We start from the raw sequence: 50191 nt of genomic DNA, 5'->3' as shown, positions 1-50191 counted from the left end.
TGAAATAGACTGCGCCGCTGGCTGGAAAAGGGTGGCCGGATGTTACCGGAATAGGTGGCCGAATGTTTCCGGAATCAGTGGCCGGATGTTACCGGAATGGGTGGCCGAATGCTTCCGGAATACCCAAAGGGCTTCAAATCATGTCTGGAACAACTACTCTCTATCGCGAATATCAACCAAACTGACAACAGTGGAAAAACACCGCTACATTATGCAATTTTAAACAAGGATGAGAAATTTCTGGAAGAATTATGTAGGAAAGTTCAGCATTTCTCGCCCCCAAATATCACTCATGCCCTGCGATTAGCCATCGATGAAAATTATGACAGCGAAAGTACAGAGAAACTGGTCAATAGGATACGCCTGGAAGATCCGGACGAAACTGACGGTAAAACACTCCTGCACTACGCTGCAGAAAAAGGCAACAAAAATTACCTGGAAAAATTTCTGGAGAAAGCGAAAAGGGAAGGGTACTTGGCAAAATCCATCAATCTTAAAGATCATAAAAAGAGGACACCCCTGCACTATGCAGCCGAGAAAAAGCACAGTAATTGTCTTCAGTTACTACTGAAGAAAGAACTCAAAGAATTAACATGCATCGATGCTAAAGATGAAAATGGTGACACCCCACTGCTCCTGGCTGATACTGATGCATGCGTAAGAGAGCTGATAAAGGCTAAAGCTGATGTGCATGAGAGAAATAACAACGGTATAACGCTACTGCATCGTATAGCCATGTCAGAGAAGAGAATTAATTGGCTGAAAGAAAATTACAAATGTTTTAATTTTAAAAAGGGAAATGATATTAATGAACCTGACATAGACGATAATAATCCGCTGCACTATGCAACTTATAACGGTAATATAATGTTTCTGAAAATGATCTGCGAAAAAGAAGGTAAATCTATAAATAAATATTTCCATGCTAGTAATAAACAAGGGGTTTCACCACTGTTTTTAACTATTCATAATGATAACAAAAACGAAGGCCTGATAAAACTGATCAAAACCAAAAATATAATACAACATATAGACCAGCGTTCGAGGTTATTTCTGTATGCTGCAGCTTATGGCAAAAATTATTGCCTGGAAAGGTTTTTTGAAAAAAGGCTTGACGACATAATAGATATCAATCACAAAGTTCAGAATAGTGGTATGGCTGCTTTGCACTATGTCGTTAAAGATAAATGTTGGAACCACAGTAGTTCTCTGGAGGTTCAAGGATATAAAGATTGTCTTAAGTGGATACTCTGCTTCGATGACGTAGACGTCAATCTCCCAGATAACCAACGCAAGACACCATTACATTTGGCTGCCGAGGCAGACAATATTTATTGCCTGGAAAGGTTGCTAGACCAAAAAAAACACCCAGTTAATATCAATGCTAGGGATCAACAAGGCAGGACACCATTACATTTGGCTGCCGAGGCAGACAATATTCGGTGCCTGATAGAGTTGCTAGACCAAACAAGACACCCCCCAGTTAATATCAATGCTATGGATAAGGAAGACAAAAAACCCCTGGATTTGGCTAAAGAACACTCTCTTTGCCAAGAAGCTCTGCAGGAGGACTGGAGGAATCTCAACGCCTGCGAACGCAAAGATAAACGTAAGTATTATCTCGACAAATATTTTGAAGGACAAGACTATCAGACCAACTACAAAAATGAAAATGCTCACAGTCAAAGTAATCCAGTTGACTTAAAAGATGGTTTTATTCGCTATCAAGAAAAAGTATTTATAGATGATCAAGTAGTTGAGTGCCTAGATGAAATTAAAGAAAAGTATCAAGAATTGAAAGAATTGGATTTTATCCCTTGCCCTGAAGTTAGCTCCTTTGTTGTTTTAGCAAAGGATTATGTTGATAAAATTATTAAAGGCAGCTATGAAGATGCAATTTTCGGCTATTCCGGAATTAGAGAAAACCGCAATACCAAAAATCCTAAAGACCTGAAACAAATCTACGTTCCCGTACACTTTATACCTGACTTTGAACTTAATAATTTATCACTGGATCGCTATCCTTTCCATATTGAAGGCACCAAAGGTAAAATTATTGAATTCTTGGGCAAATATGATAAATGCCATTTTACGGTAAAAAGTATTGACAAAAAGGAGCAATCAAAAGCCAGAGTCAGTGTGAATATAAAGTTATGTCTGGATGATTGTGATCTGCCAAAAATGGTGAGAAATGTTTTTGTGGCTCCAATTAAGGACACTTTTGGTCAAATACCATTAGACTTTATTGGGGGAATTATTGAACATCCGGATTTACAAGGCTTGCTTAAGAAAATTTCTGATGCTGTTAACACTGGTAAGGAAAAACTTCAGGAAAAACTTAAGGAGGAAGTTGTTAAAAACGCAGGAAAAATGCAGGAAAATCTTGGTAGCGAAGCAGCAAAACAACCTGAAGAAATAAAATCCAAGAAATTCGACAGCACCATCAATAAAATTCGCAACGAATTAAAAAGGCTCAACGAAAACGAAACTGATATTGGCACAGCATTGTTAAAAAATAATTTTGAGGTTTGCAGTGGCCCCATCAATTTACTGCATAACATCAAGAACGGTCAGAAAATTCAAATTGAATTTGACCGGTTTGAGTCATCAAACAGCCCCGCCCGTTTACAGATCAACTCAACCGGTAGCCAGGTAAAGTTCAAAGATTTATCTGAAGCATTGAAGGTGCTTTTTAAATAAAATAGATTAGCCAGAATATTTCATAAACACCAGAGTTCCAAAGTAAACGACAGCTCTTCACCGTTGAAATCTGCCCGAATGGTTTTTTCATTTGAAGGGTAAAACTAAGCTTCGTGAAGTTTTCAGGCTCAAATTTGAGCACCACCTCAGTGAGCGAAAGATAGCCCAAAGCTGCAATATCTCCTGCTCAACCGTTAAAGTGCTCAACACAGCTGCTGCTAAAGGCCACAAAAAGGCCATCCAGACATTGCTGTGACGTAAAAGTCCCGGGTCGTGTTTTTTTCTTTAAGGGTAGAAAACGTCACATTGTCGTTGATACCTTAGCCGGGTTCTTTCATTTTGCAACACCGGGAAATTAGCCTCATCAACCGTCCAAAAAGCGAAGCATTCCTCACTGCCTCCACCGCCTCATCCGCTGGCGGTTCCGAATCTAGCCGCTTCGATCAGTTCAATAATCACATTATCGGGAATCACTACGCCATTGTCGCTTTATATGGATCCGGTGCCTGCAGGGCTTTTTCTCGTTCGATAGGGTCTTGTGCCTGCCCGGGAGGAAGTTTGGCCGTTGCTAAGCATGCCGAATTTTTTCCAGAAAGATCGGCCAGAAAACCGGTGTCATATATGGTCCGCCCAGCTTTCATTTCACTCTATTTTTGATCCGTAAAGGGAAAGCGCCCCCAAGACTTCCGGCGGGGACTGCTGGTGGTTGGCAGGAGAATGATTAAGCTGTTGTTGCAGGAACCGAACCACATCCTGATGGCCATTTTGTCTGGCGATGGAAAGTACGTCCGCATTGTGGAACGGGTTTGAGTAGTTAATGTTGGCGCCCTGTTGATACAGGTAGATGACGGTATCCAGACGACCAGACTGTGATGCAGTCCAGAGTGCGCTGCCAAGGCTCTGGCATTCCACATTGACGTCAGCCCCCAGCTCAACAAGATACTTCACCACATCAATATCGCCCCGTTGGGCCGCTAACCAGAGAGGGTAGGAGATGTCAGGTCTGTGGGCAGCACTGAAATGGGTCTCGAATGCGCCGAGCAGGTACTTTATTGCGTCCAGTTGGCCTTGAAGGGACGCTTGAATGAGTGCCATGGAAAAGTATGACGGCTTGATGCGCTGCAGTATTGCCTTCTCTTCAAACAGGTATTCCAATACGGGACAATGACCTCCGCTTGCGGCGGCATTGAGCAAACGGTCTGCTTCAAAGGTTGCGGATTTATGCACCAGACACTTGACCAGCCCAAGGTGTCCCTTCGCTGCGGCCTCAATGATAGGCGTAGTGCGCCCACTACTGTTGGCATTAACATCTGCACCTTTTTCCAGCAGGTATTTCACGATCTCACCGAAACCCCTCCCCGTTGCTATGTAGATAGGGGCCTCATAGCCTGAAGCAGCGGCATTGACATTGACGCCTCTGTCAAGCAGGTATGCCACGGTATCCATACTGCCAGCGCTAACCGCCCAATAGAGTGGCGAACCCCACCCGGTATCGTGAAGTCTTGCGCCCTTGCTGTCCAGGAATTTGGCCAGTTCAAAGTGCCCCCGGTCGCAGGCCTGGCATATTGGGGTTTGTTGGCCTCGGCAGTTGGCGTGAATGTCTGCGCCCCTGTTCAGTAGCCACGCCACCGCTTCGATGGAGCCGCTGCGGGCTGCAGAAGAGATCGGGGAATAATAACCCCTCTCATCAATGTTGATGGTTGCCCTGCTGGCAATGTAATCCATCATCACCACCTTGCCACCCTCAGCAGCGTGGCGGAATAGGGCGGTGCCGAGGCCGGGAGCATCAATTCTCAGCGTCTGACGCTCAAGCAAGTACTCCACCAGTTGGCAATTGCCAGAACAGGCAGCAGCCTCGATGGGGTGTTTCCGGGGGGGGCGTCTACTACCGGTGATGGCGTCGATGTCCGGGCCGCCGGCGTTGATGTCCGCCCCCTGGTCAAGCAGATATTTGACCGTTTGCAGGTTGCCGCTGCGACAGGCAGCCCAGATCAGGGTTTTGCCGCCGGTTTCGCCATGGCTATTGTTTGCGCCTCGCTCAAGCAGTAACTTGACCAGCTCAAAATGACCGCAGATTGCCGCGGCATAAACCGGGGTAAGCTGCCCGGTACTCTGGTTATCAATGTCCTCGCCCCGATTGAGCAGATACTCTACGATTCTGGAAAACCCCATTTTGGCGGCATGGTGAATCGGGGCACCCCTGCCCGGGCAACCGATTTGCAAACGGGCACCGTTCTTTTCCAGAAACGCCACCAGATCCTGATGGCCACCTTTAATGGCCAAGTACAGTGGCGAATTGACGCCTGTGGTGCTGCCAGCCTGTATGTCGGCATGATGTTCCAACAGAACCTTGACTATCTCCCGATGCGCGCCAGCGGTCGCTACTGACAGAGGTGCATGGAGAGGATTACTGGCCTCAAGGTGTGCCCCCGAAGACAGCAGAAGCTTTACCACTTCAAGATTGCCAGCCAATGCAGCCAGCCAGAGTGGGGTGTACCGCGATCCTTTCTCAACAGCCATGGGCAGGTGGGCGGCAATAGAGGGTTCTACCCCGCTAATGTTGACAGGTTGTTGATCCAATGTCGCAATCTGGCTGGAGAGGTTGCAATTAACATCAGCACCTTGTTGAAGCAATGCTGAAAGGGCGTGAATTTCTCCATTCAGGATTCCAGAGACCAATTGCCATTGCCAGTTTTCCGGCAGGGGCTGTGGGTTATGATGCCCTGGTGGTGCAATGGTTCTTTCTATCAGGGCAGTGGCGGGGACAGGGCTGTTGTGGTCAGGGGGAGTCTCTTTTGGCAAGGCAGGAAGAACAGGGGCTGACGACTTATCGGTGGCATCATGGCCAGAAGGCTTTTGGTCGGTGATTACACCGGAGAATGCGCCCTGGCTATCAGGACTGGAAACTGCACCATACATTTTTTGATCCCAACTCAGTTATTGAAAACTGTATTGACATTTATCCCTCCTTTTTTATCCCCCCGGATGATTTTTTATATCTTGAATTCAGGCTGCGAAATTCGGGCTATCGATTGGTTTACCAAGTCTTGGACGACGTTGTTGTAGTATTTGTGGTCAGTGTTGGTAAACGAGAACGAAGCGAAGTCTATAATGCCGCTCAAAAACAACTACGGTAAAGCAGCATAAGAATTATTCTCCGGAATTTAAGCGTAAAGCCATTGCTATTGTGGTTGAGCAGGCCAAGTGCAGGACAAAAGACATTGATCAAAGCACCTGTTTTATCCGGGCAAATTTCGCTAACGTGGCGATCAGTGCATTGTTAAAATCATGCCCCACATGCATACGTTGCAGGGCAAAATGGTGGGCGACAACGGATGAGCCATCCAGGCAATCATCAATATATTCAACCAATGCATCAACTGAGGGGTTAGTTGCCGCCAGTAGTGCCATCCTTTCCAGGGTGCCGAGGCGCTTTCGCACCCCTTTGTTCAGCAGGCTCCGGACGGTGACGGCAGAAACGTCCTGATGCTGTTGGTCATTGATAAATCGTAAATCGGCCAGGGCTGTTTTATGGTCATCCAGATAGTCCATCGCCTCCTGATAATGCCCGTGGCAAATCAGTGAATAGGCCTCTTGCAAAAGCTGCTGTTCCGTTTCGTTCATCCTGAGTTTATAAGAAAGAGCCTCAATTTTCAGCGCCTCAAGGGGATACCCCATATCCTGTGGAATCGGGGTTTCACCATCAGGCAGAGTAGACAAATAGGGGTGGCCCGTTTGCAAAAGAAAGGATGTGGTATTGGCTCCCTCGGTCAATACAGGCAGATCGGAAGCCGTGATCAGATGATGAAACACCGGTTTTGGCAGGTCTGGCAGCAAACAGATGGCAACGGCTTTATGTTTGCTGAACTGTCCCAGCTGTGCCTCAACCTCTTCCGACTCAGAATCAATAATCACCAGTGTTTTGGCCATGCCCAGGTTATCAGGCAGTTTGTTGGGTGTCTGGGATTTACCCATCAAAATCAGCGTGGCTTTGCCCTGTTTCTCTTGGGTGACTTTTTGCAAGGCATCGATCCATCGACCTAACAGCTGTTCTCTTCTGGGTATAACGTCCTGATGCTGCAACCCATAGATGACACTCAAATGGATATGCCCTTGTCGGCACAAAGTACAGATTCTGCCCAGGGTTTTCGCCTGTAAGGGACTGTTTATGGGTGAGGCATTCAAGGCTTCTCTGATCCACTGTCGTTCATCCCGGTCGGAGCTAAAAGTTCTGATGGCACCAGGCTCCGGAAGCAGGCTGTTGGGTGGCAGGTGCAGGGGGATTTTTCGCAGGTTCAAACCATCAAAATCGGTGTACAACACCCGACCATCCGGTGATGTAATGTCAAATCGGTAGGGTTTTACCACCATGTAATGATCGCAATGGACTGTGTGTTGCTGGTGTTTTTCGGGCAGGTCCAGAAATGAAAACACCACAGCAGGTTCTGGTACTCCATCATCGCACTGCACGATAGATAGTGTACTTTGCCCCATACGGAAACATTGCGGTAGGCGTTTGTCAGGATCAAAGCCGGGCAATAACAGCGCCAGCTTATTGAGTTCCACCCGCTTTAATCGTTCTGTTTTCAGCCCTTCAGCAGATTCCGGGTCGGCATCATTGTCTGATTGACCTGTTGCTTCGGACTGCCGGGTAGCGGTGGGTTGATGCCATGGGGGCGATAATCGCAGTTGAATTTTTGGAGCGCCCAATGCAACCAGCTGGTTAACCAGTTGTACACTGACATTTTCATCACCCAGAGCGATAAAACTCTGCTCTTGCTCCCTCTTCATGCAGAAAAAGGTGCCATACACCCCCACCTCTCCAAGCCACTGAAGCACCTGTTTTGCCCTCTGGCGTAATGCCCGGCTACCGGATGAAACCGTCGACGATAAATCCATGGCCTGAATGAATGCACTGCCCGAAGGATTGTCTTTTCGGGAAAATAGGAATTGTCCCTGAGTAACTTCCTCTTTTTGCCACGGAGACACGGAGTCACAGAGGCAAAGATTTTTTCTTTTCTCCGTGTCTCCGTAACTCTGTGGCAAGGTTTTTTCTTTGCTGGCCAACTCTTTACTGGCCAACACCGGAAATATGGAAGTTACTTCAGGACAGTTCCGTAGAGGGGCAAACAGCTCCCCGGGAGGTGAGAACCGGAATGTCCCGGAACCCGTTTTTGAAATGGCTGTTTCTTTATTCGGGCCATAAGCAATAACAGGCCTGAAGGCTGGCAAAACCGATGTTCTTAACTGTTGGATTCTTTTTTCACATTGGGCGTCGGTGCTGTGTAAATTGAGAAAGAACAGTAGGTGATTCAGTCTCTCACGGACACAGGGCTTCTCTATGGCAACTTTGAGAAATGCCAGCTGTGCCCGCTCTGAAGCCTGGGAAAATTCCAGGCAATGCACCGGCGTTTTAAGACTGTTATCCATGGTTACCAACGTTTCAGGTACACAGTTCATCATCTTGATGCTGCTGCTGATGTACCCCCGTAAAACAGCGATATGAAGCGGTAACAATCCTTCTTTATTTTGTTCGAGCAAAGACTGCGCACCGGCACCGGAGGCAATGATCACATCAAGACTTCCGGATGTTTTAGCGCGTGCTGCATGGTGTAATGCCGTGTCGCCATTATGATCTTTTGTACACAATGCATGTTTACCTTGCTCAGTGTTGAGCGCTTTACGGAGCAACAGCGTATAATCCGACGCTCCCATCCGATGAACCAATGTCTTGCCTTCTTCGTCTGCCAACAAAAGACAGGCCGGATACTGCTCAATAAGCGACGGATGCCGGGCAACCAGACGCAGTAACTGTTCCGGATTTTTTTCCTCAATGGCCCGCTCAAGAGCAGCCGTAATGGGATGCTCAACACAGGGTGATTTCCGGACAGTTCGCTCAAGATTGGCGGTTGTGATGAGAGGGCGCTCTGTTACTGTGCAATGGCTGGTACCAACACTAATACGAGGATTTACTGCTACCACGGTATCGGGATTAGCGACATGAGACGGAACAGGAGAATCCGGTTTCCCATGATTCGCAGAGGCAGATGATCTATCTGAATAAACTGGCTGGCATGGTGGAATCATATATCGATTATCCAGGGCATTGTGAGTATTTTATTACTGTTGTTCCTGGTTTGCTTCGTCAGAGAGCAGACCACCCTGAAAGTTCTTGTTCCGATAAAATTTTCAACTAAATGGTTCGAGAAGCTCTTTAAGTTTTTTAAAAACTTCATCCTAATGTGTTTATTACAATGTTAATAGTCGGTTTCTCGATAGCAGCACCGTGATTAGCCCTCAATACACTGTTTAACCACTACCCTTAGAGGCTTTTACAAGCCCCGTCCTTCAGGGCGGGGTTCCCTGACGTTTGATATCGACTGCCGTTGCGTTAGACGCTCTTCATTTTTCCACCATCGACTACCGTATTGGTTCCGGTGATGTAACTGGCAGCGTCGGAAAGCAGGAATGCGGCAGCATTGGCAAACTCTTCAGGCTTGCCGTAGCGCCCCATGGGAATAGCTGACTCAGCAGCTTTTCGAACTTTGCCCGGGCTGGTATCAGACCGTTGCGCGAGAAACATATTCAGGGCTTTGATTCGATCCGTATTGATTGAGCCCGGAATCAGGTTGTTGATGCGGATATTGTATTGCGCCAGGTCGGTTGCCAGCGTTTTTACCAGACTGTTGACGCCTGAACGCATGACATTGCTCATCACCAGAATATCGATGGGTTCCTTTACGGCGGAGGAGGTCAGGGTAAGAATGCTGCCGCCGTTTACTTTAAGCGCAGGCAGCGTTGCCCTGATCAGTCGTATGGCGCTCATCAGCGTTAATTCAAAAGCAGCCTGCCAGGCTTGATCATCAAACTCTTCAAAGAAACCCGGTGCGGGGCCTCCGGCATTGATGACCAGTCCATCAATGTGGCCAAAGTCATTCTGGGTATCGGCCACCCACTGGGTGATTGAATCCGCATCACGGGCATCAAATACATAGCCCCGGATTTCTGCTGCCGTTTCTTCGCTGATCATTGCGGCTGCTGTGGCGATACTTTCCCGGCTGCGACTGGCAATGGAGACTTTTGCGCCTTCTTCAGCCAGCTTCTTTGCAATGGCATAGCCGAGCCCTGAACTGGCACCCGCCACCATGAAAACTTTGTTTTGAATACCAAGATCCATACGATGAAACTCCTGTAGTTATTTTCGACGCACTTATGGCTTGTGAGGCCGGGCAAGGTACTCTGTAGACTGCATCTCCTGCAGACGACTGCGCGTTCTCTTGAACTCAAACGACAGCGTACCACTGGCATAGAGTGCTTCAAGATGTACTTCACTGGATAAAATAAGTTTTACGCCACGGTCATAGAACTCGTCAATCAGATTGATAAAGCGTCGGGCCTGATCATTCCGGTTGGCATCAAACTGAGGGACATCCTGAAGAATGACTGAATGGTACAGGCAAGCAAGCTCGATATAGTCATTCTGGCTGCGGGGGCCATCGCACAGATCAGTAAAGGTAAACCAGGCCACATCTCTGCCTGACTTTACGGTGTTAATAGGGCGTCCTGATATTTCGATGCTCTGGCCCGACTCAATATGTTCCGGGTCAGCCGCCAGCTCTGAAAATATCCGCTCCAGCTTTTCATGGTTGGCCTTATTGAGGGGCCAATAGTAGGTTTCAGCTTTTTCCAGAAGACGCAGGCGATAGTCAATATTGCCATCAACATTCACCACCAGGGTGTGCTTTTTTAACAGGTCGATGGCTGGAAGGAAGCGGGCCCTTTGCAGCCCATCCTTGTAGAGAAGGTCGGGATCTACATTCGATGTGGCGACCAGGGTGACGCCCCGCTGAAAAAGCTGATCCATCAAACCGGCCAGGATCATGGCGTCTGTGATGTCGGAAACAAAGAACTCATCAAAACAGATGACTCTTGCTTCTTTGGAAAGACGTTCAGCGACGCTTGATAGCGGGTTTTTCTGCCCCTCCAGTGTCTTGAGCTCGGCATGTACCCGGCGCATAAAGTGGTGGAAGTGCATGCGCAGCTTATCCTGAAAGGGCAGGCAGTGATAAAAGGTGTCCATCAGCCAGGTTTTACCCCGGCCAACGCCCCCCCAGAAATAGAGGCCACGTAATGGCTCCCGGGGCTTGCCGAGGGCACCTTTGATCTTCTTGAGGAGTGATCCCCCGGGTGGTTGGATCAGCTGTTCATAGAGGTTTTGCAAGTGTTTTACCGCCTCAGCCTGGGCGGGGTCCCTGCTAAAACCTTTTTGGGTGATATCCCTTTGATAACAAGCTTGCGGGGTCATAATCAGATACTGGATAAAGGAGCGCTGCTTATTGTTTTCATATTTGCCAAGGGGCCAGAAGGCTGTCAATGTAACTGGACTACGATCAGGTGGCAAGGCTTGCTTGCTGAACCCTTTCAGGCTCATCGGCGGATACAGTACCGATTTTTACGCTGGGTTCGGTCATTATAGGTTTTGATGTTCTTTTATCACTCTTTGACGAAAGCAGCTATAAAAAGTCTGTGGATTCTGCTCGAATCTGGCTTTTGCCGTTATGGGCTAGCCCGGATATTTCATAAACTGCCCCGAATCTCGCGCGGGACTTTGTCGCTCTAAGGGATTTTGTGAAGGAGCGCCGTACCGGGGAGTACGGTCGACTGAGCAAAACTCCCTCAGAGCGGCAAAGGACAAGCGAGAGCGGGGGCACGTTTATGAAATATCCGGGCTAGGCCAACTTCAATGGAATCTATACAATCTATTTATAGGCAGGCGCTAAAGCACATGGCGTTGTGATTTAAAGACAAGGGCGCGGGCCCCACTAAGTGAGGCGATACTGTGGAAAACATGAATGTACTTTGGTTTATCGGTAGTCTGGCGTTTCTGGCGGGGATTCTGTGTGGTGCGCTCGTTTACCATTTACTGTCCGGTGCAAAATCCCGTAACGGCAGGCTGGAGAGCCAGCTGGATGAACTTCAGCAGGAATTCAAAGAGTACCAGGAGCGTGTGGGAGATCACTTCACCACATCCGCTCACCTGATCAATAAACTGACTGATACCTACCGGGATGTCCATGAACATCTGGCCAATGGTGCAGAAGCGCTCTGTAAGGATGAAGAAGTCCGCAACCGGCTTGGCGACTCCCTGTTAAGCAGTAATGCACTGTTGTCCGGGAAGATTCATAAGCGTCGTAATGAACGCACGCCACCCCTGGAGCAGCCCAAGGACTACGCGCCTAAATCCAGCCCTGATGAACAGGGAGCGTTGGCTGAAGAGTACGGTTACGGTGAGTCTGCGAAAGAAGGAACGACCACCGATAAATAAACGGTGACTTACAGGCTTCCTGGCGAAGAAGCCTGTAAAGACTCTCTATTTAAGCTTCCAGCGCATCCAGATACTTCTCGGCATCCAATGCTGCCATGCAGCCAGTACCTGCAGAGGTAATCGCCTGACGATAGACATGATCCATAACATCCCCGGCGGCAAATACCCCCTCTTTTGACGTCAGTGTGGCATTGCCTGTAAGACCGCTATTCACACGGATATAGCCATCTTTCATGTCCAGCTGACCGGCAAAAATACCGGTATTCGGGGTATGGCCGATGGCGATAAAGCAGCCCATTGCGGATATTTCTTCAGATTCACCACTTAGCACGTTTTTAACCCGGACGCCGGTGACCCCCATATCGTCGCCCAGAACTTCCTCCAGAACAGAGTCAAGAACCAGTTTGATATTTCCGTTCTGCACGCGATCCATCAATTTGTCCTGAAGGATTTTTTCTGAGCGAAATTGCTGGCGACGATGAATCACAGTAACGGTTCTGGCAATGTTAGAGAGATAGAGCGCTTCTTCAACCGCCGTGTTGCCGCCACCAACCACGACCACATCTTTATTTTTGTAAAAGAATCCATCACAGGTTGCGCAGGCAGACACCCCTTTACCCTTGAAGGCTTCTTCGCTGTCCAGGCCCAGATAGCGTGCGCTGGCTCCGGTGGCGATAATCAGGGCGTCGCAGGTATACGTGTGGCTGCCTTTCAGGGTGTAGGGCTTTTGGCTGAAATCCACTTCTTCGATATGGTCAAAAATAATTTCAGTACCAAAGCGTTTGGCGTGGGCTTCCATCTCCATCATCAGGCCGGGGCCCTGAAGCCCTTCCTGTCCACCGGGCCAGTTATCGACATCCGTTGTGGTGGTCAGCTGGCCTCCCTGTTGCATGCCGGTAATCATCACCGGATTGAGATTGGCTCTTGCGGCATAGACTGCGGCGGTATAACCCGCAGGCCCGGAACCAAGAATTAACAGGCGGGAGTGTCTGATTATGCTCATTATGTACTCCATTAAGGAAGGGGTAATGATTAAATGGCCTTATAATAGCTATAGCCTTTGAGCCATGGCAATTGGCAAAACTTATTGGTTTTATTGTCTGTCCCTATTAAGAGAAGAAAACAAGAGAAATAGCTGTTGCTGGTGTAATATTCCGTTTTTTGGCAAGCATTAACAATAAAGTGATGATACATAACACCCCTGCATCAGGCCCCGGTTACTTTATCCGGGGGCTGAAAATGATTTTACTGCCACAATTGCGATGGTTTGTTTTGATTCCGCTGGTCATTAATATTCTGGTGTTTGCCGGGATTATTTATTGGGCATCGGGACACTTCTCTGTGTGGATGGAGCAACTCACTGGCTGGATGCCTGATTGGCTGGCATTTCTGGAGTATCTGCTATGGCCACTGTTCTTTCTGGCCCTGGCGGCCGTGATGTTTTTTACCTTTACCATTATCGGGAATTTTATTGCGGCCCCGTTTAATGCATTGTTGGCGGAAAAAGTGCAGCAAATGGAAGGTGCCGAGCTGCCTGATCTTAAATTGTCTGACTGGCTGACAATTGTACCGAGAAGTATTGGCAGGGAGTTGCGTAAACTTTTGTATTTTCTGCCCCGGGCAATTGTGCTGCTGATACTGTCCTTTGTTCCGGTGCTGGGGTTTGTGTTGTGGTTTTTATTTAATGGCTGGATGATGGCTATCCAGTACTGTGACTATGCAGCGGATAACCGGGGTGTCTCGTTTTCCGACATGTTATCACGATTGAAACCGAAGCTATCAACGTCGTGGCCTTTTGGTGCGGTGGTTAACCTGGCCATGTTGATACCGTTGATCAATTTGCTGATTATTCCTGCTGCAGTCGTTGGTGCAACGCTGTTGTGGGAACGGGAAATAGAGCAGCCTGTGGCCGCAGGGTGATGGGATCTTTCATATAGGCAAGGAGTGGGTTTAATGAGTTGTCTTTTCTGTAAAATTGCTGAGGGCGATATTCCCGCAGATAAAGTATTTGAAGATGATGAGGTGGTGGCCTTCAGGGATATTAACCCGGCGGCTCCAACCCATATTCTGGTCATTCCGAAAAAGCATATTGCGACCATGAATGACGCCGTAGCAGAAGACCAGCCACTGCTTGGCAAGATGATGTTGGTGGCAAAAGACATCGCAGCCAGCGAAGGGGTAAGTGAGGATGGTTTTCGCCTGGCCGTGAATACCAACAGCCATGGTGGGCAGTCGGTCTACCATATACACATGCATTTGCTGGCGGGACGTCAAATGCAGTGGCCGCCGGGCTGATTGTGAGTCTTTGCGAAAGGCCTTAAAAAGAATGAAACCACAAAGGCACAAAGACACAAAGTTTTTTCTGGGCTTGCCTGATTTTCAGGCTCAGCTAACAAAAAAGGCTTCCTTTGTGCCTTCGTGTCTTTGTGGTTTAAATCATCTATTCGGTTTCAATAATCTCGTAACTGTGGGTGATTTCAACACCACCTTTGCCCAGCATATGGGCAACCGAGCAGTATTTTTCGGCGGATAAGTTTACGGCACGTTCCACCTGGGATGCTTTGATCTTGCTGCCTTTCACCACAAAAGACAGGTGTATTCTGGTAAATACGGCGGGAATGGCATCAGCACGTTCGGATTCAATGTTCACATGGCAGCTGGTCACTTTCTGACGCGCTTTTTCCAGGATATTGACCACGTCCACCGAAGAACACCCACCTAAACCCATCAGCACCATCTCCATGGGGCTCGGTGCGCTCTTCTGGTGTTTATCGGCATCCATAACGATGGAGTTGCCACTGTCGGTCAGTCCCAGAAAACGCTGGTTATCAACCCACTTGACTTGAGCCTTCATTTGAAATTCCTGTTTTCGTTTGACTGTTTCTATTTGGGGGCAATTCTAAAGCCTTTGTGTCAAAACAGCCATTCAATCAGAATTCTGTATTCTTCGTAACAGCACCCATTCATCGAATAGTGCCAAGACAGTCAAGAAAAGTTTGCGGTATGATGTGATCAAAACAAGGCAGTTGTGGTGAGAAGATGTTGGCAAAGAATTTACCTGTCAGACCAGCCTCCGGAGTAAAACACTTTTTGTCTGTTTTTTTGGACATGTGCTCCCGGAAAAACTATCCGGCCAGAAGTACCATACTCTGTGCTGGTGATACTTCAGAGACACTATATTACATCATCAAGGGTGCTGTATCCGTGGTTATTGAAGACGATGGTGGTCGTGAGATGATCGTCGCCTATCTGAATCAGGGTGACTTTTTTGGAGAAATGGGTCTTTTCGACGAGGGCCAGCAGGAACGCAGTGCCTGGGTTAAGGCCAAGACCGCCTGTGAGGTAGCGGAAATCAGTTACCGGCAGTTCAGGGATCTGGTGCAGAAAGAACCCGAGATTCTGATGATGCTATCTGGTCAGATGGCTGCCCGATTGAAGGATACCACCCGGAAGATGGGGGATCTGGCATTTCTCGATGTGACCGGCCGGGTGGCCAGAACGTTGCTGGATTTATGCCGTCAACCCGATGCCATGACGCACCCTGATGGGATGCAGATCAAAATAACCCGTCAGGAAATTGGTCGTATTGTCGGTTGCTCCCGTGAAATGGTTGGACGGGTTCTGAAAAGCCTTGAAGCCCAGGGGCTTGTTTCGGTAAAGGGAAAAACCATGGTTGTGTTTGGCACCCGTTAGCAAAGCCGTAATAATCAGCCCTTGTTGAGTGTCATTGGAACCTATACTGAGGCTTATATGTTTTCTCAGGGGTTTCATAACATGGCTAATAAAAGTATCAGGTTTCTGGCTCTGCCGATCGCGCTATCTGCTTTGCTGTCCGGGTGTTCAAATAATACGGATCAGGTTGAAGGCAAGGTAGAGGAAAAGCTGGAAGTTGCGATGTTTCAGGTGACTCCGGCAGGTAATGGGCCAACAATAGGCAACGTGTTTATACATCATGCTGACGATGACGATGTCACCAAAGGGATTAGACTGCAGCCGGCACTGCATGATCTGCCACCCGGGAAGCATGGTTTTCATGTTCATGAAAATCCCTCCTGTGAGCCAGGAGAAAAAGGTGGCCAGAGCGTTGCTGCCCTGGCCGCAGGTGATCACTATGACCCAAACAGCACCGGTCACCACGAGGGGCCTGAAGGTCACGGGCATTCTGGGGATTTACCGGTATTAATGGTTGATGAATATGGGAACGCGGTCAGCCCTGTTATAGCACCTCGACTTTCACTCTCTGAACTGAAGGGGCGTTCACTGGTGATTCATGCCGGTTCCGATAACTATTCTGACAACCCACCCCTGGGTGGCGGTGGTGCCAGAATAGCCTGTGGGATTATTCAATAACTGACGTTATAAAGGCTGGCTGACCCTCTCAGGGCGGCCTTTAATTTTAAAGGGTATCTGTATTTGATGATTGATAGGATGACTTATTTGATAACAGAACTTTCTGCGTAACTGTTGATTTTTAATTTCTCGGTATTTTAGTAGTCGCAGATATTGTCAGCCCAGCGCCCCCCCCTGAAAACCGACAAGACTTTTACACCTGAGTCGAACTCTCTCTAATGACCAGAGATACAGGAACGGTAACGGAAACTTTTTGCTGAAGCTCAGTCTTCCTGTTGGTGGCGTCAGCATTGTTTCCACTAAGCATTTGTAATGTGTTTTCGACAATGACTTCTCCCAGCCTGGTAAAGTCTTGCTGCACTGTTGTCAGTGCTGGCTGATACACAGCGCTGTCCGGAGTGTCGTCAAAGCCGGTCACGGCAACGTCTTGCGGAACAGAAAGACCATGATCGTGCAGAGCTTTCAATACCCCCAGGGCCATTTGGTCATTTGCACATAAGATAGTATCAATGGTGGTATTGCACTTTAACACTTCGGTAACTTGTTGATACGCTTCATGGGCTGACCAGTTCGCCACCACTTCACCAACTGGCTCCAGTTCTCGCTCCTGAAGGGCCTTTATCCAGTTTTGTCGCCGTAGACCAGCTGCCGGTGAGTTGCCGGGGCCGTTGACAAAAAAGAAACGCGTTCTTCGGTTACTGATTAGATGTTCAACAATGAGCCGGGCTCCTGATCCATGGTCAGACATAACCGTAACAATATCCGGTGCCGGATAAGTGTCTGCAAAGACAATAGGCATATCTGGAAAAGAATTGGTCAGGCTAACCGCCTGTTCCCGGGCAATAGGCATATTAATAACGACTGCATCTACCTGTTGGCTTCGCAGTTCCTGAATGGCTTTCATTACGTCACCAGAAGATATGTCATCAACAACAGCAAGAGCCACACTGTAACCATGCTCCTGGGCTGCCCGACGGATACCTCCTGCGACCATCGCGGCCCCGAAAAAAGTCAGGTCCAACGTTACCAGGCCAATCAATCTGGACTGTCTGCGGCCAAGCAGTTGGGCATTTTTGCTGGGAATATAACCCAGCTGCTCGATAGCGGCCCTTACCCGTTGACGGGTACTCTCTGTTACATTGCTGGCATTGTTGGTTACCCGTGACACGGTCTGGGTGGATACCCCAGCAAGTTGTGCCACATCCTTGAAAGTCACTTTTACCATTGGCTTCATTCTGCACGTACACAAAACAGCAGCTCATCAGTTATAAAATTGTATGCAACAGGGAGCAGCTGTTTACCGTTATAGGTTCCGACAGCACTCTAACATTAAAGAGGCCGTAACCGATATTGTTCTGACGGGATTAATGTTTGCGAAAACATTATTTATTGATAAGTATCAATACTTCTCAAATCAGCGTCGTATATTGTTCATTCATGCAAATGTTTTCGCAAACATAAAGAGGTCAGTGTGACGAAAATCGTTCATTTAACGGGGCGAACTACCAGTCTGGTGATTAAAACGGCTCAGATGCCTGAAATTATTCACTGGGGACGAAAATTGTCGTCTATAACTGAAGATTTGATATCAGCAACACAGCGTCCGGTATCTCAGGCACGCCTGGATACTGATATTCCGTTGACGTTGTGCCCGGAGAGCGGTCGGGGGTTGTTCAGCGCACCGGGCATTGAAGGCCATCGCCAGGGTAAGCACTGGGCACCGGTCTTCATATTAAGTGAAGAGAGTGTCACACCACATACGGTTTCTTTTTCAGCAGTGGACTCAATCGCCCAATTGCGGCTGGATATGGAACTGGCAATAGAGGCAGAGAGTGATATCTTGCAAAGCCGGATGACCATTACCAATACCGGTGACTCTGACTATATCCTGAATAAGCTGGCTAATACCCTGCCGCTACCCACTTATGCTACCGAACTGATGCATTTTTACGGTAGCTGGATTCGTGAATTTCACACAGAACGCAAAGACCTGATTCATGGTTCTTTTATTCAGGAGAACCGTCGTGGGCGAACATCCCACGAAAATTTCCCGGGTGCCATGGTTGGTAGCAAGGGTTTCAGTGAGCAGTCCGGTGACGTATGGGGTTTCCATCTTGGCTGGAGTGGTAACCACCAACTACGTGTTGATGCAAAAAGTGACGGTCGTCGTTTTATCCAGGCCGGAGAGTTATTGCTGCCCGGAGAGATCATTCTTGAGCCTGGCGCAAGCTACACTACACCATGGTTGTATGGGACATACAGCAGTGAGGGATTGAATGGCATTTCCTCACGCTTCCACCAGTATGTTCGCTCTCATATTATCAGTTTCCCCGGGGCAAAGCCCCGGCCGGTCCATTTGAATACATGGGAAGGTATCTATTTTGATCATAATCCCGCATACATTATGAAGATGGCGGAAGGTGCTGCAAAAATCGGGGTCGAGCGCTTTATCGTGGATGATGGCTGGTTTATTGGCCGTAACCATGAGCGGGCAGCACTGGGTGACTGGTACCTGGATGAAGTTAAATACCCTGACGGTTTGGAACCGGTCATTGCCCGGGTTAATGAATTGGGTATGGAGTTTGGTCTCTGGGTTGAGCCGGAGATGATTAATGAGGATTCCATTCTTTACCAACAACATCCGGATTGGCTGCTGAAACTGGACGGTTACGAACAACCTTCCGGACGCTGGCAGTACGTTCTTGACCTGCAAAACCGTAACTGCTTCAACTATTTGTATGAGCGCCTTGATGGCTTGTTGAGCCGTTACAATATCAGCTATCTGAAATGGGATATGAACCGGGAGCTGGTTCAGCCCGGTCATCAAGGGCGTCCGGCTGTACATGGTCAGACACAAGCCTTCTACCGGTTGATTGACAGTCTGCGGGCTCAACATCCAATGGTGGAAATAGAGTCGTGCTCGTCCGGTGGCGGTCGTATTGATTATGAAGTGCTGCGTCGCACACACCGCTTTTGGGCCTCTGACTGTAACGATGCGCTGGAGCGCCAAACCATCCAGAGAGGTATGGGGTACTTCTTTCCACCTGAAGTCATGGGTGCCCATATTGGACCAGAAGAGAGTCACAGCACCAAGCGGCGCCACCACATCAATATGCGTGGGTTGACAGCACTTTTTGGACACATGGGTGTCGAGCTTGATCCGGTGCGGGAATCCAAAGAACAGATGCAGGGAATGGCGGATTATATCGCTCTGCACAAACGCTTTCGGCACCTTATACATTCCGGTACGGGTTTCCGACTTGACTGCACCGACACTAATCGCCATGTGTATGGTGTTGCTGGTGATAACGAACAACTGCTGGCCATCTGTCAGCTGGCCATGGGTAGCCACACGCTACCGGAACCCGTGCGTTTCACAGGGCTTGAACCTTGCCGGAAATATCGAATTAATGCCGTGGATGTTGCCAATGGCAGTTTCCAGCTGATGAAGCAGAAGCCTGGTTGGATAGACTCAGGATTGGTACTTTCTGGTGAAGAACTGATGCATATCGGGCTTTCCATGCCACTGCTAGACCCTGAATCCATGATGCTGGTTCACCTGGAATCTTGCTAAACAATCCCTTAAAGCGATGGGCCTTTAAATGATCGAAAGGCCCTCTCTGATAATCGGATTTGATATTCAATAGTTAAAAGCGTGTAAAAAAATTAAATGTCTCAAGCAGACCTATAATGGTGATGGGTAACCCTATGTTAAATAAAACTGCAGAAGAACATACAGGTCGCGTCAGTCTAAAGACCCGGCTTTCCTATGGTATTGGGGGGTTTGGAAAAGACTTTGGTTTGATTGCCATTAATACTTTCCTGTTCTTTTATTACACCGACATTATTGGTGTGTCTGCTGCTTTTGTCGGCACTGTTTTCCTGTTTGCCCGTATCTGGGACACCATTAACGACCCCATTATGGGGTACATCGTCAGCAAAACAAAAACACGCTGGGGTAAATACAAACCCTGGATCCTGGTTGGCAATCTACTTAACGCCATCTTTATTGTTGCACTGTTTTCTGCCCATCTTTTTACCGGTACGGAACAGCTGGTATTTATAGCGGTCACCTATGTGGGTTGGGGTATGACCTACACCCTTCTTGATGCACCGTTCTGGTCAATGATTCCAACCATTACCCTTGATAAGGGAGAACGCGAAAAACTGATGCCTTACCCACGGCTGTTTGCGTCCCTGGGCGGGTATCTGGCCAGTGGCCTCGGTGTAGCCGCCGTCAACTTTCTGGGTAATGGCGATGAAGCCAGGGGGTATCTGCTGTTTGCCGTGGCCTGCGCACTTCTGGCCATTATCAGCGCGCTGGTCACCTGTGCATGGACTGAACAGAATATTGAAGTCAGTGAAGATCCGGACCAGTCGTTCAATATCAGAGACGCCCTGACCCTAGTCTTCGGGAATGATCAGTTTATCACGCTGATGCTGATTGCATTCCTGTTCTGTTTTTCTGCCAATATGACAGCAGGGTTGAATCTTTACTTCTATACCTATGTCTTAAACGACAACAGCTTATTTTCTGCTGCCATGCTCTGGGCGGGTATTTTTGGCACCGGCTCTCTAATTGTATTTCCCAGGCTGGTTGATGCTTTTGGACGCCGAACCATCTTCTCTTTCTCACTGCTTATGCCGGTTGTTTCAGCGATGGTTCTGTTTGTTGTTGCCAACTTTACCCAGGGCTCAGTGTTTCTGATTGCACTGGCTGGTATTGCCTTTGGATTATCCAACGCCCTATACTGGCTGATGGCGATATTAATGGTCGCGGACTGTGTGGATTATGGTGATTACAAGCTGAACATGCGATCCGAAAGTGTCTCTTATTCAACCCATACCCTGATTTTTAAATGCACCAGTGCTCTGACTGGCTTCCTGGTGGGTGTCTGCCTTACTGTTATCAATTATGTGCCAAACCAGGTTCAGTCAGCTGAAACCCTGAATGGCCTCCAGCTTGTCTATCTGGCACCGGCTGCCACTTGCCTGATTGCTTTGGTTGTGTATCGCTACTTTTACCGATTAAATGGTTCTGTGCTGGACAAAGTTCAGCATGCCCTTGAGCAGAGATACGTTAAAACAGACAGAGTGCCTCAAGATAGTTACGATGCGACTATTTCTCCAGTGATGGTCATATAATTGAATCTCCATTTTAATGACATTCAACTTAAAGCCCTGACGCTACTTTGCTCAGGGCTAATCTCTTCGGCCGATTCAGCCTCCTGGAAAACCACGTTCAAAGAATGACCGGGCAGAATTAATCACAAAGACCTGATGTATCAATCAGAAAATACGATTTGCCTGCTGGGATCGGGTTTATGTGATTTTTGATTTGCCAATCACAGAATACGAATAACCATTATAAATAACTGCCAAACAACTGGCTGAGCGCTTCTCCAGGATCCTCCCGGCGCATAAAAGCCTCACCCACCAGAAAGCTTTTCACATTATGCCGGACCATGGATTCCACATCCTGTTTTGTGTGTATACCACTTTCCGTAACCACCAGCCGACCATCAGGAATCCGGTTCAGCAACTCAAACGTGTTGTCCAGACTCACTTCAAACGTATGCAGATTGCGATTGTTGATACCGAGAATAGCGCCCGGCAATGGCAGTGCTCTTTCCAGCTCATTGGCCCCGTGCACCTCGACCAGAACGTCCATTCCAAGGGATTGTGCCAGCGCATTAAATTCACTGAGCTGTTGGTCAGACAGTGCGGAGACGATCAACAGGATACAGTCAGCACCAATCATCCGGGCTTCGTATATCTGATACGGGTCAACCATAAAGTCTTTGCGTAACACCGGCAGAGAGCAGGCATCCCGGGCGGCCTGTAAAAAGCGGTCACTCCCCTGGAAGAAATCCTGGTCCGTCAACACGGACAGGCAGCTGGCTCCGGAGCGTTCGTAGCTTCTGGCGATGTCAGCAGGCTCGAAGTGTTCCCGAATAACCCCTTTACTGGGAGAGGCTTTTTTGATTTCCGCAATGATGGCGGCCTGCTGCTTTTCCACCCGTAACAGCAGGTTGCGGGCAAAGCCCCGTGTTGGGGTGTTTTGTGCGGCCAGCGTTTTTACTTCATCAAACGGCCTGGTATTCTGGCGCTCAGAAACTTCTTCATGCTTGCGTGCTATGATTTTATTCAGAATCGTCGGTAGCGACATGAATTGAATCCTCTCACTTACCAGTTGGCTGCTTCTGCAGAAAAAACGCGGGTGAAGCTGGCAAGCTCTTTCATTTTCTCCAGCGCCAGGCCACTATCGACGGCGTCCCGGGCCATCAGAATACCTTCCTCAAGGCCACCGGCAACCCCCGAAAGATAGATGGCGGCACCGGCATTCAGGGCGATCATGCTGGCGGCTTTTTCAGCGTATTTTCCCTCCTGTTTACCGAGGGCGTCTTTGATCAGCGCCAGTGATTCATCACTGTCTTTCACGTCCAGCCCGATCAGGCTTTGGGAGTTGATATTGAAATCTTCCGGTGTCAGGGTGTATTCGCGGATGTTGCCATCCTTCAGCTCAGCAACGTGAGTTGCACTGGCAATACTGATTTCATCCAGTCCATCGACAGAATGCACCACCATAACATGCTCATTGCCCAGTTCACGCAGTACTTCGGCCATGGGACGGCATAGCTCCCGGTTAAAGACACCAATCAGCAGATTTTTTACGTTAGCCGGGTTAGACATCGGCCCAAGAATATTAAACAGAGTACGAATGCCCAGCGCCCGGCGTACACCGACCACATTTTTCATGGCTGAGTGGTGGGCTGGTGCAAACATAAAGCCAACCCCCACCTCAGTAATGCAGCGGGCCACCTGATCAGGGCTGATATCCAGGTTGACGCCAGCCTGCTCCAGAAGATCGGCGCTGCCACTTGAGCTGGAAACCCCACGGTTACCATGCTTTGCCACTTTGGCACCGGCAGCCGCACAGACAAATGCCGACGCTGTTGAGACGTTGAACAAGTGGGCTCCATCCCCGCCGGTACCGACAATATCCACCAGATGCTCAGCGTTTACCTCAACCCGGGTAGCCAGCTGTCGCATGACCATGGCCGCCCCGGTGATCTCTTCAATGCTCTCGCTTTTCATCCGCATGCCAGTCAGAAAAGCGGCAATCTGGCTGTCACTGCACTGGCCTGTCATGATCTGTTGCATGACCTTGACCATTTCATCCCGGCTCAGGTCAAGATGTTGTACTACCCGGTTGATGGCTTCTTTTATCTGCATGTCTTCATTCCCTTAAATCAATGGTTATATGGACTGTTTGAGAAAATTGGCCAGAAGGTCATGCCCCTGTTCGGTCATAATGGACTCCGGATGAAACTGCACGCCCTCAACGGGCAGCTCTCTGTGGCGAACGCCCATGATCTCGTCATTGCTGCCATCGGCAAATTGCGTCCATGCGGTGACCTCAAGACAATCAGGAAGACTCTCTTTATCAATAACCAGTGAGTGGTAACGGGTTGTGGTGACCGGGTTGGCCAGACCCTGAAACACCCCGAAATCCTGATGGAAGACCGGGGAAACTTTACCGTGCATCACCTGTCGGGCGCGAACAATCCTGCCGCCATACACCTGGCCAATACTCTGATGGCCAAGACAGACACCCAGAATCGGAACCTTACCCTGAAAATGTCGTATAACATCCATGGATATGCCAGCTTCGTTCGGCGTGCAGGGGCCTGGGGAAATAACGATATGGTCTGGCTTTAGCGTTTCGATGTCATCAATGGTGATGTGATCGTTCCTGTGGACATCGACAGTAGCCCCCAGTTCTGAGAAGTATTGAACCAGGTTAAAGGTGAATGAGTCGTAGTTGTCGATCATTAACAGCATCAGTGTTTCATCCCTTTAATGAATCCGGTTTGGGCCATGGCTACCGCACGAAACAGGGCACGCCCTTTATTCATGGTTTCTTTCCATTCCAGGTCAGGGCTGGAGTCAGCAACAATACCGGCACCGGCCTGAATATGGAGCTGCCGGTCTTTGATGACCGCTGTTCTGATGGCAATAGCGGTGTCCATATTGCCGTTCCAGGCCAGGTAGCCCACTGCGCCGCCATAGACGCCCCGTTTTACCGGCTCCATTTCATCGATGATTTCCATGGCCCGTACTTTGGGCGCCCCACTTAACGTCCCTGCGGGTAGCGTAGCTTCTAGTACATCCAGGGCATCCAGTCCACTTTTCAGTTCGCCCGTTACATGGGAGACAATGTGCATAACGTGGGAGTATCGCTCAATGACCATCTTGTCCGTCAGTTTTACTGAGCCTGTGGTTGCTACACGTCCAACGTCGTTTCTTCCCAGATCGATCAGCATCAGGTGTTCTGCCAGCTCTTTGGGGTCATTGAGCAGCTCCTGTTCGAGGGCTTTATCCTTCTCTTCGGTATCACCCCGCTTTCGGGTGCCGGCAATGGGCCTTACGGTCACCTCGCCATCTTCCAGCCGGGCCAGAATTTCAGGAGAAGATCCGACGACATGAAAATCCCCCAGATCCATGTAATACATGTAGGGGGAAGGGTTGGTGCTTCGCAGTGCCCGGTAGAGATTCAGCGGTGAGCTGTCATAGGGGATCGACATTCTCTGGGAAAGAACCACCTGCATTGCGTCACCTGCCAGAATGTAATCCCGAATAGCGCCAACGGAATCTTTGAAGGCTTCTTCGCCAAAGCCTGATTGAAAATCATCTTCACAGGCGGGGTTCAGAGAGGCCTGGACCGGAGGTTGAATATGGCTGGTCTGCAGCTGGCGGACAAGGTTGTCCAGGCGGAATTGTGCTTTTTCCAGTGCGGCTGGTTGATCAGGGTTGGCATGGGTAATCAGGATCAGTTTGCCACTGAGGTTATCGAATACCACCAGTTCGTCAGACACCATTAACAGAATGTCCGGTGTATTCAGCTCGTCCTTCGGGGCGCTTTGTGCCAGTTTGGGTTCAATGTAGCGGATCGTATCGTAACCAAAATAACCCACCAGGCCGCCGGTGAATCTGGGCAGTTCAGGCAACTCCGGCACTTGATAACGTTGCTGGAATGCCTTGATAAACGCCAGCGGGTCGCTGGTGGTGTGTTCTTCGACAATCTGGCCATCGATTTCGATCTGAATACGATCGCCGTTGACCCGGAGCAAGGTGCGGCAGGGCAGGCCAATCATCGAGTAACGGCCCCACTTTTCACCGCCCTCCACGGACTCCAGCAGGTAGGAGTAGCGGCCATTGGCCAGCTTGAGATAGGTGGTTAATGGTGTATCAAGGTCTGCCAGAATCTCACGTACAACAGGGATGCGGTTGTATCCTTCTCTGGTCAGACGCGCAAACGCTTCAGGCGTCATAGCAGCTCTCTCGAATAAGCTAACAGGATTATTGATTTAAATTATCTATGTTTGGCAACAACCATGTTGCCGTTGGGCTAAGTGAAATTTGCAGGCCTATGGCCAGCGCCAGGAGGCAGTAAGGAGGGAAGTTGAAGACAAGGAAGTATCGGAACAGCCGTTATGGTCGTTGTATCTGAGTCGAAAGCTATGTTGGTGATAACGGTCTTGGCTTTGACAGGGCTTCACGGCAAACTCCGTACCAGGGCAGGATCTATCCAGACTCTTTAGTACTGCTTTATGTCATTATGATCTGCAGTACTGCTTTATGTCATTATGATCTGCGCTAAGGGTATATGACTACAGGGGCTATTGCAAATCAGCGAGTATGCTGACCCGATGGGGGTTCCCGAAGATGAGAGTGCATCGGGCGGGGCAATCAGTGTGTCTGGATTTGAGCATTGGCTGCGTACGGTTTTGATATTGATCTTTTCCTGAAATCAGTGGTCAAAGGACTGCTTGATATGAATTTACAGCCGATGATGTTTCCCCCCAAGCTTGATATCTATCCAAAGAGCGCTCCTTCAGTGCTTAAGATAGAAAGAAAACTCTTTTTTGACCTCAGATTATATTTTCCCGGCTTCGATGGGGGAGGGGAGGTGACAGGATTTTCATGAGCATTACACATGATTTTATCCGTTTTTTCACTGATATACTGATTTAGAATCTGCTGATTGAGGGGGTGAACTTCTTTTTTTGCAGCAAAAGAACATAAGTCATTGCAAAAATCATAAACATCAGAAACCAGACAATTATCTCCCAGGTAATTAACGGCGGGGGTCAATTCGAGAATTTTATCCTTGTCCATAAACCTCTGCAGCTGATGAGTCAGTAGCTCCTCTATTCCGGTCTGGTTCAGCCCCTTGACTTCAAACTGAGTACCTAATCGCCCTTTCCTGAGAGCAGCAGGGTCAAGGGCGTTTGGCCGATTAGTGGTTCCCGCCACGATGATGCGATTCTCATTTGCCGCTTCTATATGCCTTAGCAATTCGTTAGTTCGTTTAACATTGAAATGAGAGCTACCGTTCCGTTTCGGAAGCATACTGTCAATTTCATCAATCATAATTATGGCCCCTTTTGCCTCACAGGCTTTTTCAAACATATCAGCAATGTTTTGCTCGCACTCATCCACGAAGCAACTTCCAACCGTTTTAGGATTCATCTCATAGAAAGCCAGATCCAAAAAATTCGCCAGTGCTTTCAGCCCACGAGTCTTACCAGTTCCCGGGATGCCATATAACAAAAATGATTGTGGAAAGTAGAGGTTATAAAGTTCATAAAATTCAGGTTTTAATAGCTGTTGGATGACATGATTCCTGAAAAATTGAGTCAGTTCCGGTTGACCATGCAGGATAAAATCCTCCAGTTTTTTACCAAGTGGTTCAACTTCCTTGTTGAGCCGTTGCGTGATGCATTGATCAATGATTTTCTGATCTATCTCAAACAAGCCAGCCCTGGCGCATGCCTGGCCCACTTTGATGAAGAACTCATTCACGACTTTTCTACACTTGTCTTTTCTGTCAATGTCGCTAACCCCTTCAGGGATTCGGTCAGACAGTTGGTCGGCAACCTGTTTCCAGTCAACATTGTCATTCACGGAATACTTGTGTCCACGAATGTACTGATTGATACTGGCCAATATCTGCAAGGCAACCTTCTCTTGTGGACTCCAATGGTTCTGTTGATTAAACCGGTAACACTTGAACTGTTTATCCAGTAAAAGTTCAGGTATTTGTTCTTCCCGGGAGGCCATGACCATAACAACAGCATTGATATTGTTGTGTTTGAGCTTGGAACGAAGTTGATTCAGTAATGTTTGTATACAACTGTCATTGCAACAGTCCACCTCGATAGCGATGACAGCATAGCTCAAACCGTCTTCTTTTATCTGCAGGATCATCTGGTCTATGGCGGAGCCCTTATTGATTTCAGTCAACTGATAAACCGGGTTCCCGAGGGTATCCTGCAGTTTGTTGATTATCTCCTGGCGGGAGTTGTTATCAGAACCTAATAGTACGAGCCCTTCTGGCTGGTCTGCAGGAGCAAAGTGTGCATATGACTCCTGGTGTTTAAAGGGAGTCACCACATGTTCATTGAGAAAATCTGACAGTGAATCGTTATCTGCAATGGTAACTTTGCCTATTTTACTAAGATTCAATATGAATGGTTCCAAAAGTATTGACTTGAATTGTAACTGTCTTTCACTGAGTTTTAAGTCAACCAACCAGCCCGGACGCTTATCAGACTTGATCTTTTTGACAAGATTAAGGCGCTGTTCACCAGGTAATTGCTCAGCATGCCTTTTTAAGGCGGATACTGAAGAGGATAAAGATTCCTGCGAAGTTCTTATCTTGTTCAAATACCAGAGAGTTCTAGCGCTGAGTGATCCGTCGTATATCGTCGAATTTGAATTCATAGCATGACCGTCATATAGATAATGTGCATCTCGTTCGACTTCCTGCTTCTGAAAAGGTTCCTGACTCTTTAATGATGCAATGCTGCAATTGTTAGCAAATCTGATCAATTTGTCAGTTTATCCGGTTAATCAATAGGGTAGGTTCTTGATATGGCAGAAACTATTCAGGGAGATTCACATGATAGGAAATTCCACCGATACTCAGGGTCTGCAGCAGGCTGAAGTTCAGGGACTGGCGCAGACTCAAGGCTTGTTACCGAGCAATTTCAATAATCCAAAAGCAATATCTGACCAGCGTTCACATAAAGGTTACGGGTCGTTAACGATCAGGAAAAAGATCACCGATTACCTTATTAGCCGACCTTTGGTTTATATCTGCAATAAAGTACTGTCAATCCATTTGAAAATTGCACTATGTATGAAAGGGGCAATTGATCGCTCAGAAACATCACTGAGTTCGGCAGAGAGAGAAAAGGTAAATGGTTTCCTGAGTGACTTGCATACTCGTGCCAGCCAGCTGATACAGAAGCTGGATGTTAACGAAGTGAGGGAAAAGGTTAAGCAGTCTTTCATGGATCTTGAGCTGATGGATTGCAGAGGCGAGTGGACTCAGGAAATATTCGAAATAATCAGTAGTAACTTATCCGATGATACTTCGCAGGAAGCAATAGAAAGCAGCTACTCCCGATGAATACACGTCAGCTGCCATAACCTGAAAACTGACGTATTCGTAATTTCTGAAAACACAAAAAGATCTCAGCTTTCGCTGCTAAGAAAAATAACTATCACAACCCTGAAAAACTCTGGCTACCTTGCCAAATCATGATGTGTCAAAAGCTATCTTTTGTGCTTTAGCACCATGGGCAATGGCTTTAAACAAACTATCCCAGCTATCAATCATTAACGTGAGAAAGAAGCTGGTGATTTTCCTCCATAATCGCTTTCGTGTAGGCTTCTTAGGCTTATTTAAGGCCTGTTGAAATTTTGGACAAGACAGTTCCTGAATCTGATCAACCAGGAATGCCAGAAAAGTAAGGTAGGCGAAATTTGTAGCCAGATGTTTTTCGCCATGACCGTAATTGTGTTCAAGTTGATAGCCTTGATTTTTCAGGCTATTAAACGTTTCATTTTCAATCCGCCATCTACAACGACCTCCTCGCATCACGGATTCAACGGTATCATCGTTTAATTCAAGATCTGTTACCCAGCACCAGACATGCTGGATCCCTTTTTTGTCGATTTCAATGTAATCCAGAACATTAACCCGCTCTGTTTCATTCTGAAGATTGAGGGGAACGTTATTGGCGTAGCGGAATTTATGAGTCGTGTTATTTTTCTCATCAACGATTTTGTGGTGATGAGCCTGGCCTTCGTCATAAAGGGCATTCATGGCCTCAATAAGCGACACATGGTTACCATCTTTGGCCACGATGATATAGTGCCAGCCATACTCTCTGATCAGAGTAATGGTAGGGTTGTCCGCATATAGGCCATCCAGCAGAATCACCAGTTTCAGGCGTGGATGGTCGTGCTTTGTCTGCGCCAGAAAACGTCTTATTGCCGCTTTTTCACAATCATTTTTTTTGCCCTCGTTTTTAATGCAGCAGTCATCACAGCGGCAGGTACCCGAATAGAAGAGACCAGTACCATCAATAGGAAGCAGATAAAGATCTTTCAATTTGCCGCATTGGAATGCATAAGCTTGAAGGGCACCATTGCGCTGAACGACAGAAAACAATTCTTTAAACGGCGTCTTCAACCCAAGTGGATTAACCGGGTCAACAACCTCTCTCATTCTGGTGTCGGAGGGGACTCTGCCATCTTTGACGTGATAGAGCTTTTCAAGATTATGACAGCAAATTTCATCAAGCCGCTCTTCATCGAATCCTAATAGTGAATCGAACTTTTGATGCATCATCGCAAAAGCAGATTTCAGGAAATTAGGAAAGGGGATCACGCATTTGTTTGGACGATGATCTGGAATGCTGTCGAAGCATTCTGATACCTTTTTTATCAAGTAAGAAGCACTGAATTGCCTGACATTTTTCTGAATGGCCGTACCCATGACTGACCCGACGACAATGATTGAATAACATAAGATTTTAGTCGAAGAATTGTGCGGGCATGATTTTTTTACCTCTTCTGTATCTCCCGTGGCTGTAGTGCTTCAGGATTCATCGGGAATTGCTGCCACTCCACCTTTTCCTTTTTAGTCTTGCTGTTGTCCATGGGGAAAACATCCATATCCAGTGGGATATGCTGGAGCTTGTCCAGCTTTAGCATTCAGCCCAGTATTTAGGGTACGAAAAAAGGTTGGGAGCAATATTCTTAAGCATAAGATTGTTGGATGATAAAAGTTGGATGGTATTGTTGCAGAAAAGGTGTGTATACAACAGGCAGGATTTAGGCACATTTTGTGATCGAAACCGCTATGGCCCGGACAGCCTCCTGGCAATCAGTCCGTTAAACGGCTATTGGTGTTGCAGGATTATGGCGTCCACATCCTCTGATCGGGGTATCCCATGACCTGTCATTTCAGTTGCAATGGTATTGAGCAGGGACAGGTTCAATACGCCATTTTCTTGCAGGCCAGGGTGATCGAGGAGTTCTTCCACATGAGCCCTTCGGGGAAAGCCATTGGCGAGCATCATTCTTGCAATGGCGTCCAACAGGGGCAGGTTCAATACCCCATTTTCCTGCAGGCGAGGTTGATCAAGGAATTGTTCCAACTGCTCGATACGGGGAAAACCACGCATGTGCCTCATGCTTGCAATGGCTTGAAACAGGGGCAGGTTCAATGCACCATTTTCGTCCTGCAGGCGGGGGTGATTGAGGAATTTGTCCATCTCTTCTATTTCGGGTAACCCTGACCTGTACATCATGCTTGCAATTGCCTTGACAAGGGGTTGGTTCAATTCGCCATTTTCCTGCAGTTGAGGGTGATTCAGGAATCGCTCCAGCTCCCCATTCCGTGGCAGTCCTGACCTGCACATCATGCCTGCAATGGCTTTGAACAGGGGCAGGTTCAATGCACCATTTTCGTCCTGCAGGCGAGGGTGATTGAGGAGTTGGTCCAGATCCTCCATCCGGGGTAAACCTCGCTGGTACATTATGCCTGCAATGGCTTTGAACAGGGACAGGTTCACTGCGCCATTTTCTTCCTGCAGACGGGGGTGATTGAGGAGTTGGTCCAGATCCTCCATCGAGGGTAAACCTCGCCCATACATTAGGTCGGCAATGGCTTTGAACAGGGGCAGATTCAATACACCATTTTCCTGCAGACGAGGGTGATTGAGGAGTTGGTCTACATGCCCCATCCGGGGAAGCCCACCACCCGTGGGCATCATGTCTGCAATGGCGTTCAACAGGGGCAGGTTCAATGTGCCATTTTCCTGCAGGCGAGGGTGATCAAGGAGTTGCTTCACATGCACATGCACCATCTCGGGAAGCTCACGCCCATAAGTCATGCGTGCAATGGCATTCAAAACGGGATCTTCCCGCAGCCAAGGGTGCGCGTGGAGTTGGTACAACTCCTCCATGTAGGGGATGAGGGGGCTCCAATGGGGTGTTCGAGATCGAAAAAAGGTGTAGCGTTGGGCAACAGGGGCTTGTTGAGTATCCCTTTCATTAAGATTGGTTTTACATATAGGACAGTAATTTTCGTTCAGTCGCCAAAGCTTCAGGCATTCTTCATGAAACATATGGCGACAACTGGTTACCATTACTTCTTTTCCCGCAAAAGGATGAAGACAAATAGGGCAGTCGTCTGACTCAGTTTGATAAGAGACGATTGGCGGGTTATTGTGGTCAGAGCCTGTTATCTTTCTCTCCATATTACCTGTCCTGTAATATTTGATTTTACTTTACCCGATTTGATTTGCGTTATCCTTTTTGGTTCCTTGGTTAGCTACTTATTCCAGTGCTGAAATGCTTTCATGATCTGATCGGTCAAGCGGTTCGTTTGGTCGCTGCTTTGACGGCATCGACCGATTCCTGCAAGACAATCGATAGCGGATACCATAACCACAGGGACAGGCTTCTGGTAACAAACCGGTGGAATTCCGCCAACTGCTGCTGGCCGTTGATGCCGGTCTGGCAACGGGGACGAACCGCCCGGCACTCACCGGTCAGCCTGCATACCCGTCAGCTATCGCTATTGGTGCCAAGCACATGGCGGCTGAGAACGGCCATTTACAATGCCTTAAACTGTAGGTTACCCATGGAGCGAGTGTCAATGCCACCAATAATAAAGGCAAAACGCACCTGTTGATGGCCACCAAAATCAGCAGGATCGAGGCCCGTCAAAAACATGTAGCCTTGGGCAGACTAACCGATGGCAACCGGCTGCTCGAAGTCTGTTCCAGCAAAACAAAGGAAAACGACACCGGATGCCTGAAAGAGCTGCCTGTTACAGTGAAGGAGTACCATTCCCTGTAATAAACACGGTATCTCACCCCTGATGGCCACGGCATTATGGGGCAAATCGGAGTATCTGAAATGGCTGCCTGAGGCAGGAGCAGATATCAATGTCACCTCAACCAGGGGCGCGACGGCTCTCCACCTTTCAGGCAGAGGGGTAATCGGTGCCTTGAAGTTGAGCAATACTTTATGAATGGTTGCAAAAGTATTGACTGAAATTGTAACTGTCTTTCACTGAATTTTAAGTCAACCAACCAGCCGGGACGCTTATCAGGCTTGATCTTTTTGACAAGATTAAGGCGCTGTTCACCAGATAATTGCTCAGCATGCCTTTTAAAGGCGGATACTGAAGAGGATAAAGATTCCTGCGAAGTTCTTATCTTGTTCAAATACCAGAGAGTTCTAGCGCTGAGTGATCCGTCGTATATCGTCGAATTTGAATTCATAGCATGACCGTCATATAGATAATGTGCATCTCGTTCGACTCCCTGCTTCTGAAAAGGTTCCTGACTCTTTAATGATGCAATGCTGCAATTGTTAGCAATTCTGATCAATTTGTCAGTTTATCCGGTTAATCAATAGGTTAGGTTCTTCATATGGCAGAAACTATTCAGGGAGATTCACATGATAGGAAATTCCACCGATACTCAGGGTCTGCAGCAGGCTGACGTTCAGGGACTGGCGCAGACTCAAGGCTTGTTACCGAGCAATTTCAATAATCCAAAAGCAATATCTGGCCAGTGTTCACATACAGGTTACGGGTCGTCAACGATCAGGAAAAAGATCACCGATTACCTTATTAGCCGACCTTTGGTCTATATCTGCAATAAAGTATTGTCAATCTATTTGAAAATTGCACTATGTATGAAAGGGGCAATTGATCGCTCAGAAACATCACTGAGTTCGGCAGAGAGAGAAAAGGTAAATGGTTTCCTGAGTGACTTGCATACTCGTGCCAGCCAGCTGATACAGAAGCTGGATGTTAACGAAGTGAGGGAAAAGGTTAAGCAGTCCTTCATGGATCTTGAGTTGATGGATTGCAGAGGCGAGTGGACTCAGGAAATATTCGAAATAATCAGTAGTAACTTATCCGATGATACTTCGCAGGAAGCAATAGAAAAGGCAGTCAGTGAGGTTTTCAGGAATATCAAGGACAATGATTATTTGATGCGTGCCATTCATAACATTATTAATGTCAGTGAAACGAACGAAGGCATGCTCGAAAAGGGTAAAAATGAAATTATTCATGAACTGGAATCGGTATTGCCATTTGCTCTGGCGCTTAATTTACTGACCAAAGCCCAGATTCAAAATACCGAAGTGCTGGAAGCGTGTGTTCATTTGTGGAAAAAAAAGCGAAATGAAATGGGGGGGGCTATCAGAGGGCTGGGTTTCAAAAAAGCGATTAAGCTCATCTCCGTTGAGCAGCCTATTGTGAAGATGTTGAAAGGTCGAAAGAAACCAAATTACCCCCATTCGCAGGGGCGTTGTATTCTGCCCTTTAATATTATTGAAGCGACTGCCGTGGAGGCAGTCAGTGGCCGTCACGAAAATGCCTGTGCAGGCTTGACCCTGGCCCAGCATTATCCTGGTAAATACACCCAATGTGCTTCTGAGTTGGATGAGCAGGGGCAGGAACCTCTGTTTAATTATCCGCTGCCGAAGCATTGGAGTGATCTCTACACAACCTGGAATATGCAGTTTTGCGCCACCTGCAATGAGCGACCCGAACTGCTGAGTAAGCTGTTGATACCGGCGGTGAGTGGTTATCAGGCTAAGCCCGGGGCTTATATATCGCGTCGGGCATATGCGTTATATACTGCGCTTAACTATCTGTTTTTCAGAGCTGAGAAGCCAAATCCGGTACCCGTTCTGCCAAAGGTTGTGGAGCAGGCATGGGGGCACAGCAATCGGGTTTGTTCACGTCTTTACCAGCGGAAGGTAACTTCGGAGGTGGCTGATTGGAAAATGGCAGTGGCTGCATGACTCCATCCGCGAACCTGGTTAAGACTTCGCTGAGTGTCACTGGAGGAGAGTGGTTAATGATGCAATCACCAAGTCAGGCTTGGCCCACTCAATAGGTTCACCATGATTATATCCATAAGGTAAGCCAACCACCCGGACACCCGCCGCTCTGGCGGCAAGAATATCATTAACGGAGTCGCCAATCATCAGTGATTGCCCGGCAGGACAATTAAACTTCTGCATGGCATACAGTAAGGGTAAGGGGTGAGGTTTTTTTTCAGACAGGCTGTCGCCCCCGATGGTCAGATCAAAGTAGTGATCAATACCCATCAGCTGCAGCAGGCGGTCAGTAAACTGCGCACTTTTGTTGGTAATAACGACCTGCTTGATACCGCGATCTTTCATCGCCTCAAGAAAGTCAGAAACCCCGGGGTACAGGTAGCTGTGATGTCCGAGTTCTTCGCTGTAGTAAGACTTAAAGCATTCATGGGCGGTCTCGAACAGAGAGGAATCTACCCGGCCTGGCTGATCTCCATGCATATCATCAGCCAGCGCGCGTTTCACCAGCGCAGGAATGCCGTTGCCAACCCATAGGCGGGTTTTCGACTCTCCGGCGGCAGGCCTGCCCATATTGAGCAGCATCTTATCCAGCGCGACGGCAAGGTCAGGCGCGCTTTCTATCAGCGTGCCATCCAGGTCGTACATGACCAGGGCAAGGTTGTTCAGAAATGGATGCCCGCTGGATGTTGTCATGGTTTATAAAGCCACGACTTCAGCCAGCTCGGAGCGCATTTGCGTCACGACATCCTGATAGTTGTCCGCGCCAAAAATGGCTGAACCGGCAACAAAGGTATCAGCGCCGGCTTCGGCAATCTGGCGGATATTGCTGGTGGTCACGCCCCCGTCCACCTGAAGGCGGATATTCAGCCCGCTATCATCAATCAGCTTGCGCACCCTGCACAGTTTTTTCAGGGTTGAGGGGATAAACTTCTGACCGCCAAAGCCGGGATTGACCGACATCAACAGGATCATATCCAGTTTGTCCATCACGTACTCAAGCACGTCGGGGGATGTTGCCGGATTGAGTACCAGTCCAGCCTGGCAGCCACCTTCGCGAATCAGTTGTAAGCTGCGATCAATATGTTCAGATGCTTCCGGATGGAAGGTGATCATGCTGGCACCGGCTTCAATAAAATCACCGATGATACGATCCACAGGGCTTACCATCAGGTGAACATCGATGGGCGCAGTGACGCCATACTTTCTCAGTGCCTTGCACACCATCGGGCCCAGGGTGAGGTTCGGGACGTAATGGTTGTCCATAACATCAAAGTGAATCCAGTCCGCTCCGGCGGCCAGAACATGATCGACCTCTTCGCCCAGACGGGCAAAATCTGCGGAAAGGATACTCGGGGCAATAATAAAGTCGCGCATGGTTTTCCTGATCTGCCTGTGTATGATTTCCGGCGATTGTAGCGGGTTGTCAGGGCGCTGTCAGGTGCAACCGGTTCTGACACATCGCAGGGATAGACCGGCCATCTCAGGCTGAGACCGCAGCGGAATGCCTGCACAATTATTCACAATGGTTGACATCGTCTATGCTTTTACTCCACGCACTGTGCTGACTGTGCATCCCGTTATCTTCTGGTCAACGGTCAATCGACTGGAGGAGTGATCGCCTCGAAAAGGTTAAGGTTCATTTGATTGGCAGCATTGTTGGTGAGGCTTGTGGTAAAAATAAAGACGATTTTTTCAAGCGCTTTGGTGTGGGGAATGAGGCGATATTGTTGTATCGCACTGATTATCACCGGCCAGGCAATGGCGACTTATCAGGGCCAGTCTGACGACGTTGTGGCTTCAGACTATATGGGCTCTGTGGAATTGAGGGATATCTTCGGTGTTAAGGGGGATTTGAAATATACCGTGGGGTGCCAGCAGGGGGTTGCTGAGTCCTGTCGAATAATGATTTCAGTCCCATCAGAGGCGGAAGAGATTGATCAAATGGAGGAAGTGGAGGATGGAGCTTTTGGTTATGTCAATTACCTTTCTTACCTTAAACGAACCGGGCAATTGTTGCTGGTGGACTATGAGGCAATATTGACTGAATCCGCATCAGAGGTTTCGGGTTACAAGGTGCGATTTAGCACGGAAAGTAAGGTCAGGCGGTTGGTAAAAAAAATTGATTCAAGGACAATGCCTGCCCCTTTGCAGAAAAATCCGCTGTTACTTTTTTTAATTCTGGCAACCCATCAGTCAGCCCTTGATTTGATGCTGTCCCCGGAAAGAACTCTTTATATTATGAGCCTGGAGTGGATGGATCTTAAGTCACTGTATATCAGTAGCGCAGGGCGGGGGGGGATTTATGGTTATCGATATTACAAATTTCCCAGAGATAATGAGCTTTTTTTCGATCTTGGCGGGCCTTTCAGTATAAACGGCCTCTCAGAAGGTGTCGGGTTCAGCTTTGCCGATAATGACAGAACGCAGCCTCCCGTGAGAATGGTGACCGGGTATCACGGGGATCAGAAAAACGGTTTTGTTAACAGGGTATCTTTTATCGTCACTTACGCTGCCCTTGCCGGTGGTTTTGGTGTGAGTTTATGGAGTCGAAGCATTATTGGCTTCCTGCTGAATTCCCTGTTACTGGCCGTTGAAGTCCGAACCAGTGCCGCTTCCTCAGAGCTTGAGAGGCTTGGCAGAAGATTGCTTCCGGATGGTCTTCAGTTTAATCCGGACTTTCAGGGGCGGCATATTTTAAAAGTCCTCAGGGCTTCTGACAGCGATTTGCAGGTTGCTCGTTAGTCATGTCGCCCGGAGCTATGCAAATTAATGATGTAAAACCATGTGCTGGCAAAATATCCGGTCAGCTATTCCCCGGATGTGCTGTCACAGAAGGCATATAGTGTGGTTCCGGGTTTTTAACAGAGATCCGGTTCGCAGGGGGCTTTATTTCCTCTTGCCAAACGGTATAATACCGCTCCCGTTTCCCGATTGAGCGCCCAATGTTTTGAACAGGCCGGTATTGCTGATCTGGGGCTATTAGCCTGGCTCTTGCCCAGCAGGGAACGGCCATGTAGGAACAGGTATCGCGTCAGCGATATCACAGAGGCGAATTTAATGAAAACTTTTAGTGCTAAGCCAGAAACCGTAAAACGTGACTGGTTCGTAGTTGATGCCGAAGGCAAAACGCTGGGTCGTCTGGCAACAGAAATCGCTCTGCGTCTGCGCGGCAAGCATAAGCCAGAGTTCACTCCTCATGTGGACACTGGCGACTACATCGTTGTAGTAAACGCCGAGAAAGTACGTGTTACCGGACGTAAGTCTACTGACAAGATGTACCACCGCCACACCGGTTACATCGGCGGCCTGAAGTCCATCAGCTTTGACAAGCTGATCGACCACAAGCCTGAGCTGGTAATCGAGACGGCTGTTAAGGGGATGCTGCCCAAGAATTCTCTGGGTCGTGCCATGTACAGCAAGCTGAAGGTTTATGCCGGAAGCGAGCATCCACATGCTGCTCAGCAGCCTCAGCAACTGGAAATTTAATCAGGGGTGGTTATGTCTGTAACTCAATACTACGGAACTGGACGTCGTAAGTCCTCAACCGCACGTGTTTTCCTGAGAGCTGGTTCTGGCAGTATCACTGTCAATGGCCGTTCCCTGGACGAATACTTCGGCCGTGAAACTGCTCGAATGGTAGTTCGTCAGCCTCTGGAACTGACTGAGCTGACTGAAAAGTTCGACATCAAGATCACTGTATCTGGTGGCGGCGGTTCTGGTCAGGCTGGTGCTATCCGTCATGGTATCACCCGCGCGCTGATGCAGTACGATGAGACTCTGCGCTCTCCTCTGCGTAAGGCTGGTTACGTTACCCGTGACGCTCGTGAAGTTGAGCGTAAGAAAGTGGGTCTGCGTAAAGCCCGTAAGCGTCCACAGTTCTCCAAGCGCTGATATTGTGCTCAGACAACCTGCCGGTTTTCCGGCTGGTTGCCTGGATTACTGGAAAACTTCCCTTTGTGCCTCTTTTGGGAGAGCGTATCGGGAAGTTTTTTTATGCCTGAAACTTTTATTAAAAAACCTGTGCCCTGTTTTGGGCATTTTTTTTATGCGTTAAAACCAGTATCATTACGCACTGCCGCTTATGTGGGTAAGTATAATGCGATGCGGCTTTATTGTTGGGGGTTGATTGCAGCAGTCAGGTTGTTATTTGGGGTACGGGTGGTTCTGCGAGAGAGCTTTTGAGTCTTTGTTCTTTTCAGGCTGCAACCCGGATATTTCATAAACTGCCCCGAATCTCGCGCCGGACTTTGTCGCTCTAAGGGATTTTGTGAGGGAGTGCCGTACCGAGTACGGTTGACTGAGCAAAACTCCCTCAGAGCGGCAAAGGACAAGCGAGAGCGGGAGCACGTTTATGAAATATCCGGGTTAACAAAAGCCCTGTTTCAGAAGTAAATCTGTTATCATCTCTGGTGTCCTTTGTTTGAACTTGTGACGAATGGACTGTGATAGGTGGTATCCTGCCAATAATAAAGTTCGGGGTTCAAAAACGGAAAGCCGGTTTACTGATCGATCGTACGTTTTACAGAGTTCCTCGCTGGAGGTTTGCGCAGACTCCAGTTATCACACCCATGAACAAAAAGAAGTCATTGGGCATTCAGCCCGGATGGGGAGAGTAGGTTAATGAGTGACAACGGCATAAACAAAGGCCGGCGCCGCTTTCTCGTGGCAGCGACTTCGGTGGTGGGGGCTGCCGGGGCTGTAGGGGTTGCAACGCCTTTTCTGAAGTCGTGGAACCCGAGTGCAAAAGCTAAGGCTGCCGGTGCACCTGTAAAAGTCAATTTAAGCAAGCTGGAACCCGGGCAACAGGTTGTCTACGAATGGCGGGGTAAACCAGTCTTTGTGCTGCGACGTACCAAAGATATGCTGAATGAACTGCCATCACAGGATGGGCGTTTGCGCGACCCGAAATCAGAAAGCTCAGAGCAGCCTGAGTATGCCACCAATCCGTACCGTTCACGGACGGAAGATGTTCTTGTTCTGGTCGGTTTGTGTACCCACCTCGGGTGTTCTCCAAAATATCTGCCGGAAGTCAAACCCATGGAGTTTGATGCCAACTGGAAGGGGGGGTATTTCTGCCCCTGTCATGGTTCGCGGTTCGATCTGGCCGGTCGGGTGTATAAAGGAGTTCCTGCCCCAACGAATCTGGTCGTGCCACCATACTCCTTTGAAGGCGATGATATTCTGATTATCGGTAAAGATGAGGAGAATGCGTGATGGGAAATAAAATAATGGCTTGGGTTGATGCCCGACTTCCCGTCACCCAGGCGTGGGAGAAGCATCTCAGCAAATATTATGCGCCCAAAAACTTCAACTTCTGGTATTTCTTTGGTTCTCTGGCCCTGCTGGTTCTGGTTAACCAGCTCCTGACGGGCATCTGGCTGACCATGAGTTATGTGCCCAGCGCCGAAGCCGCTTTTGCTTCTGTTGAGTACATCATGCGGGATGTGGAGTATGGCTGGTTGATCCGCTACATGCACTCTACCGGAGCATCCATGTTCTTTGTGGTTATTTACTGCCACATGTTTCGTGGTCTTCTCTATGGGTCCTACAAAGCCCCACGGGAGTTGATCTGGATCTTCGGGATGGCCATCTACCTGGCGCTGATGGGTGAGGCCTTTATGGGGTACCTGTTGCCCTGGGGGCAGATGTCCTACTGGGGAGCGCAGGTAATTATTTCCCTGTTTGGCGCTATTCCGGTGATTGGTCCGGATCTTCAGCAGTGGATTCGTGGAGACTTCCTGATTTCCGGTATTACCCTGAACCGCTTCTTTGCGCTGCATGTCATTGCGTTGCCGATCGTTATTCTTGGCCTGGTGGTTTTGCACATCCTGGCGCTGCATGAAGTGGGCTCAAACAATCCGGACGGTATAGATATCAAGAAGAACAAAGGACCCGATGGTGTGCCCCTGGATGGTATCGCTTTCCACCCCTACTACACCGTTAAGGATATTGTCGGTGTTGTGGTTTTCCTGTTTGTGTTCTGTGGCATTATTTTCTTCTTCCCGGAGATGGGCGGGTTCTTCCTTGAACATGCCAACTTTGAACCGGCCAACGGCCTGAAGACGCCCGAGCATATTGCACCAGTCTGGTATTTTGGCGCGTTCTACTCCATTCTCAGGGCGATTACCTTTGATATCGGACCAATCGACTCCAAGCTGGGTGGGGTTATCGCCATGGGTGGCGCGATTGCCATTCTCTTTGTTCTGCCCTGGCTGGATCGCAGTCCGGTCAGGTCATGGCGTTACAAGGGCATGATCAGCAGAACCAGCATTGTGGTTTTTGCCTTTGTCTTTATTTTGCTGACCTGGCTCGGAACGCAACCGGCCACTGAGACTTATACACTCATTGCCCAGATCTGTACGCTGATTTACTTTGCGTTCTTCCTGTTGATGCCTTTTTACACACGATGGGAGAAGACCAAACCTGTACCTGAGAGGGTGACCGGCTAATGAAAAGAATAATACTGACCATTAAGTTGTTTCTGGTTTCGGTGCTGTTTTCATCGTTGGCAGCAGCAGCCGGTGGGGGATACCCTCTTGATGAGGCCAATGTGGACCCTTCTGACAAAGCTTCGCTGCAGCGGGGGGCGAAGTATTACCAGAACTACTGCGCAGGTTGTCATGCGACCCAGTATCAGCGCTATGAACGGGTAGCGGATGACCTGGGCATACCCCATGACCTGATGATGGAACACCTGGTGTTCGATAAGTCTGCCAAGATCGGTGATCTGATGCATAACAGCATGGATCCGGACGAAGCGAAGGTCTGGTTTGGCGCTGCGCCTCCGGATCTGACACTCGTGTCCCGCGTCAAGGGTGGGCCTGACTGGCTATATACCTACCTCCGGACTTTCTACGAAGACCCAAGCCGTCCTTATGGGGTAAACAACAAGGTCTTCCCGGATGTTGGTATGCCCCATGTGCTTCTGGGGCTTCAGGGAGTACAGATCGACAATTGCGGTGATACCGACCCAACGGCCCGTGACCCGCTGACCGGAGACAAAATCTGTGGCCTGACGGTTGATCCGGAGCGTAAGGGGAGTATGACGCCCACCGAATACGATCAAATGGCCTATGATTTGACCAACTTCCTGGCTTACTCTGCGGAGCCAATGCAAGAACAGCGTAAGCAGCTGGGTATTTATGTATACCTGTTCCTGGCGCTGTTCTTTGTGTTTGCCTATCTGCTCAAACGGGAATTCTGGAAGGATGTCCACTAACCAATAGTCGCCGTTATTGGCTTTCTGAATCAACTAGCCCACAAAGGAAGGTTCTTCTTTGTGGGCTTTGTGCTTTTTATGGTTATCAAAAAGCAGACAATGGCGGGTTTCATCTCTGGCTGTCAGTAGAAGGGCTTGCTAAGATTCCAGTTTTTTGTATCCCCTTGGTATATAACGATGAGTAAATCACTGCGTGACCAGCTGATGAAAGCTGGCCTTGCGACAAAACAACAGGCATTACAGGCCAAGACCAGTAATAAGAAAAAGAAACAGCAGGCTGCCCGCTCTGGTGATATGACCGATCAGGAAAAGCGCCGTATTGAGCTGGAGAAAGAGAGACAGGCTCAGGCTGAGAAAGATCGTGAGCTGAATCGACAGCTTGAAGATGAACGTCAGCGTAAGGCGTTGGAGGCACAGGTTCGTCAACTGATTGAGACTAATGTATTGTCCCGTAATGGAGGCGAAGCAGAATATAAGTTTGTTTATGAAAACAAAATCAAGAAAATTTATGTGACTGATGAACAGTTAACCAGGTTGGAAAGGGGCTTGCTGGCCCTGGCGATACTGGGCGACGATTTTCTGGTCATTCCTGCGCCGGTGGCCAGTAAGATTGCAGAGCGAAAGCCAGAAGCGATTGCCATGCAGAATGATAAGTCTGGTGATTTGACCGAGGAAGAAGAAGACTGGTATGCGGATTATCAGATTCCGGATGACCTGATGTGGTAACGGGGGCTAACCCCCCGTTCAATTAATGTGTTCTCGAAATGTTACTTAATGAATGAGAACCATTGTTGGCTGCTCTGCCAACGGGTTAGTCAACCGTTGCCAGGGCTTCAATTTCTACCTTCACATCTTTTGGCAGACGGGCAACTTCAACCAGGCTGCGGGCAGGGAAAGGTACTTTGAAGTACTGCTTGTAGACTTCGTTAATATTGCTGAACTCATCCATATCGCGAACGAATACGGTGACTTTTTTCACCCGGTCCATGCCGCTGCCAGCCGCTTCCAATACCGCTTTCAGGTTTTTCAGGCACTGATGAGCCTGCTGTTTGGTGTCTTCAGAGACTTCTCCGGTTTCCGGATCGATTGGCAGCTGGCCCGATGTGAATACCAGGTTACCAAAGCGCATACCCTGAGAGTATGGGCCGATAGCCGGAGGAGCGTCAGGGGTTTCGATCACTTTGTCCATGATGATTAAGCTGCTTTGTTTAAGGGAAAGGAGCGAGATTTTAGAGATGTCACGTGTGTTTGTCATCGGTTCAAAATGAATTTTTGGGTTTATTTTTGACTTGTTTCCCAAAGATCATGACTGCTGTGTTTACGCTTCAGATGTCGTCTTTTGGCAGGAATGCTTTGTGTAGAACTTGATGGCGAGGGGGATGCTCAGTCGAAAAGCCTCGTCTTCAAAACTCCTCTCCATATAGTGTTTTTTGAATTCAGAAAGCTTAATCTGTTTATTTTCAAGTTGTCGTACATGCACTAATTCATGGGCAATGGTGATGCGGACTTCACTTGGCTCCAATCCCCTGGCAAGAGCCAGTTGGTAACTCCCGTTCTTCAGTGGGAGTGTATACCCGAGCATATTGGGCTCGGGCATCCTCATTTGCACATACTCAATACTAATGTCAGGATCAATGCCTAACTCTTCCATGTAAAAAGCCTGCATATCCAGAAACGTACAACCTGAAGGATTAAGTTCATCACTGTACATTGCTTTGATTGGCGGTGATGCAATGATCCACAGGAACACAGGAATGATCGGTATCGCCTTCACGTTAACCTTGTCTTATATTGCTAAACTGCCATGGGTAGATAACTCCGTTCATTCCGGATTATGAACACCACGTCAGATTTCAAAACTGGCACATTTTTATCGTAAAGTGGCATCATGAGTACGGATCCTTTGACGATTGACGGATTGTTATCGGCACCTTTGAGTGAGGGTTAAATTATGTGGTTCCAGAAACAGGTTCAGCTGCGTCCCTACCAGAGGGGTTTTCATCTGGTTACGGCCGAAATTATTGGTCAGTTATCGGAGCTGAAGAAGTATAAGACAGGGATTTGTCATATCTTTTTACAGCATACTTCTGCTTCACTGACACTCAATGAGAATGCCGACCCCAATGTCCGTCATGATATGGAAGCCTTCAGCAATCATTATATACCTGAAAATGAAGAGTATTTTCTCCATGTGATAGAAGGCAGTGATGATATGCCGGCCCACATTAAATCCAGCCTGTTTGGTGCCGATGTAATCATTCCAATCACAGACGGTTCGCTGGCTTTGGGTAATTGGCAGGGGATATGGCTGGGGGAACACAGAGACAGCGGCGGAAGTCGTAAGTTAATCATCACTTTACACGGTGAAAGTTATACGTAATGATAAAAAACAAGCATTAATAATGTATTTTTTATACAGGAGGGTGAGACCAAACTGGCATTTTAACAATGCTGGACTATAACTATAAAAATTGGACAAGAAGTCAATCTAAATATTTCGGAATGGACATTCCGAAAACCAGTACCTAGAGGACATAGCTATGGCACGGAAAAAGCCGACTAAAGCTGCTGCTGGTTTTGATGGCGCTGATATAGGGTTTCTGGGGAGCCGCGACGAACCTGCTGAAGAGAGGACCGTCGAGTCTCGTAAAAAACTCAGGGCAAGTCTGGATGCCCAGGTAGAAGAGTTTTTGAAGAAAGGAGGCCAGATTGAGGAGGTTCCATCGAACATTACCGCAGACCCACCGAAAAAGCCCTCCGGTGAATATGGTAACAGACCAATATAGTTTAACCGTTAAAGCCCGGCATTCGCCGGGTTTTTTTGCGCATATATTTTATACCAGAAGCGCACGCCAGCATGGATGCAAGGCTGCCCATGAAAAATGATCAGTAAGCGCTTCCAGAAGATTCAAACGACTTCTACCCAATTACCACCGTCGTAAGGCGATAGTTCTCCAATTGGTTCCAGTGACAATTCAAATCTTGCCACGACGTTATGGAAAGCTTCTTCTGCTGCCGGGTCTACCGCGACCAACAGTCCACCGCTGGTTTGGGGGTCACAGAGAATGTGTTTCTGTTGCTCGGTAATATTGGCGGCTTTGTGGCCATAGCTGGCATGGTTTCTTTCCGTTCCGCCGGGAATGCAGCCCTGCTGACGATAGGTTTCCACATGAGGAAGAAGTGGCAGCTTGTCGGTATACAGCGTGGCTTTTACCTTGCTGCCTTCACAAACCTCCAGAAGATGGCCAAGAAGACCAAAGCCAGTAACATCGGTGATGGCACTGATGCCATTCAGCAGAGACAGGTCGGCCCCCATGGTGTTCATTACGCACATGGAGTCACGGGCAATATGCCGGTGCTCCTCCTGCAACAGCTTTTTCTTTTGCGCGGTTGTGAGAATACCAACGCCAAGCGGCTTGGTCAGATAAAGCTTGTGACCGGCCTGAGCCTGATCATTTCTTTTCAGATGCTCAAGGGATACACGACCAGTGACGGCAAGTCCGAAGATGGGTTCAGGAGCGTCAATACTGTGGCCTCCAGCCAGAGGTATACCAGCATCGGCACAGGCCTGACGACCACCGTCTACTACCTGAGCTGCGACTTCCGGCGGTAGCTTATTAACGGGCCAGCCAAGAATGGCTATGGCCATCAAGGGCGTGCCACCCATGGCGTAAATATCGCTGATGGCATTGGTGGCAGCGATGCGACCAAAGTCAAATGGATCATCAACAATAGGCATAAAGAAATCAGTAGTGCTGATGATCCCTTCACCATTGCCAAGGTCAACAACGGCTGCATCATCCTTGCTGGCATTACCTACAACCAGGTTAGGAAACTCTGGGAGAGTAAGGTTGGTTTGCAAAATACCGTCAAGAATCTGTGGTGAAATTTTACATCCACATCCCGCACCATGACTGTATTCTGTGAGCTTCAGATCCTTCATTAATACTGCCTCTGAGCTAACTCTTAAAATGTGCATACTTTAGCACCGCGACCTCTTTCATTAAATGCCTTAAGGGGGAGAAGGTTGCACACATTTACCAGGCATCCGCAGAAAACAGAGGTTTCTAATGTCATTTCTATGTGATAAAAGGTAATTTTAGACGTTAGTGTTAAGTAGCTAACCGTATAAATCCCTGCATTTTGGATTACATATGGCTACTGCCTTGGACCAGGTTGATCCAAAGCGAAAGAAGAATAGTGATAATTGATGAGTCAGGAGAATCGGATGGGAGCACTAACTTTGCCTTGTTCTTCTATCGATGATTTGCTGCAGCAACAGTCGGCAGCGTTGCAGCAGTGGCTTTCCAGCGGTGGTCGCAAGATCGAAGGTCTGGTTGTTCGTAAATTTCCCGCCTGGCTGGAGCCTGACCAATTTATTAAAGCAGGCTCAGGTGCCCGGTTTGATACTGCGCGTTTTCGCCTGATGATGTGTAATAAATATGACATCTGGCGAGTTAATATAGATATGATCTTTCATACCAGGGCGCGGCTATTGGATGACGGCTCTACCGCCGGTCCCGGAATATTATTTAATGTACTGGATGATGAAGATCAGAGTGTTCTGATTGATTATTTTGAGGCACATGTTCCCGACCTGGCGGATTTAATAACGCCGGAGCATTGGTGTACATACTGGTTTAAGAAGCTGGCCAGGAGTCATCACATCAATCGGATTTTCGCTTATAAAGAGTTCGAAGCTGAGATTGATTGAGATTGACTTGTAGCTGAAAGCAGCTTTTTAATCACTGAAAAAGCTGCTGAGTAACATGGGACGTTATCCGCTTTTTGCTTTATTCAACCATGCCTGCGAAAAGGACTGAAGCATTGGGATAACAACTGCCCAGATAATGGCCAGGATCAACAGCGTCTGCCATAAAGGCTGGGCAAGGGTTACATCACTCATTTTTGACCCAGCCAAATAGCTTAATGGTCCCCCTAAGAAGCCCAGTATGGCTCCGTAGAGTTTGTGGGTTCGGGACCAGTCAAGGCTGTGCCGGAGAGTGGTGCCGAATATCAGCCACAGACAGGCCAGCCAGAGTGGTAAAATACGTCCAGCGTCATCCAGTTGAGAGTTAAACTTCAGGATGTCCAGATTTCCAAGAAAGCTATCGATAGCGCACCCCAGTAGCAAAGTAAGAGCCAGTATTTGTTTTTCCTTATGCCAGTTACCTATCCATAGCAGGTGGATAAAAAGGACTATTACGGCTGCAGCCAGGGCAATTTGATCCCCCCCAAGAACACAGGCAAACCAGCCAAGCTGGAAAAGCAGATAATTAGTAATCAGTTTTATTTTGTCGTTTGTCATCATTATTAGAACACCAGTGGGCGATAGGTGGGTTCCAGTTCTACGGTCAGGATATCCCGAATGGTTTCCAAAGCGAACTGAACTTTATTGTTACTATCACGGCTGCTGATACAAAGGCGTATGGCCTGGGAGACTGAGTAGCTGTCAACGGCGAACAGTTCTGACTCCTGGCAGGTCCGGGGTGGCCTAAGAGTTATTGGCATCACAATAACTGTAGTAACCCAAGAATCTATGGTTGGGTTGGCATCAAAATGATTATTCAGGTGAGCCTCCCAAATATATGAACTGCATTTTGCATAGATAATCCGAGTCTTGGTGCAGAAATGCCGTTGTTTTGGCTGCTGGGGATAGTAATTTCCCAGCCGGTTCGGAGTGCTCCACAAGTAATGCTCTAGAGGATCAAATAGTAATCAGTGTGTCCTTCTGGGACACAACCTTATGGCAATCAGTGCCGTAGACAAGTTCAGTCTACAATTGGTGTCACTTTCGTTCGTTACGATTATTCTTGTCCTTCAGGTTGGACCCTGAAGGTGGATCAATGCGAGAAAAAAACAGTAAATTCTCAACCTGCTACCGGCGTTAATTGATAAACTGTGTGAGGAAAAGAAGGAATCCTGAAGTGATATTTTCGCTTCAGGCTTCAACTATTATTGCGGAAGTAGCGGTAGTGGTTTGACTTTCTTCTTGATATTCGCTTCCGGCTTCCTCTTCAGGTAAGCGCCAATTTAACCTGCGTATGTTGCCATTTTAACCGTAAAATGCTTGTGTCATGACAACTGGTTTATCCTTGCAGGAACTCTTCAAGCCAGTCATGGTTGTTGTTGACCCGTTCTGACCCGGTCGCAAATAAATCAAAATCCGGCGACAATAAATCAGAATCCGATTCCCAAATGTCAATGTCAATTCCGTTCAGCCCAAAAGGGTCTTCTTTTCTGCATTCCAAAGCTGAATGCCAGGCGTTTTGTGTCTGTTGATCCACATCATAATGGTTGATCTTTTGGAGAACACTCATTAACTGCGGAAGTATCATCTCTTTCCGATAGGGTTCCAATAGTTCAAGTTCTCTATTCCCCAATATCGGAAAACGATCCAGCTCTTCCATTGCCGCTTCAAAGGTAAATTTCGGCCCTTGAAGGCTCCTGGTGGAATCCTGATCCCAAGGGAGTGTCGTGCTTGCAGGAGGTTGTTGCAGAGCGATTGCTGTTACTACGGGTGTTTTTGTTGCCTCAATCTGTACCAACTTTTCAGCCACTGCATTTTTAACGAGCTCAGGAACAACACCATCATTATCATTTCGGATAACCGGGCTGAGCGCCTTACATAAACTTGTGGTTAGCTGGCCGTTGCTGGCATAGTGTTCCAGAGATGACCAAACCACTGGCTTTAATGGTTTGTTGTATTTGATGATGTTGATAATCACAGAAGGTGGCAGCAGAAATGTTACTTTTTCACGCTTGGCTTTCCTGGTCTTTTTGGTTCTTGCTTTCATTTGGGCCAGTTTAGCCTCAAGCCTGATCGCATAGGGTTCCCGCTTGTCCTGAGGCTTTTCATACCATTGTTCTGTGAATTCAGTTGCCCTGAAAAATGCGGTCAACTGTTCAAGGGTCCAGTTATTTATAACAAAACCGGTGCCAGTGATGGTAAACTCTGGTTTTGGGAGTACAACCGGTTCACCATCGAGTGGCATGACAGTAAGCTTTTGATTCCTGAATTGATACTCTGTTTGTTTAAGCTCGAACAGTATGGCCGTGATAAAGTGCCACAGGCGTTCCCGGCCCAACATGACGTGATCACCATCAACAACCACGCCTCTTTCATCATCAGTTGACACCCGGTTTGAAAAACAGAGATCCGGTATATTCCCGTGTTCCGGTAGATAATGGTTTATCAGGAGCATTCCTTCCAACAACCGTTGCTGAGTCGCTAACTCCGGAACGGTTTCAGGTTTAGCCTGGTAGTCAAGACAGGCATCCATGAATTGCTGCATTTTCTGTGGCCTGAGTACCCAGTGCAGTCGGTACCACTGTGAGATTGCAGGCACAGTTCTGAATAGCTCGTCCATTCTGTCAGCGTATTTTGCGCGGTTATCTTCGGACTGTCGCCAGAGAATCTCCAGCATCATACGTTTAGATAGCGTGAATTCCCATCGTAGGCCAAGCTGTTGGCGCAGTGGCTGTAATGCATTCCACTGCGCCGGGGTTGGGGCTGGCTTCAGGTTTCTGCACAGTTCAAGGTATTCCTTCCTCTCAGGCTCAGGGAGCTGCGTTAGTGCAAATTTTGTTAAAGCCAGTGGTGCAGGAATGGATAATGCCTTAGTGAGTACTTCATTGCAGCGTGAATCTTCACGATGCTTTTCAATCCAGAACTGGATACCCGTTCCTCCATGGATAGCCAATATCGGCAGCAATGATTTCAGCGCAGCACGAACAGCCACTCTGTCATTTCGTGGACTTTTGTGGGCATTAAGATATTGTTGGAATTCGGCAATTGTCATGTTCCATTTTGCGGACGCAGAAGAGAAGTACAGAGCCAGTGCTTTCATTTGGCTTGATTTTAAAAGTTCATCTTCTTCATCACTGCTGTCGCCTCCAATGTCCGTAGAGTAACCTTGCTGTTTAAGACATTGGCGGAGTTTGTTCTCATTATCAGTCAGTTTTTCTCCTGAGGGTACTCCAAGGCCTGCAAATATGCGGCAGGAAAGTTTCAGAAGACTCTTCTTTTCATCCGAGGGTAGCCATTGAATAAAGGCTTGCACTTTCGTCTTTTCCGGTAAGCCTTTGCGATGACACATGGAGGAAATATTAGTGACCAGTGCCCGGTCGAGCGGTTTGCCCTTAACGTCCTCGTCTTTGCCCTCCTGCCAGCCCTCTTTCAGGCAGGGCAGGGTGAGGAAGGCCTTCACGTCCTGATCTTTCGGTAAGCCTTTGCCATTACACATGGAGGAAATATTGGTGACCAGTGCCCGGTCGAGCGGTTTGCCCTTAACGTCCTCGTCTTTGCCCTCCTGCCAGCCCTCTTTCAAGCAGGGCAGGGTCAGGAAGGCCTTCACGTCCTG

The 50191-nt window shown here is 48.2% G+C and carries 46 protein-coding genes and 1 pseudogene; 24 read left to right on the top strand and 23 right to left on the bottom strand.

What is annotated here, in order from left to right; translation table 11 throughout:
• The first annotated feature begins 96 nt into the window (after nucleotides 1–96).
• The gene (locus J7439_RS18890) at nucleotides 97–2700 is read left to right on the top strand and encodes an ankyrin repeat domain-containing protein (protein ID WP_209203510.1); all 2604 of its coding nucleotides are present in this window, start codon (nucleotides 97–99) and stop codon (nucleotides 2698–2700) included.
• A gap of 91 nt (nucleotides 2701–2791) precedes the next feature.
• Nucleotides 2792–2956 (top strand): sigma factor-like helix-turn-helix DNA-binding protein, encoded by a 165-nt coding sequence (locus tag J7439_RS18885; RefSeq protein WP_209203509.1) that lies wholly within the window; start codon nucleotides 2792–2794, stop codon nucleotides 2954–2956.
• A 386-nt stretch (nucleotides 2957–3342) separates the two neighbouring features.
• Here the strand turns inward: J7439_RS18885 and J7439_RS18880 are convergent, their stop codons facing one another.
• On the bottom strand, nucleotides 3343–5619 hold the full coding sequence (locus J7439_RS18880; protein WP_209203508.1) for an ankyrin repeat domain-containing protein: 2277 nt from the start codon (nucleotides 5617–5619) through the stop codon (nucleotides 3343–3345).
• 83 nt (nucleotides 5620–5702) lie between these two features.
• Here J7439_RS18880 and J7439_RS27235 point away from each other — a divergent pair.
• A pseudogene (locus J7439_RS27235) lies at nucleotides 5703–5837 on the top strand (type II toxin-antitoxin system RelE/ParE family toxin); the annotation flags it as partial.
• A gap of 88 nt (nucleotides 5838–5925) precedes the next feature.
• Here the strand turns inward: J7439_RS27235 and J7439_RS18870 are convergent.
• The 3 genes from J7439_RS18870 to zapE all read right to left on the bottom strand — a co-directional run bounded on the left by J7439_RS18870 (nucleotide 5926) and on the right by zapE (nucleotide 11005).
• Nucleotides 5926–8682, bottom strand: a complete 2757-nt coding sequence (locus J7439_RS18870; RefSeq protein WP_209203506.1) for an ankyrin repeat domain-containing protein — start codon at nucleotides 8680–8682, stop codon at nucleotides 5926–5928.
• A 409-nt stretch (nucleotides 8683–9091) separates the two neighbouring features.
• The gene (locus tag J7439_RS18865; RefSeq protein ID WP_209203505.1) at nucleotides 9092–9877 is read right to left on the bottom strand and encodes an SDR family oxidoreductase; all 786 of its coding nucleotides are present in this window, start codon (nucleotides 9875–9877) and stop codon (nucleotides 9092–9094) included.
• Between the two features lie 33 nt (nucleotides 9878–9910).
• Nucleotides 9911–11005: a cell division protein ZapE gene (gene zapE, locus J7439_RS18860; protein ID WP_209203504.1), complete on the bottom strand. Its 1095-nt coding sequence runs from the start codon at nucleotides 11003–11005 to the stop codon at nucleotides 9911–9913.
• Nucleotides 11006–11548: 543 nt separating this feature from the next.
• Between zapE and J7439_RS18855 the strand changes: the two genes are divergently transcribed.
• Entirely contained in the window at nucleotides 11549–12025 is a 477-nt protein-coding gene (locus tag J7439_RS18855; protein WP_209203503.1) for a Z-ring associated ZapG family protein, read from the top strand.
• Nucleotides 12026–12074: 49 nt separating this feature from the next.
• On the opposite strand, the gene trxB is transcribed toward J7439_RS18855, so the two are convergent.
• Nucleotides 12075–13028 carry a thioredoxin-disulfide reductase gene (gene trxB, locus J7439_RS18850; RefSeq protein WP_209203502.1) on the bottom strand — a complete coding sequence of 318 codons (954 nt, stop codon included), beginning with the start codon at nucleotides 13026–13028 and terminating at the stop codon, nucleotides 12075–12077.
• Nucleotides 13029–13210: 182 nt separating this feature from the next.
• Here trxB and cysZ point away from each other — a divergent pair, with 182 nt between their 5' ends.
• Nucleotides 13211–13945 (top strand): sulfate transporter CysZ, encoded by a 735-nt coding sequence (cysZ, locus tag J7439_RS18845; protein WP_209203501.1) that lies wholly within the window; start codon nucleotides 13211–13213, stop codon nucleotides 13943–13945.
• A gap of 33 nt (nucleotides 13946–13978) precedes the next feature.
• Entirely contained in the window at nucleotides 13979–14320 is a 342-nt protein-coding gene (locus tag J7439_RS18840) for a histidine triad nucleotide-binding protein (RefSeq protein ID WP_209203500.1), read from the top strand.
• 145 nt (nucleotides 14321–14465) lie between these two features.
• On the opposite strand, the gene J7439_RS18835 is transcribed toward J7439_RS18840, so the two are convergent.
• Nucleotides 14466–14879 (bottom strand): OsmC family protein, encoded by a 414-nt coding sequence (locus J7439_RS18835; RefSeq protein WP_209203499.1) that lies wholly within the window; start codon nucleotides 14877–14879, stop codon nucleotides 14466–14468.
• 185 nt (nucleotides 14880–15064) lie between these two features.
• Between J7439_RS18835 and crp the strand changes: the two genes are divergently transcribed.
• Together crp and sodC are read left to right on the top strand one after the other, a co-directional pair.
• Nucleotides 15065–15718, top strand: a complete 654-nt coding sequence (gene crp, locus J7439_RS18830; protein WP_209203498.1) for a cAMP-activated global transcriptional regulator CRP — start codon at nucleotides 15065–15067, stop codon at nucleotides 15716–15718.
• An 81-nt stretch (nucleotides 15719–15799) separates the two neighbouring features.
• Complete coding sequence (gene sodC, locus J7439_RS18825) at nucleotides 15800–16375, top strand: superoxide dismutase family protein (protein ID WP_209203497.1); 576 nt, start codon at nucleotides 15800–15802, stop codon at nucleotides 16373–16375.
• A 193-nt stretch (nucleotides 16376–16568) separates the two neighbouring features.
• Here the strand turns inward: sodC and J7439_RS18820 are convergent, their stop codons facing one another.
• Nucleotides 16569–17600 carry a LacI family DNA-binding transcriptional regulator gene (locus J7439_RS18820; protein WP_209203496.1) on the bottom strand — a complete coding sequence of 344 codons (1032 nt, stop codon included), beginning with the start codon at nucleotides 17598–17600 and terminating at the stop codon, nucleotides 16569–16571.
• Between the two features lie 246 nt (nucleotides 17601–17846).
• Here J7439_RS18820 and J7439_RS18815 point away from each other — a divergent pair, with 246 nt between their 5' ends.
• Together J7439_RS18815 and melB are read left to right on the top strand one after the other, a co-directional pair.
• Nucleotides 17847–19949, top strand: coding sequence for an alpha-galactosidase (locus J7439_RS18815; protein WP_209203495.1), 2103 nt, complete (start codon nucleotides 17847–17849; stop codon nucleotides 19947–19949).
• A gap of 134 nt (nucleotides 19950–20083) precedes the next feature.
• Complete coding sequence (melB, locus tag J7439_RS18810; RefSeq protein ID WP_209203494.1) at nucleotides 20084–21520, top strand: melibiose:sodium transporter MelB; 1437 nt, start codon at nucleotides 20084–20086, stop codon at nucleotides 21518–21520.
• A 220-nt stretch (nucleotides 21521–21740) separates the two neighbouring features.
• Here melB and trpC read toward each other — a convergent pair whose 3' ends face one another.
• The 5 genes from trpC to J7439_RS18785 all read right to left on the bottom strand — a co-directional run bounded on the left by trpC (nucleotide 21741) and on the right by J7439_RS18785 (nucleotide 28165).
• A complete protein-coding gene (gene trpC / locus J7439_RS18805; protein ID WP_209203493.1) occupies nucleotides 21741–22544 on the bottom strand; it encodes an indole-3-glycerol phosphate synthase TrpC in 804 nt (267 codons plus the stop codon).
• Nucleotides 22545–22561: 17 nt separating this feature from the next.
• The gene (trpD, locus tag J7439_RS18800) at nucleotides 22562–23611 is read right to left on the bottom strand and encodes an anthranilate phosphoribosyltransferase (protein WP_209203492.1); all 1050 of its coding nucleotides are present in this window, start codon (nucleotides 23609–23611) and stop codon (nucleotides 22562–22564) included.
• Nucleotides 23612–23635: 24 nt separating this feature from the next.
• Complete coding sequence (locus tag J7439_RS18795; RefSeq protein WP_209203491.1) at nucleotides 23636–24220, bottom strand: anthranilate synthase component II; 585 nt, start codon at nucleotides 24218–24220, stop codon at nucleotides 23636–23638.
• Nucleotides 24220–25710 (bottom strand): anthranilate synthase component I, encoded by a 1491-nt coding sequence (gene trpE, locus J7439_RS18790; protein ID WP_209203490.1) that lies wholly within the window; start codon nucleotides 25708–25710, stop codon nucleotides 24220–24222. The genes J7439_RS18795 and trpE overlap by 1 nt, the downstream gene beginning before the upstream one ends.
• Before the next feature lie 544 nt (nucleotides 25711–26254).
• Complete coding sequence (locus J7439_RS18785) at nucleotides 26255–28165, bottom strand: ATP-binding protein (RefSeq protein WP_209203489.1); 1911 nt, start codon at nucleotides 28163–28165, stop codon at nucleotides 26255–26257.
• 178 nt (nucleotides 28166–28343) lie between these two features.
• On the opposite strand from J7439_RS18785, the gene J7439_RS18780 reads away from it, so the two are divergent.
• The gene (locus J7439_RS18780) at nucleotides 28344–28856 is read left to right on the top strand and encodes a hypothetical protein (protein WP_209203488.1); all 513 of its coding nucleotides are present in this window, start codon (nucleotides 28344–28346) and stop codon (nucleotides 28854–28856) included.
• A gap of 129 nt (nucleotides 28857–28985) precedes the next feature.
• Here the strand turns inward: J7439_RS18780 and J7439_RS18775 are convergent, their stop codons facing one another.
• The 3 genes from J7439_RS18775 to J7439_RS18765 form a co-directional block, all read right to left on the bottom strand.
• Nucleotides 28986–30230: a transposase gene (locus tag J7439_RS18775; RefSeq protein WP_209203487.1), complete on the bottom strand. Its 1245-nt coding sequence runs from the start codon at nucleotides 30228–30230 to the stop codon at nucleotides 28986–28988.
• A 68-nt stretch (nucleotides 30231–30298) separates the two neighbouring features.
• Nucleotides 30299–30448, bottom strand: coding sequence for a hypothetical protein (locus J7439_RS18770; protein ID WP_209203486.1), 150 nt, complete (start codon nucleotides 30446–30448; stop codon nucleotides 30299–30301).
• Between the two features lie 188 nt (nucleotides 30449–30636).
• Nucleotides 30637–31998 carry an RING finger protein gene (locus J7439_RS18765; protein WP_209203485.1) on the bottom strand — a complete coding sequence of 454 codons (1362 nt, stop codon included), beginning with the start codon at nucleotides 31996–31998 and terminating at the stop codon, nucleotides 30637–30639.
• A gap of 220 nt (nucleotides 31999–32218) precedes the next feature.
• Here J7439_RS18765 and J7439_RS18760 point away from each other — a divergent pair, with 220 nt between their 5' ends.
• The 3 genes from J7439_RS18760 to J7439_RS18750 all read left to right on the top strand — a co-directional run bounded on the left by J7439_RS18760 (nucleotide 32219) and on the right by J7439_RS18750 (nucleotide 34570).
• A complete protein-coding gene (locus J7439_RS18760; RefSeq protein WP_209203484.1) occupies nucleotides 32219–32377 on the top strand; it encodes a hypothetical protein in 159 nt (52 codons plus the stop codon).
• 247 nt (nucleotides 32378–32624) lie between these two features.
• Entirely contained in the window at nucleotides 32625–32777 is a 153-nt protein-coding gene (locus J7439_RS18755) for a hypothetical protein (protein ID WP_209203483.1), read from the top strand.
• A 431-nt stretch (nucleotides 32778–33208) separates the two neighbouring features.
• Nucleotides 33209–34570 (top strand): hypothetical protein, encoded by a 1362-nt coding sequence (locus J7439_RS18750; RefSeq protein WP_209203482.1) that lies wholly within the window; start codon nucleotides 33209–33211, stop codon nucleotides 34568–34570.
• 36 nt (nucleotides 34571–34606) lie between these two features.
• On the opposite strand, the gene J7439_RS18745 is transcribed toward J7439_RS18750, so the two are convergent.
• Both J7439_RS18745 and rpe read right to left on the bottom strand, forming a co-directional pair.
• Nucleotides 34607–35302 carry a phosphoglycolate phosphatase gene (locus tag J7439_RS18745; protein ID WP_209203481.1) on the bottom strand — a complete coding sequence of 232 codons (696 nt, stop codon included), beginning with the start codon at nucleotides 35300–35302 and terminating at the stop codon, nucleotides 34607–34609.
• A 3-nt stretch (nucleotides 35303–35305) separates the two neighbouring features.
• Complete coding sequence (gene rpe, locus J7439_RS18740; protein WP_209203480.1) at nucleotides 35306–35983, bottom strand: ribulose-phosphate 3-epimerase; 678 nt, start codon at nucleotides 35981–35983, stop codon at nucleotides 35306–35308.
• A gap of 339 nt (nucleotides 35984–36322) precedes the next feature.
• On the opposite strand from rpe, the gene J7439_RS18735 reads away from it, so the two are divergent.
• The 7 genes from J7439_RS18735 (at nucleotide 36323) to J7439_RS18705 (ending at nucleotide 42554) form a co-directional block, all read left to right on the top strand.
• Nucleotides 36323–37351 carry a hypothetical protein gene (locus tag J7439_RS18735; RefSeq protein ID WP_209203479.1) on the top strand — a complete coding sequence of 343 codons (1029 nt, stop codon included), beginning with the start codon at nucleotides 36323–36325 and terminating at the stop codon, nucleotides 37349–37351.
• Between the two features lie 315 nt (nucleotides 37352–37666).
• Entirely contained in the window at nucleotides 37667–38095 is a 429-nt protein-coding gene (gene rplM, locus J7439_RS18730) for a 50S ribosomal protein L13 (RefSeq protein WP_209203478.1), read from the top strand.
• Between the two features lie 12 nt (nucleotides 38096–38107).
• Nucleotides 38108–38500, top strand: a complete 393-nt coding sequence (gene rpsI / locus J7439_RS18725; protein WP_101745147.1) for a 30S ribosomal protein S9 — start codon at nucleotides 38108–38110, stop codon at nucleotides 38498–38500.
• A gap of 729 nt (nucleotides 38501–39229) precedes the next feature.
• Complete coding sequence (petA, locus tag J7439_RS18720) at nucleotides 39230–39823, top strand: ubiquinol-cytochrome c reductase iron-sulfur subunit (RefSeq protein WP_101745149.1); 594 nt, start codon at nucleotides 39230–39232, stop codon at nucleotides 39821–39823.
• Nucleotides 39823–41058 carry a cytochrome b gene (locus J7439_RS18715; protein WP_209203477.1) on the top strand — a complete coding sequence of 412 codons (1236 nt, stop codon included), beginning with the start codon at nucleotides 39823–39825 and terminating at the stop codon, nucleotides 41056–41058. The genes petA and J7439_RS18715 overlap by 1 nt, the downstream gene beginning before the upstream one ends.
• 20 nt (nucleotides 41059–41078) lie before the next feature.
• The gene (locus J7439_RS18710) at nucleotides 41079–41828 is read left to right on the top strand and encodes a cytochrome c1 (RefSeq protein ID WP_502950429.1); all 750 of its coding nucleotides are present in this window, start codon (nucleotides 41079–41081) and stop codon (nucleotides 41826–41828) included.
• Between the two features lie 177 nt (nucleotides 41829–42005).
• Nucleotides 42006–42554: a DUF2058 domain-containing protein gene (locus J7439_RS18705; RefSeq protein ID WP_209203475.1), complete on the top strand. Its 549-nt coding sequence runs from the start codon at nucleotides 42006–42008 to the stop codon at nucleotides 42552–42554.
• Between the two features lie 85 nt (nucleotides 42555–42639).
• Here J7439_RS18705 and J7439_RS18700 read toward each other — a convergent pair whose 3' ends face one another.
• On the bottom strand, nucleotides 42640–43017 hold the full coding sequence (locus J7439_RS18700; RefSeq protein WP_209203474.1) for a RidA family protein: 378 nt from the start codon (nucleotides 43015–43017) through the stop codon (nucleotides 42640–42642).
• Nucleotides 43018–43146: 129 nt separating this feature from the next.
• The gene (locus J7439_RS18695; protein WP_209203473.1) at nucleotides 43147–43602 is read right to left on the bottom strand and encodes a M78 family metallopeptidase domain-containing protein; all 456 of its coding nucleotides are present in this window, start codon (nucleotides 43600–43602) and stop codon (nucleotides 43147–43149) included.
• Nucleotides 43603–43779: 177 nt separating this feature from the next.
• On the opposite strand from J7439_RS18695, the gene J7439_RS18690 reads away from it, so the two are divergent.
• A complete protein-coding gene (locus J7439_RS18690; protein WP_209203472.1) occupies nucleotides 43780–44208 on the top strand; it encodes a secondary thiamine-phosphate synthase enzyme YjbQ in 429 nt (142 codons plus the stop codon).
• A gap of 160 nt (nucleotides 44209–44368) precedes the next feature.
• Nucleotides 44369–44614: a hypothetical protein gene (locus J7439_RS18685; protein WP_209203471.1), complete on the top strand. Its 246-nt coding sequence runs from the start codon at nucleotides 44369–44371 to the stop codon at nucleotides 44612–44614.
• Between the two features lie 122 nt (nucleotides 44615–44736).
• On the opposite strand, the gene selD is transcribed toward J7439_RS18685, so the two are convergent.
• The gene (selD, locus tag J7439_RS18680; protein WP_209203470.1) at nucleotides 44737–45771 is read right to left on the bottom strand and encodes a selenide, water dikinase SelD; all 1035 of its coding nucleotides are present in this window, start codon (nucleotides 45769–45771) and stop codon (nucleotides 44737–44739) included.
• Nucleotides 45772–46056: 285 nt separating this feature from the next.
• Here selD and J7439_RS18675 point away from each other — a divergent pair, with 285 nt between their 5' ends.
• A complete protein-coding gene (locus J7439_RS18675; RefSeq protein WP_209203469.1) occupies nucleotides 46057–46542 on the top strand; it encodes a hypothetical protein in 486 nt (161 codons plus the stop codon).
• A 63-nt stretch (nucleotides 46543–46605) separates the two neighbouring features.
• Here the strand turns inward: J7439_RS18675 and J7439_RS18670 are convergent, their stop codons facing one another.
• The 3 genes from J7439_RS18670 to J7439_RS18660 all read right to left on the bottom strand — a co-directional run.
• On the bottom strand, nucleotides 46606–47139 hold the full coding sequence (locus tag J7439_RS18670; protein ID WP_209203468.1) for a DUF2878 domain-containing protein: 534 nt from the start codon (nucleotides 47137–47139) through the stop codon (nucleotides 46606–46608).
• Nucleotides 47140–47141: 2 nt separating this feature from the next.
• Complete coding sequence (locus tag J7439_RS18665) at nucleotides 47142–47339, bottom strand: hypothetical protein (protein ID WP_209203467.1); 198 nt, start codon at nucleotides 47337–47339, stop codon at nucleotides 47142–47144.
• 578 nt (nucleotides 47340–47917) lie between these two features.
• Nucleotides 47918–50191 (bottom strand): hypothetical protein (locus J7439_RS18660; RefSeq protein ID WP_209203466.1); only part of this gene is annotated, 2274 nt, incomplete at its 5' end.

It is taken from the genome of Salinisphaera sp. G21_0 (assembly GCF_017744115.1).
Classification (GTDB): Bacteria; Pseudomonadota; Gammaproteobacteria; order Pseudomonadales; family Endozoicomonadaceae; genus Endozoicomonas.
Note: the sequence above shows the minus strand (reverse complement) of the source record. Positions and strands in the feature narration are given on the sequence as shown.

What these genes read in the sequence shown, in the direction of transcription:
- J7439_RS18675 (WP_209203469.1), top strand. Translation starts at nt 46,057, where the DNA reads ATGGGAGCACTAACTTTGCCTTGTTCTTCTATCGATGATTTGCTGCAG.
- sodC (WP_209203497.1), top strand. Translation starts at nt 15,800, where the DNA reads ATGGCTAATAAAAGTATCAGGTTTCTGGCTCTGCCGATCGCGCTATCT.
- J7439_RS18670 (WP_209203468.1), bottom strand. Translation starts at nt 47,139, where the DNA reads ATGATGACAAACGACAAAATAAAACTGATTACTAATTATCTGCTTTTC.
- J7439_RS18840 (WP_209203500.1), top strand. Translation starts at nt 13,979, where the DNA reads ATGAGTTGTCTTTTCTGTAAAATTGCTGAGGGCGATATTCCCGCAGAT.
- J7439_RS18715 (WP_209203477.1), top strand. Translation starts at nt 39,823, where the DNA reads ATGGGAAATAAAATAATGGCTTGGGTTGATGCCCGACTTCCCGTCACC.
- selD (WP_209203470.1), bottom strand. Translation starts at nt 45,771, where the DNA reads ATGAAGGATCTGAAGCTCACAGAATACAGTCATGGTGCGGGATGTGGA.
- J7439_RS18820 (WP_209203496.1), bottom strand. Translation starts at nt 17,600, where the DNA reads ATGGTAAAAGTGACTTTCAAGGATGTGGCACAACTTGCTGGGGTATCC.
- melB (WP_209203494.1), top strand. Translation starts at nt 20,084, where the DNA reads ATGTTAAATAAAACTGCAGAAGAACATACAGGTCGCGTCAGTCTAAAG.
- J7439_RS18665 (WP_209203467.1), bottom strand. Translation starts at nt 47,339, where the DNA reads ATGCCAATAACTCTTAGGCCACCCCGGACCTGCCAGGAGTCAGAACTG.
- petA (WP_101745149.1), top strand. Translation starts at nt 39,230, where the DNA reads ATGAGTGACAACGGCATAAACAAAGGCCGGCGCCGCTTTCTCGTGGCA.
- J7439_RS18780 (WP_209203488.1), top strand. Translation starts at nt 28,344, where the DNA reads ATGATAGGAAATTCCACCGATACTCAGGGTCTGCAGCAGGCTGAAGTT.
- rplM (WP_209203478.1), top strand. Translation starts at nt 37,667, where the DNA reads ATGAAAACTTTTAGTGCTAAGCCAGAAACCGTAAAACGTGACTGGTTC.
- J7439_RS18705 (WP_209203475.1), top strand. Translation starts at nt 42,006, where the DNA reads ATGAGTAAATCACTGCGTGACCAGCTGATGAAAGCTGGCCTTGCGACA.
- rpe (WP_209203480.1), bottom strand. Translation starts at nt 35,983, where the DNA reads ATGCGCGACTTTATTATTGCCCCGAGTATCCTTTCCGCAGATTTTGCC.
- J7439_RS18880 (WP_209203508.1), bottom strand. Translation starts at nt 5,619, where the DNA reads ATGTATGGTGCAGTTTCCAGTCCTGATAGCCAGGGCGCATTCTCCGGT.
- J7439_RS18765 (WP_209203485.1), bottom strand. Translation starts at nt 31,998, where the DNA reads ATGGAGAGAAAGATAACAGGCTCTGACCACAATAACCCGCCAATCGTC.
- J7439_RS18745 (WP_209203481.1), bottom strand. Translation starts at nt 35,302, where the DNA reads ATGACAACATCCAGCGGGCATCCATTTCTGAACAACCTTGCCCTGGTC.
- J7439_RS18755 (WP_209203483.1), top strand. Translation starts at nt 32,625, where the DNA reads ATGGCCACGGCATTATGGGGCAAATCGGAGTATCTGAAATGGCTGCCT.
- crp (WP_209203498.1), top strand. Translation starts at nt 15,065, where the DNA reads ATGTTGGCAAAGAATTTACCTGTCAGACCAGCCTCCGGAGTAAAACAC.
- J7439_RS18890 (WP_209203510.1), top strand. Translation starts at nt 97, where the DNA reads ATGGGTGGCCGAATGCTTCCGGAATACCCAAAGGGCTTCAAATCATGT.
- J7439_RS18775 (WP_209203487.1), bottom strand. Translation starts at nt 30,230, where the DNA reads ATGGGTACGGCCATTCAGAAAAATGTCAGGCAATTCAGTGCTTCTTAC.
- trpD (WP_209203492.1), bottom strand. Translation starts at nt 23,611, where the DNA reads ATGCAGATAAAAGAAGCCATCAACCGGGTAGTACAACATCTTGACCTG.
- J7439_RS18690 (WP_209203472.1), top strand. Translation starts at nt 43,780, where the DNA reads ATGTGGTTCCAGAAACAGGTTCAGCTGCGTCCCTACCAGAGGGGTTTT.
- trpE (WP_209203490.1), bottom strand. Translation starts at nt 25,710, where the DNA reads ATGACGCCTGAAGCGTTTGCGCGTCTGACCAGAGAAGGATACAACCGC.
- J7439_RS18835 (WP_209203499.1), bottom strand. Translation starts at nt 14,879, where the DNA reads ATGAAGGCTCAAGTCAAGTGGGTTGATAACCAGCGTTTTCTGGGACTG.
- J7439_RS18795 (WP_209203491.1), bottom strand. Translation starts at nt 24,220, where the DNA reads ATGCTGTTAATGATCGACAACTACGACTCATTCACCTTTAACCTGGTT.
- J7439_RS18700 (WP_209203474.1), bottom strand. Translation starts at nt 43,017, where the DNA reads ATGGACAAAGTGATCGAAACCCCTGACGCTCCTCCGGCTATCGGCCCA.
- J7439_RS18685 (WP_209203471.1), top strand. Translation starts at nt 44,369, where the DNA reads ATGGCACGGAAAAAGCCGACTAAAGCTGCTGCTGGTTTTGATGGCGCT.
- zapE (WP_209203504.1), bottom strand. Translation starts at nt 11,005, where the DNA reads ATGACCCCGCAAGCTTGTTATCAAAGGGATATCACCCAAAAAGGTTTT.
- J7439_RS18770 (WP_209203486.1), bottom strand. Translation starts at nt 30,448, where the DNA reads ATGCTAAAGCTGGACAAGCTCCAGCATATCCCACTGGATATGGATGTT.
- rpsI (WP_101745147.1), top strand. Translation starts at nt 38,108, where the DNA reads ATGTCTGTAACTCAATACTACGGAACTGGACGTCGTAAGTCCTCAACC.
- J7439_RS18785 (WP_209203489.1), bottom strand. Translation starts at nt 28,165, where the DNA reads ATGAATTCAAATTCGACGATATACGACGGATCACTCAGCGCTAGAACT.
- trpC (WP_209203493.1), bottom strand. Translation starts at nt 22,544, where the DNA reads ATGTCGCTACCGACGATTCTGAATAAAATCATAGCACGCAAGCATGAA.
- cysZ (WP_209203501.1), top strand. Translation starts at nt 13,211, where the DNA reads ATGATACATAACACCCCTGCATCAGGCCCCGGTTACTTTATCCGGGGG.
- J7439_RS18735 (WP_209203479.1), top strand. Translation starts at nt 36,323, where the DNA reads ATGAGGCGATATTGTTGTATCGCACTGATTATCACCGGCCAGGCAATG.
- J7439_RS18750 (WP_209203482.1), top strand. Translation starts at nt 33,209, where the DNA reads ATGATAGGAAATTCCACCGATACTCAGGGTCTGCAGCAGGCTGACGTT.
- trxB (WP_209203502.1), bottom strand. Translation starts at nt 13,028, where the DNA reads ATGAGCATAATCAGACACTCCCGCCTGTTAATTCTTGGTTCCGGGCCT.
- J7439_RS18865 (WP_209203505.1), bottom strand. Translation starts at nt 9,877, where the DNA reads ATGGATCTTGGTATTCAAAACAAAGTTTTCATGGTGGCGGGTGCCAGT.
- J7439_RS18855 (WP_209203503.1), top strand. Translation starts at nt 11,549, where the DNA reads ATGAATGTACTTTGGTTTATCGGTAGTCTGGCGTTTCTGGCGGGGATT.